The sequence below is a fragment of the Bradyrhizobium sp. CW1 genome, from assembly GCF_023100665.1.
GTDB lineage: Bacteria > Pseudomonadota > Alphaproteobacteria > Rhizobiales > Xanthobacteraceae > Bradyrhizobium > Bradyrhizobium canariense_D.
On record NZ_CP064684.1, the window covers coordinates 7742070 to 7797389 of the forward strand.

The window sequence follows — 55320 nt, forward strand, 5'->3', positions numbered from 1 at the left end:
CGGCGACCTCCTCGGTCAGCACGTCGGGCGTATTGGTGACGATGATGTTATGCTCGGCGGCGTATTTGGCATCGACGTGGTCGTAGCCGACGCCGAAGCTCGCCACCATCTCGATCTTGGGCAATTGCGACAGCGAATCCCGGTCGGCGCGCACGGTGTGATAGGTCACCGCCACGCCGCGGATCTTTTCGCGGATCGCCGGCGTCAGCCGCTCGAGATCGCCCCGCGTCTCCGCCTTGTGCACGACGAAATGATCGGAAAACCCGTTCTCGAGGATCGGCCGGACCGGCCCATAAATCAGAAGGTCGATCTTTTCGGACGAAATCGAACCGGTGGTCATCAGTTGTCCTTTCCAAGCGCGCTCTCGTGCCAGCGCCGTAAGACGAGGTGGGAAACTAGCGCCAGCACCCCATAGATGACAATCCCGGCCAGCGACAACAGCAGCAGCGCTGCGAACATGCGGGGTATGTTCAAGCGGTAGCCGGATTCTGCGATCCTGTAGGCGAGCCCGGAGCCGGCGCCGGCCGTTCCCGCCGCGATCTCGGCCACGACCGCGCCGATCAGCGACAGGCCGCCGGCAATGCGCAGGCCGCCGAGAATATAAGGCAGCGCCGCCGGCAGCTTGAGATAGCGCAGGGTCTGCTGTGGCGAGGCGCCATAGAGCTGGAACAGGCCCGCGAGGTTGCGATCGACCGAATTGAGCCCGAGCGTGGTATTGGACAGCACCGGGAAGAAGGCGACGATGAAGGCGCAGACCACGACCGCGGTCTGCTGCTCCAGATAGATCAGCAGCAGCGGCGCGATCGCGATGACCGGCGTGACCTGAAGCACCACGGCATAGGGGAATAGCGATGCTTCCACCCATTTGGACTGGTTGAACAGCAGCGCCAGCGCGATGCCGCCGACGCTGGCCGCGACAAAACCTTCAAGCGTGGTCAGCAGCGTCGCGGCAAGCGATTGCGACAGCACCGCCCAATCCTTGATCAGTGTCGCGAATATGACCGAGGGCGCCGGCAGCACGTAAGGCGGGATGTCCTTGATCCGGACCACGAGCTCCCAGGCGAGCAGTCCCGCCGCGAACACGATGACCGGTAGCGCGAAGCGCACCGCGCGTTGCGCGCCGGACGGCTTCGCAGTGACGGAAGCTTGCGCGTTCATAGCGTCGACTGCCCTGCATAGGACGGCGCCAGCGCCGCCGACACTTTCCGGCAATAATCGGAATAGGCGACTGAAGTGCGAAACTCCTCGCCACGCGGCTCGACCGTCTCGACGCGGAAGTCGGCCTGGATGCGGCCCGGCCGCGCGGTCATGACCACCACGCGCTGCGACAGATAGACGGATTCGAACACCGAATGCGTGACGAAGATGACGGTCTTGCCGAGCCTGCGCCACAGCGCGAGCAAATCGTCGTTGAGGCGGAAGCGCGTGATTTCGTCGAGCGCCGCGAACGGCTCATCCATCAGGAGGATATCAGGGTCTGTGACGAGCGCGCGCGCCAGCGACACCCGCATCTTCATGCCGCCGGAGAGCTCGCGCGGAAAGGCGTCGGCAAAATCGGCAAGCCCGACGCTTGCGAGCGCCTCATCGGCGCGCGCGCGCGATTCCGCCTTCGGAACGCCTGAGAGCTTCAGCGGCAACCGCACATTCTCGCGCACGCTGGTCCAGGGCATCAGGGTCGGTTCCTGAAACACGAAGCCGATGCCATGACCTGGGTGAACATGACCTGGCTGCGGTGTGCCCTCACGACGCGCCAGCCGGACGATTCCTGACGACGGCGCGCTGAGTTCGGCGATCAGCCGCAGCGCCGTCGACTTGCCGCAACCTGACGGCCCCAGCAGCGAGATGAACTCGCCCTTGCGCACCGCAAGATCGAGCGGGCCGAGCGCCATCAGGCCGTTGTCATAGGCCTTCGTCACGCCGCGCAGGCTGACAGCCAGAGCCGTCAGGCCGGTCTCGACCCCCGCCGACGTTTGGACTGATGACATCGGCCCTGCGCTACGGCTTGCTCGGGCGCAGCTCGGCGCCGACGCCCTTGTTGACGAAGCGCAGCGTATAGGATTTGCGGAAATCGAGGTCCGCCTTCACCACGCCCGCCTTCACCATCTTGTTGAAGAAGGAGGTGTAGCGCTCGTCGCTCATCGCGCCGATGCCGTTCTTCAGCGAATCGCCGGAATCGACGATGCCGTATTCCTTCATCTTGGCGACGGAATAGGCGAGCAGCTCGTCCGTCATCTCCGGATTGAGCTTCTTGATCATGGCGTTGCCCGCTGAATTGTCGCGGTAGATGTAATTGTACCAGCCGACCATGGAGGCATCGACGAAGCGCTGCACCAGGTCGGGCTTCTTCTCGACGACGTCGCGGCGGCTCTCGATCAGGGTCGAATAGGTGTTGAAGCCGTAATCGGCGAGCAGCAACACGTTGGGCTTGAAGCCCGCGGCCTTCTCGACCGCGAAGGGCTCCGAGGTGACGTAACCCTGCATCGCGCTCTTGGGATTGGCGATGAAGGGCTGCGGATTGAAATTGTAGGGGCGAACGTTCTTCTCGCTGAAGCCGTATTCGGACTTCAGCCACTGGAAATAGCTGGTCATGCCCTCCTTGGAGACGAACAGCGTCAGCGGCTTGAGGTCCTCGATCTTGGCGACCTTGGCATCGGGCTGCGTCAGCATCACCTGCGGATCCTTCTGGAACACCGCGGCGATGGTGACGACCGGGACGTTGTTGGCGACTGCGTCGAACGACATCAGCGTGTTCGCGGCCATGAAGAAATCGATCTTGCCGGCGATCAGCAGCATCCGGTTGTTCTCGTTGGGCCCGCCGGGCACGATGGTGACGTCCAGCCCGTATTTCTTGTAAGTGCCATCGGCGACGGCCTGGAAAAAGCCGCCATGCTCGGCCTCGGCGACCCAATTGGTGCCGAACATGACCTTGTCCAGGGTTTCGGCGCGGGCCGGGACGACCGAGACGAAAGCGGCCATCAGGCCCGCCGTTAAGGCTCGCCGCAGATGAGAGGGGCTCATGATGGGACTCCGTCGATCGCTTCTAGCCGATGTCCAAGCAACGCGATAAAACCGCAAGACATTCGGGGACGCGAGCCGGCCTGGCCCGCGTCCCCTGATACCCTAAATTACGCGACAAATTCGGGCAAAGAAACCTTGATGACGCCTTCCCGCGATTGGACCGAGATTCGCTGGGCCGATGCCAGCCTCGCGGAGGTTTCGCGCTGGATCGCGGTGCTGCCGCTGGCCGCGACCGAGCAGCACGGCCCGCATCTGCCGCTCGAGACCGACGTGCTGATCGCGGACGCCTATCTCGCGCGCGTGCGCGAGCTCCTGCCCGAGCGCGCTCCGGCCACTTTCCTGCCCGTTGAACCGATCGGGATTTCCACCGAGCATATCGACTATCCGGGCACGCAGACGCTGCCGACTGACATCGCGTTGAAAAAATGGACCGCGATTGGCGAGGACGTCGCGCGCCGCGGAGTGAAGAAGCTCGTCATCGTCACCAGCCATGGCGGCAACAGCGCGGCCATGATGCTGGTCGCGCAGGATCTTCGCGCGCATCGGAAACTGTTCGTGGTGACGACGTCGTGGTCGCGGCTGTCGGGCGCGGACAAGCTGTTCCCGGCCGACGAAGTGCGCCACGGCATCCACGGCGGCGCCATTGAAACCTCGATCATGCTGGCGCGCTATCCCGATCGGGTGCGCATGGATGCGATCGCGAATTTTCCCGCGAGCAGCATCGCGATGGAGCAGCAATATCGCTGGCTGTCGACGCAGCGACCCGCGCCGTTCGCCTGGCAGGCGCAGGATCTCCACGCGAGCGGCGCCGCCGGCAACGCGACGCTAGCCGTGGCCGCGAAGGGCGAGCAGCTGATCGACCAGGGCGCCCGCGCTTTTTGCGAGCTGCTTGCCGAGGTTGATAACTTCGACGTGAACAGGCTCGCAAAAGGCCCGCTCGGCTAGCGCTCATCCTTCTGGAATCATTCAGGAAAGAGCCAGACTCGAGCTCCGCCTTTGCCGAGTTCGAACCGGACGCGCGGAGCCTCCGTCCAACTCGGTACGCGGGCCACAAGGGACCGCCTCAACCCGGATGGAGTTTCACATGTCGATTAAGACCAAGATTTTCGCAGTTGCCCTCACCGCGCTCACCCTGACCGGCAGCGTCGTGGCCACCACCTCGCAGGCGCAAGCCAAGCCGCTCGGCTGGGGCGTCGGTGTCGGCCTGGGCATCGCCACCGCCGCCGTCGTCGGCTCCGCGATCGCCGCCAGCAACGATCCCTATTACAACGGCTATCACCGCTGCGGCTGGGCCGCCCAGTACAACGCCTTTGGCCAGTACGTCGGCCGCGTGCGTACCTGCTTCTGATTTGAGTCCCTGAGGCCGATCTCACGTGGATCCCGCGTCCGACACGGGCGCCTCATCCACCCCGTGTCGTGCCCCCGACCCCGCCCGGATGTCCCCCCGGGCGGGGTCAACCGTTTTGGACCTTGGAATTTGTTGCAGTCCCGTCACATCGCGGTGCGAACCATCTCCTGCGACAATCCGCACTAGTTGCTACTGCGAATTAATCGCAATAAGGTTTCCAGAGACTCAGGGGCTTGGGAAGAAATCGCGCCGGATCGAGATCATCTCGACCGATCGCGGAGCACCTAATCCTGATGACAGGGTCGCCGCGAATCGGCAGGGATAGTGCGGCGAGTGGACACACTCGCTTTGGGGGCGTGCGTTTTGACGTTGAGGGGTCACCGTTACAGGTATTTGCGAACGGCCGCGGCGATTGCCACGGGCGTCTTGACTTTGCCCGCCAGCAGCCGCGCGGCTGATCTGCCGCTGAAGGCACCGGCGCTGAAGGCCGTCTATGACTGGACCGGCCTCTACATCGGTGCGCATGCCGGCTACAGCCTCGGCTCGTCGCGCTTCGCGCTGAACGACGGCACAGGCATTAGCGACAGCGGCGTCTTCAGCGGCATGATCGGCGGCGTGCAGGCCGGCTACAATTACCGGCTCAATTCCGGCTGGCTCCTCGGCGTCGAAGGCGATTTTTCGTTTCCGAACTACATCACTTCCAACTCGATCGTGTCCTTCCTGGCGACACCCGCCAACACCGTCACGCAGCAATGGGACTACACTGCGAGCCTGCGCGGCCGCGTCGGCTACACCAGCGGTCCCTGGCTGGTCTACGCCACCGGCGGCTTTGCATGGATGGGCGAGCGCTATTTCGACACGCCGGCCGCAGGCGAAGCAGTCCCGAAAATCCTGAACACGCGGCCCGGCTGGATCGCGGGTGCCGGCATCGAATACGGCTTTGCGCCGCATTGGAGCGCACGGCTCGAATATCTCTATAGCCGCTTCGACGGCGCCAATGTCGCCTTCTCCACAGGTGCCCAATACAATTCGTCGTCGCTCGACTTCCAAACGATCCGGCTCGGCCTCAACCGCAAGGTCGATTGGCCGGGCATGCCGGGCTACAATCCCAAGAGCTTGGGGATCGGCTCGCTAATCGACACCGAATCGGATCGCTGGGAGATCCACGGCCAGAGCACTTATCTGCCGCAAGGCTACCCGTCGTTCCCCGCCCTCTACACCGGGCCGAATTCGCTCTCGCCATCAAGGCAGGCCAAGGCGACCTGGAGCAACAGCCTGTTCCTGAACGCAAAGCTGTGGGACGGCGGCGAGGTCTACTACAATCCCGAACTGCTGCAGGGATTTGGATTGAACGACACGGTCGGCGCGGCCGGTTTCCCCAACGGCGAGGCGCAGAAGTCGAACTTCCCCTATCCGCACTACAACACATCGCGCCTGTTCGTGCGCCAGACATTCGGCTTTGGCGGCGAGCAGGAAGAGCTCGCGAGCGGCCAGTTGCAGCTCGGACAGAAGGTCGACGTATCCAGGCTCACGGTGCAGGCCGGCAAATTCCCCGTGATCGACGTGTTCGACGGCAACGCCTACGCCAAGGACACCCGCAAGGACTTCATGAACTGGTCGCTGTGGGCGCCAGGCGCCTTCGACTATTCAGCCGACAAGGTCGGCCTCACCTACGGCGTCACCGCCGAGCTGAACCAGAAGCAGTGGGCGCTGCGCGGCGGCTACTTCCTGATGGTCGCCGAGTCCAATTCGAATCATTTCGACACCAGGGTCGGCGAGCGCGGCCAGTACGTGCTCGAGCTCGAAACGCGCTTCTCGCTCCTTGGCCAACCCGGCAAGCTCAGGACCATCGGCTGGCTCGACAGCGCCAATATGGGCAGCTTCCGCGAGACGCTGGACAATCCCGCGCTCAACCTTGACATCGCGCAGACCCGACGCGGCCGTCTGAAGTATGGCTACGTGCTCAACCTCGAGCAGGCGATCACCGACGATGTCGGTCTGTTCAGCCGCTGGAGCTGGAACGACGGCAAGACCGAGACGCTGGCCTTCACCGACATTCACCGCAGCCTGTCGGCGGGATTGTCGATCAAGGGCACGAAATGGGGCCGGCCGGATGACGTGATCGGCGTCGGCGGCGCCATCAATGCCATCTCGCAGGATTATCGCGACTTCCTGGCCGCCGGCGGCCTCGGTGTTCTCATCGGCGACGGCGCGCTCAACTACCGCCGCGAGCGCATCCTCGAAACCTATTACGCCTACGCGCTGAACAAGAGTCTCACCCTCACCGCCGACTACCAGCTGATCGTCAACCCCGCCTACAACGCCGATCGCGGCCCGGTGTCGGTATTTTCCGGGCGGCTACACGGCGAGTTCTGAGCGCTTCCGGCTACGTGACTTACGCAGCCCGGATCGCGTCCAGGAACTTCCCGACCTCGACCTTGAGGCGGCCGCTCTCGCCGGACAGCGACTTCGCTGACGCGAGCACGGTGGAGGAGGCCGATCCGGTCTGGCTCGCGCCGCGCTGCACGTCGACGATGCTGGCGGAGACCTGTTGGGTGCCGCATGCCGCCTGCTGCACGTTGCGGGAAATCTCCCGCGTCGCCGCGCCTTGCTGCTCGACCGCGGAGGCGATCGCCGATGCGATCTCGGACATGCGGGTGATGGTGTCGCCGATCGACTTGATGGCGCCGACGGAATCCTGCGTCGCGCTCTGGATTCCCGTGATCTGCTGGCTGATCTCGCCGGTGGCCTTGGCGGTCTGCTCGGCGAGCGCCTTGACCTCGGAGGCGACCACGGCGAAGCCGCGCCCGGCCTCGCCGGCGCGCGCCGCCTCGATCGTTGCATTGAGCGCCAGAAGATTGGTCTGGCCCGCGATCTGGCTGATGAGCTCGACCACGTCGCCGATCCGGCCGGCCGCCTTGGCGAGTTCGCCGACATAGTCGTTGGTACGCGCAGCCTGCTGCACCGCTTCGCCGGCCACCCGCGCGGAGTCCTGGACCTGCCGGCTGATCTCGTCGACCGAGGACGCCATTTCCTCCGCGGCCGCGGCGACGGTCTGCACGTTGCTGGAGGCCTGCTCGGAGGCGGCCGCAACGGTCGCGGTGACCTTTTCCGATTGATCGGCGGTGCTCGTCAGCGTTCCCGCCGACACTTCCAGCTCCGACGATGCCGACGACACGGTGTTGATGACGTCGCCGATCAACGCTTCGAAATCGCGTGCGATCTGGTCCATGCGCTGGCTGCGCCGGAGCTTCGCCTCGGCTTCCACCGCGGCGGCCTCATCGGCGGCCTTCTTGGCGGAGAGCGAATCTTTGAAGTGCTGGAGCGAGCCCGCCACCTGGCTGATCTCGTCATTGCGGCCGGTCACGGGAATCTCGACCTCGTGCTGCCCGGCGGCAAGAGTTGCGATCACGTCCGCGAGCCGGCTGAGCGGCGTCACCACGCGCCTGCGCAACATCATCGTCACGCCACCGAGTGTCCCCAGCAGCGCCAGCACCGCCACGCCCGCGAGCGCGAGCATCGCCAGCGCGCCGTCGCGCGCGGCCGAGGCGCGCTCGGCAGCTTCCGCCAGCGCGGCATCGCGGACGCCGTAGAACATCTGGATGGCGGGGACGATGATGTTGGCCAGCTCTTCGGCATTGATGCCGTACTTGCCGTCGCCACGCGCCGCGAGCATCTCCTTGTCCACGGCAGCGGCTGCTTTCCCGAAATAGGAATCCGTCGCCGCCTTCAGCGCGGTGGCGATCCGGGGCGGGCTTCCGAGCTGGTCGATGCCGGCCTCGATGCGCTCGCGGTCGGCCTCGACACGTCCCTGCATCCGATCCATCAGCGACAATTCGGCCGCCGTGAGCGGTCGGCGAGCGCTCAGCGCCGGCGACAGCGTGGCGGCGCGGCTGCCGGCCGAGACGCGCAGATCCTGCGCCGTTCGCGCCAGGCTCAACAGCGCCGCAAGCGAGGAATCGGCATTGATGACCTTGGCTTCAAGCCGGTTCATGATCGGCTCGATATTGCCGATGACCTCGGCAACGCCTGGAAGGAAGCCCTTGATTACAGCGCCGTCGCGCGTCGCCAGGGGCACGCTCATCGCGCGATCTGCCGCCGTGATGATATCCTTGAGCCGCCGCGCAGTACGGTCCAGGTTTTCGATCATCGCTCCGGAATCATCCAGCACCATGATGGCGCGCCTTGCCCCCTCGAACGCGCCATCGACCGCTTTCGCCGCCTTTGCGGCGGCTTCGATCTGGACCTGCGTCGCAGAATTCTCCTGGAAGATCGGGGAAATGTAGGGAGCACGAAGGCCGGCAACGTGCTGACTGACCATCAGGGTCGCACCGAAGGCCTCGACCGTCTTGATCGCATCGGAGCGGTTCGTGAAGATGCGCGCCTGGGGTATCAGCACCTCGGCGCCAAGGATGACTGCAAACACCGTCACCGTCAGCATCGACAGCGCAAAGAGCTTCCCGATCCGCATTCTGATCCCCGAATACATTCCTGCAAATGCCGAGAACCTAGCTGGTGGCCGCTAAGAGCCCGTTAAGCAACGGCATGCCCGTAGTTCCGCGGGGTATTGGGGAGTGCCTTCGGGGACGGGGTCGCCGAAGTTCCTTCGCGATGCCCGATGGGACAGAATCATCGGCATTTCTTCCTCGAATACCTATATCAAGACCTGTGCGGCCATCCGCGCCACACTCCCTTACCTCGGAACATCAATGCTCTCCGCCGAACTCGCCATCGTCGTCGTCCTGATCGTCATCAACGGCTTGCTGTCCATGTCCGAGTTGGCCGTGGTCTCGTCGCGCCCGGCCCGGCTGTCGATGCTCGCCGCCAAGGGCGTCCGCGGCGCCGAGCGGGCGCTGACGCTCGCGGCCGATCCCGGCAAATTCCTCTCGACGGTGCAGATCGGGATCACGCTGGTCGGCGTGCTCTCCGGCGCGTTCTCGGGCGCGACGCTCGGACAGCGGCTGACGCAATGGCTGCTCGAGCTCGGCCTGTCCGCAGGAATTGCCGACATCGTCGGAGTGGGGCTGGTCGTCACGCTCATCACCTACGCCACCCTGATCGTCGGCGAGCTGGTGCCGAAGCAGGTGGCGCTGCGCGACCCCGAGAGCATCGCGGTCAGGGTTGCACCCGCGATGCACGTGCTTGCGAAGGTCTCGCTGCCGCTGGTCTTCCTGCTCGATCTCTCCGGCAAGCTGATCCTCACGCTGCTCGGCCATGGCGGCAAGTCTGAAGAAAAAGTGTCAGAAGATGAGATCCATCATCTCGTCAGCGAAGCCGAAAACGCAGGCGTGCTCGAGTCAGGTGAAAAGGAGATGATCGCGGGCGTGATGCGGCTCGGCGACCGGCCGGTCGGCGCGATTATGACGCCGCGCACGGAGGTCAACGAGATCGACCTGAACGATACGCCGGAAAGCATTCAAGCGACCATCGCCAAGAGTCCGCATTCGCGCTTTCCGGTGTCCGACGGCGACCGCGACAAGCCGATTGGCGTGCTTCAAGCCAAGGACCTGCTGGTGGCCTTCATGAACGAGCGCACGCCGGATTTGCGCGTGCTGGTCCGCGAGGCGCCCGGCATTCCCGCCTCGGCCGATGCCCGCGACGTGCTGGCGATCCTGAAGGCTGCACCGGTGCATGTCGGCCTCGTCTACGACGAATACGGCGCCTTCGAAGGCATCGTGACGACGGCTGACATTCTGGAATCCATTGTCGGTGCCTTCCATTCCGAGGAAGGCCCGCCGGAACCGGCCTACGTCAAGCGCGCGGACGATTCGCTGCTGGTCTCAGGCTGGATGCCGGTCGACGAATTCGGCGAGCTGCTCGGCATCGAACTGCCGCCGCACCGCTACAACACCGTCGCCGGCCTCGTGCTGCAACAGTTCAACGTGCTGCCTGATGTCGGCGACGCCTTCGACTTTGGCGATTGGCACATCGAGGTGGTCGATCTCGACGGGCGGAGGATCGACAAGATTCTGGCGAGCCGGCGGAGCGAAGTAGAGACGGGGTGAGCCACTCTCGTCGTCCCGGAAGCGCAGCGAAGCGGAGCGCAGATCCGGGACCCATAGCCACAGGATTGAGCTTGGCGAAGACTGGTAGTTGCGCGGTGCTGCTGTCTGCGCATGATCGACAGATCACGCGGTATGGGTCCCGGATCTGCGCTGGCGCTTGTCCGGGACGACGGCGGAGTTTGTGGTTAGAGCTTGCGCCAAACTCTAGACCCTCACCCGAACCTCACCCCGATCCGCTTTTCCTTGCGCCAGATCACGGTGCAGGCGAGATGTTTTCCGTCGGCCCGCACAAGCAGGCTGAAATGGTCGGGGATGCCGACGGGACTGCTGACGTCGAGCGCGGCGCCGGTATCTGACAGGTTGCGGATAGTGCAGTCGATCGCGCCGCCGCCGCCGAACTCGATCGTTCCGGCCTTCAGCACGCGATGCCTTGCCTTGTCGCGCCGCTCGTCCATGGGAACAATCTACACCCAAAGTTGAATCAAACGTTAAACGCACCCCCCTCGCGATGCTTTTGCGCGCGCGGCCGCGGCCCTGCAAGTGGACCGGCGTCCTACAGCGCCGGCTGGAACGTCTCCGTCCGTGCCATCCGCCAGGCGTCCCGGAAGCGTGGGTCTTCGGTGCCTTCGAGCAGTTCGCCCGGACGCAGCGACGGATAAAGCTGCGCGAAGGATTTCACGTCCGTCGTCGAGGTGCGCTGGGAGAAGTGGATCGGGCGCAGCTGCTGCGGATGTTCGAGACCGGCCGCGGCGATCAGCTCGGTCAGCGAGTGCAGCGTCGCCAGGTGATAATTGTGCACGCGGTCGATCTTGAGCGGCACATAGAGTGCGCGCGCCCGCGTCGGGTCCTGCGTCGCGACGCCGGTCGGGCAGCGGTCGGTGTGGCAGCTCAGCGACTGGATGCAGCCGAGCGAGAACATGAAGCCGCGCGCCGAATTGCAGTAGTCCGCGCCGATCGCCATGGCGCGCGCCATGTCGAACGCGGTGGCTATCTTGCCGGAGGCGCCGATCTTGATGCGGTCGCGCGCGTTGATGCCGATCAGCGCGTTGTGGACGAAACTGACGCCCTCGCGCATCGGCATGCCCAGATGGTCCATGAACTCCAGCGGCGCGGCGCCGGTGCCACCCTCGTTGCCGTCGACAACGATGAAGTCGGGATAGATGCCGGTCTCGATCATCGCCTTGCAGATCGCCAGGAATTCCCACGGATGACCGATGCACAGCTTGAAGCCCGTCGGCTTGCCGCCGGAGAGCTTTCGCATCTCGCCGATGAACTTCATCATGCCGACAGGCGTCGAGAAGGCGCGATGCGAGGCCGGCGAGATGCAATCCTCGCCCATGGCGACCCCGCGGATCTTGGAAATCTCCTCCGAGACTTTCGCCGCCGGCAGCACGCCGCCATGACCGGGCTTGGCGCCCTGGCTGATCTTGAGCTCGACCATCTTGATCTGGTCCTGGGTCGCGACGCGCGCGAAGGCTTCGGGATCGAAGGCGCCGTCGAGATGACGACAGCCGAAATAGCCCGAACCGATCTCCCAGATGATGTCGCCGCCCATCTCCGCGTGATAGGGGCTGAAGCCGCCCTCGCCGGTGTCGTGCGCGAAGCCGCCCTTCTTGGCGCCGGCATTCAGCGCGCGCACGGCGTTCGGGCTGAGCGCGCCAAAACTCATGGCGGAAATGTTGAATACCGAAGCCGAATACGGCTTGGCGCAATCCGGGCCGCCGATAGTGACGCGGAATTTCTCCTCGGCATGCGTCTTCGGCGAGACCGAGTGATGCATCCACTCATAACCCTGGCGGTAGACGTCCTCCTGGGTACCGAACGGACGCTTGTCGAGCTGCATCTTGGCGCGCTGATAGACCACCGCACGGATGTCGCGCGAGAACGGCATGCCGTCCTTCTCGCTCTCGAAGAAATACTGCCGCATCTCCGGGCGTATCTCTTCGAGCAAAAAACGGATATGGGCCGAGATCGGGTAGTTGCGCAGAACGGCGTGGCCCTTCTGCATGAGGTCGCGGACGCCAAGCGCCGTCAGCGCGCCGAAGATCAGGATCGGGATCAGCAGAATGTCGAAGATCTTGCCATCGGCAAATCCGATGCCGGTCAGCAGCGCAGTGACCACCGCGCAGATCGTCAGGACGATGAAGCGCGGAGAGAATGGCAGCAGCAGGGTTTCCATGATCCCCTCTTCCGCCAGCGGCAGCCGTTTGACCGACGGGTTGGGCGATTCCTGCGTTTTGTTCTCGTCGGCCACGATTCCCATCCTCTCGCCAGCATGAGGCGGTACGATACGCCCGCGCCTGTCATACGGATATGACGCGGCGGTTGTTTCACGCTAGCGAATTCGGCGGGGACAAATCAATCAGCCCGATGGGCGGGCTGCTGCGGTGCAGCAGGGCTCGGGAGGGACGGGCATTAACCGGTCAAGGCGCTTTACTCAGGCAAGCGTCCTGGCTTTTGCCAGGACGAGACCGAGAGGGCCTACCGCTCGACGAACGCCTTTTCGATCACGAAATGGCCGGGCTTGTTGCCCGAGCCCTCGACGAAGTCGCGGCCTTCGAACATCAGTTTCAGCTCTTCGAGCATCGCCGGGCTGCCGCACATCATGATGCGGTCGGTCGCGATGTCGAGCGGACCCTGGCCGATGTCGTTGAAGATCTGCTCGGAGCTGATGAGGTCGGTGATGCGGCCGCGATTCTTGAACGGCTCGCGGGTCACGGTCGGGTAGTAGATGAGCTTGTCCGCGAGCAACTCCCCGAACAGTTCGTCCTCGCGAAGACCGGCGACGAGCTTCTCGCCATAGGCGAGCTCGGAGACCTGGCGGCAGCCGTGCACCAGCACGATGCTGTCGAACTGGTCGTAAACCTCGGGATCCTTGATCAGGCTGGCGAAGGGCGCGAGGCCGGTGCCGGTCGAGAGCAGCAGCAGCCGCTTGCCGGGAATGAGATTGTCCGTGATCAGCGTGCCGGTCGCCTTGCGGCCGACCAGGATGGTGTCGCCTTCCTTGATCTTCTGGAGACGCGACGTCAGCGGGCCGTCCTGAACCTTGATCGAGAAGAACTCGAGCTCTTCCTCGTGATTAGCGCTCGCCATGCTGTAGGCGCGGAGCAGCGGGCGGCCCTCAACCTCGAGGCCGATCATCGCGAACTGGCCGTTCTGGAAGCGGAAGCCGGAATCGCGGGTTGCGCGAAAGCTGAACAGGGTGTCGGTCCAGTGCTGGACGGAAAGAACCTTCTCTCGGTAAAACGCGCTCATGATTTTCGATATTCCGAATAATTGCGGTTTTAGGGCAAAAGCGTTGCCCGGCCCCTGAAAGCGGAGCGGACACCATTGCCATGGCGGAGGATTTCGCGAGTGTGATCTACGCCATTGAGACCAATAATCAACCTCGTTCCGGATGCAATTGATGCCGGTCAAACCGGCATTTGCGGCGGAAATGGTCACATCATTAATGGATCTGCTGTCCGGCGCATTCGGAAGGCAATTTCTTTTCCCTCCCAGGCTCGAATACAGCACTTAATTTCCGTAGCGCTCGCGAGAATTTCATTAAGAATAGCTCTGATTTCACCCCCGTTTAGCGTCGTTTCCCCGATTTTTGCGGCTTTTGGCGCCAAGATCGACCGGAACTGGCGACTAGGACCGGCGACAGAGACAGATGGCGAGCGGCGAGCGGATCTTCGTGCAGGCGATCAAGCGCTATTGCGTAACCCATGGCATCGCGCTCGATGTCCGCGCCGATGGCTGGCTGCTCGCGATGCGCCGGGGCGAGCAGCGCCACTTCGCGTTCGGCTACGACATCGGCCTCAACAGCGCCATCGCGCACCGCCTGGCCAATGACAAATCGGCCACCGCCGAGGTGCTGGCGCTCGAGGGCGTGCCCTGCATTCCCCATCGCCTGTTCCTCAATCCGAAGTTGGGCGAGAAGGTTGTCGGCGTTGGCTGGCGAGAGGCAATGCTGGCGCTGCTTGGCGACAATCCGCAAGGCGTGGTGGTGAAGCCGAACGAGGGGACGTCGGGACGATCCGTCTTCAGGGTCACGACGGAAACAGAGCTCGATCATGCGGTTGGCGAAGCCTTTTCGATGAGCGCCGGACTCGTGATCTCACCCTATGCCGTGATCGAGGACGAAGTACGCGTGGTCCTGCTCGATGATGTGCCACTCGTCGTCTACAGCAAGCAGCGTGGCTCGGGTTGGCGGCACAATCTCGATGCGGGCGCGAAGCCCGTGCTGATGCAGGACGGCGATCTTCGCACAGCCTGCGCAAAGCTCGCCATCAACGCCGCCAAGGCCATCGGCATCACCTTCGCCTCGATCGACCTCGTGCACGTCGACGGCGTCTGGCGCGTGCTCGAGATCAATTCCGGCGTGATGATGGAGGCGCTGGCGAAGCTGCATCCGGAGCTGGTGCAGACGACGTACGATGCGGCGCTGGATCGGGTGTTTGGGGACAAACACTGAGCGACACGCGCGCTGGCGGCTTCAACCAATCGCCAACCGATACGCAGCCTTCGCATTCACGCCGAACGCCTTCTCCCGCACCTGCGGCCCGAGCTTCATCAGGCAGGCCCCCAGCGCGCCCGTGATCTCACCATAGCTCCCCGCGAGCAAACATACCGGCCAGTCCGAGCCGAACATCAGGCGATCCTCGCCGAAGCATGTCGCGGCGTGCGCGACGAACGGAAACAGCCGTTCCGCATTCCAGTCGCTCCACACCGCTTCCGTCGCCAGCCCCGAGACCTTGCACCAGACATTGCCGCAGGCCGCGAGTGCCGCGATGCCGTTGGACCATCCAGTGCTTCCGCCATCGGCGATCGGCGGCTTGGCTGCGTGGTCGAGCACGAAGCGCGCCTGCGGGAACGCTTGCGCGGTTGCGATCGCGGCCGGCAGCTCGCGGGTGCGGACCAGGAAATCGTAGGCGAGATCGTGCGCGAACACGGCCGTGAGGCCGCGCTGAACGTCCTCGCGCAACAACCAATCCGAGTCGGCCTCGTCATGGACCTGGTGGCGGATGCCGACCAGCTTGTCGCCGCCGGGCGAAGCACGCAACTGCTCCAGCGTATCGCCAAGTGCAGCGTCGGTCAGATCGGCCCAGCCGACGACGCCGATCACCGAGGGCGTCGCATGCGCGATCCGCAGGAATTCCTCGGTCTCAGCCAGCGCGGAGCGGCACTGCACCAGGATGCTCGCGTCGATGCCGTTCGCGCTCAAAAGCGGCGCGAGATCGGCCGGACCGAAGGCACGCCGGATCGGCGTGAGCTCGGGCGCGTCCATCCAGGGATAGTCGGCGCGCGCCGGATCCCAGAAATGCTGGTGAGCGTCGACGATCATGCCTTACGCTCCGGCCGGCAATGGCGCGCGGGCGTCGACGAGTTTTCGCCCACGCAGCTCCTGCCAGAACGCCGCCGGCACCGCCATCTCCGACATCGCGATGTTGTCGGCAATTTCCGCGGCGTTGCGCGCGCCCGTCACGGCGACCGTGACTGCCGGATGGGCCATGCAGAACTGCAGCGCGGCGGCTTTCAGCTCGGTGCCGTGCTTGCGGCAGAGCTCGTCGAGCGTGAGCGCGCGGGCGACGAGTGCCGCATCGGCATCCTGATAATTGAACTTCGCGCCCGTGTGCGGATTGGCCAGGATGCCGCTGTTGTAGATGCCGCCGAGCAGGATGCCGATATTCTTCGCCGCGCAGACCGGGAACAGCGCATCCAGCGCGCCCTGGTCGAGCAGCGTGTAGCGGCCGGCGAGCAGGAAGCAGTCGACCGGAACGGCCTCTGCAAACCGGACCAGCATGTCCGACTGGTTCATGCCGGCACCGATCGCCTTGACGGTACCGTCCCCGCGCAGGCGCTGGAGCGCGCGGAAGGCGCCGGCGACGGCGTCGTCATAGTGATCGTCGGGATCATGCACGAGCAGGACATCGACGCGGTCGAGCCCAAGCCGCGCCAGGCTTTCCTCCACCGACCGCATCACGCCGTCATAACTGAAATCGAACACCGGCCGCTCGCGCGACGTGCCCTTGTAATGCTCGTCCTCGGCGGCAGCGCCATCGGGCGCACGCAGTAGACGGCCGACCTTGGTCGAGATCGCGTAGGAGTCACGGGGTTGTTGCCGCAGGAATGCGCCAAGGCGTCGCTCCGCGAGGCCAAAGCCGTAGAGCGGCGCGGTGTCGAAGAAGCGGATTCCGAGCGACCAGGCGCTTGCGATGGTCGCTTCCGCATCGGCATCGCTGACGGGGGTGAACAATCCGCCGAGCGGGGCAGAACCGAGGCCGAATGAGGTGACATCGAGCGAGCCGAGCCGCGACCTTTTCATTCCCATTGCCTCAACAGTCCTCCCCAACAGCCAAAATCATCTCTCCCGCTTGCGAAAATCGCAAGCGGGAGAGGCACGCAGGAGCGTGGGGCTGGCGACGCTCCTACTTCAACATCTGCGCAACGTTGTCCTTGGTCACGAGATCGAGGCCGGTATAAACGATCTCCGGCACCTTCTCGCCCCTCTTGATGGCGAGCAGCGTGTCCATCGCCTTCTCGCCCATCTCGAACGGACGCTGGCCGACCAGCGCATTGGCGTAGCCATCGCGCAACAGCTCGAGCTGCATCTTCAGCGTATCGGCCACGACAAGCGTGAACTTGCCGGAATCGATATCCTTCTTGTACCTGGACGCGAAGGCCTTGAAGCCTTCGGGGGCGAACATCGGCCAGCCGCCGATGGGAACGATTGCGGCGAGGTCGGGCGTCGCGGTACGCATGTCAGTCATCTGCTGAACCGCCAGCGCGGGATCGTCGTTGCAGAACGTTGGAGAGCCCGCGACCTCGGTCCATTTCGAGCCCTTCAGCGCCTCGCGCACGCCGTCAACGCGTTCGGCGAGGTTCTTGGCGCCGGGACCACCCGAAACCATGGCGTATTTGCCGCCGTCGGGCCGCAGCTTCAGGAGCTCCTTGCCGAGGGCGACGCCGAACTCCTTGTTGTTGGTGCCGATATAGGCGATGCGCTTGGCGCGGGGCGCATCGGCGTCGAAGGTGATGACAGGGATGCCGGCCGCGGTCGCCGCGTCGATCGACTTGGTCATCGCCGCGACGTCGGCAACCGAGATGGCGAGGCCGTCGACCTTCTGGGTGACGAAGTCCTGGATGATCTGGGCCTGCGTCGCCGGCTCGTGCTCGACCGGCCCCTTGTAGATGCACTCGATATTGCCGAGCTCCTTGGCACGCTTCAGGCAGCCGTCGCGCGCGAAGTCGAAGAACGGATTGTTCATCGCCTTGGGCACGATCACGAACCGGTAGTTTGCGGCAAACGCCGGCGTAGCCATCATCGCCACCGCGATGCCGGCAAGTAGAAATTTCCTCATCGTCTCCTCCACCCTTCTTTGGCGCCTGTCCTCTCAAGATCGTCCGGGAAGTGGACAGGCGGCATTTTCGTTGCCGTCCCGGAACGACGTCGTTTCAGATCATCCGCGAGCGGATGCGGTCGACCAATACGGCCAGGATGATGATCACGCCCACCAGCGTCTGCTGCCAGTAGGAGCTGACCTGGGCGAGCACGAGGCCGTTGCGGATCACCTCGAGCAGCACGCAGCCGACGATGGCGCCGAGTGGACCACCGATGCCGCCGGCGAGATTGGCACCGCCGATGACGGCCGCAGCGATCACGTTGAGCTCGTAGGACGTCGCCATGTTGGCCGGCGCCGATCCGAGCCAGCCCGAGATGATGATGCCCTGGAGGCCTGCGGCGAGCGCGCAGATCACATAAACCTCGATCTTCACCCGCACGACCGGGATGCCGGTGAGTTCGGCCGCCTTCTCGTTACCGCCGAGCGCGAACACGTGACGGCCGAACGAGCTGTGGTGCAGCACCACGGCCATCGCCAGCGCGAGGACGATCAGATAAATGAATGGCACGGGCACGCCGAGCACGTCGCCGGAGGTGAGCGCGTAGAAATAACCGGCATCCGGCCCACCGGGAAAGCTGCCCCGTCCGTTGGAGACGACATAGCCGAGCCCGCGCACGATCGAGAGCATGCCGAGGGTGGTGACGAACGGCGACAGGCCGAGCACCGCGATACAGAAGCCGTTGACGAGGCCGGCGAGCAGCGCGACGCCGAGGCCGGCGAGGAGCGAGACCACCAGGATCAGGCCAGGGACATTGGCGAGCACGGTCTTGCCGTCGGCCGCCATGTGCACGAACAGGGATCCCGCCGGCGAGCCGGGCGCCGACAGCTCGGTCATCACCATCGAGGTGATCATGGCGGAGAAGCACATCATCGAGCCGACCGACAGATCGATGCCGCCGGTGATGATCACGAAGGTGACGCCGAGGGTAGCGATAGCGATGAAGGAGAAATTCTTCGCCACGTTCTGCATGTTGCCCTCGGTGAAGAAGTACGGGCTGGCGAAATGCATGACCACCAGCAGCACCGCCAGCGCGAGCAGGACATAGCCGGTCTGGGACGCGAAAATGCCGCGCTGCCACCATCTAATCTTGCCGATGTTCGAGAAGGTGATCGGAGATTCCATGGGCATGGCCATCACGCCGCCTCCTTCGCGCCGGTGATCAGGGCGGTGACTTCCTCGGGGGAGGTCTGGTGGATGGGCTTGTCGGCCCGCTTTTCGCCGCGGCGCATGACGATGACGCGATCGCACACCGCGAACACGTCGGGCATGCGGTGCGAGATCAGCATCACGGCAACGCCCTGCTCCTTCAGCCGGTGAATCAGGCCGAGCACCTGCTCGACCTGGCGGACCGAGATCGCGGCCGTCGGCTCGTCCATCATCACCAGCTTCGCGTTGGAGAGCCGCGTCCGCGCGATCGCAACCGCCTGGCGCTGGCCGCCCGACATCTGCTTGACGAGATCGTCGGGGCGCGTCTCCGAGCGCAGCTCGCCGAACAGCTCCAGCGCACGCGCCGCCATTGCCTTGTGGTCGAGCAACGCGAACGGCCCGATCCTGCGCTTCAGCTCGCGCCCGAGAAACACGTTGGCCGCTGCGGTGAGATTGTCGGCGAGCGCAAGGTCCTGATAGACCACCTCGATGCCGACGCCGCGGGCATCGACGGGCCGGTTGAAATGGACGGCGCTGCCGGCGAAGCGGATTTCGCCGTGGCTGGGGCGGAAATTGCCGGCGATGATCTTGACCAGCGTCGACTTGCCCGCGCCGTTGTCGCCCATCAGGCCGACGACTTCGCCGGGGAGGACCTGCATGTCGACATCATGCAGCGCGCGGATCGCGCCGAACTCCTTGCCGATGCCGGTCAGCTCGAGGACCGGTGTCGCTTGTGCATTTGTCATCAGCGGCCTTCCTCAGACGTAGCGGTTGACGAGGGATTCCAGATATTCCTGCCGGCCCGAGCGCGGCTGCGGGTCAAAGCCCGGGCCGTGCGCGCGGTCGGCAAGTTCGGCAAGCGAGCGCTGGCCGCCGAGAATGGCGCGGCCTTCAGGCCCGGCCCATCCCTCGTAGCGTTTCGCGAGCGGCCCAGTGAGCACGCCGGCGTCGAGCATGTCCGCAGCGGCGAGCAACGCCCGCGCGCAGGCATCCATCGAGCCGACATGGGCATGGATCAGATCGTCGGGATCGATCGACTGGCGGCGGATCTTGGCGTCGAAATTGAGCCCGCCGGAGCTGAAGCCACCGCGGCTCAGGAGCTCGTGGAACACCAGGGCAAGCTCGGGCACGTTCATCGCGAACTGGTCAGTGTCCCAGCCGAGCAGATCGTCGCCGCGGTTGATGTCGAGCGAGCCGAACACACCCAGCGCCTCCGCCAGCGCGACCTCGTGATGGAAGGAGTGGCCGGCGAGGATGGCGTGGTTCTGCTCGATGTTGAGCTTGACGTCCTTCAGCAGGTCGTAACGCGCGAGGAAGCCGTAGCAGGTGGCGACGTCGAAATCATATTGGTGCTTGGTCGGCTCCTTCGGCTTCGGCTCGATCAGGATCGGTCCCTTGAAGCCGATCTTGTGCTTGTGCTCGACCACCAGCGAGACGAAGCGGCCGAGCTGGTCGAGCTCGCGCTTGAGATCGGTGTTGAGCAGCGTCTCGTAGCCCTCGCGCCCGCCCCACAGCACGTAGTTCTGGCCGCCGAGCCTGTGCGTCACCTCCAGCGCGGCGCGGACCTGGCCGGCGGCATAGGTGAATATCTCCGGGTCTGGATTGGTGGCCGCGCCCGCCATGTAGCGGCGATGCGTGAACAAATTGGCGGTGCCCCAGAGCAGGCGCACCTTGCTTGCGGCCATCTTCGCTTCGAACAGATCGGCGATGGCATTGAGGTTGGCAACAGATTCGCCAAGCGAGTTGCCTTCCGGCGCCGCATCGACGTCGTGGAAGGTGAAGAAGGGCACGTCGAGCAGGCGAAACAGCTCGAAGGCGACGTCGGCCTTCGCGCGCGCCTGCGCCATCGCATCGGCGCCGTGATGCCAGGGCCGCAGGAACGTCTCGCCGCCAAAGGGATCGCCGCCGGGCCAGCACAACGAGTGCCAATAGCAGACCGCAAAGCGCAGATGGTCTTCCATCCTGCGGCCATGGACGAGGCGGTCCTTGTCGTACCAGCGGAAGGCAGGCGTGTTGCCGGCATCTCCGCCGGCGAAGGCGACAGGTACGCTTGTATCGAAGAATTTCACTGACGCAGTCACTCAGGCACACTCCTTCAACGCGGGATAAAGTTCGCGCCAGCGGCGATAGGCCTCGTCATAGGCCGCGCTGACCGATGCGCGAGGCGTAAAGCTCGCGAGCCGCCGCGGACGGGTGCAAACCGCAGCCGCGTCTTCGCCGGTGGCGGCGAGCCGTCCGAGCCTGGCGGCGCCGAGCGCCGCTCCGACCTCGCCCTCCTCGACGCGGTGGACGGGGATGCCGAGCACATCGGCGCAGATCTGCGCCCACAGCGGCGAGCGCGAGCCGCCGCCGACGAGATCAACCTCGGGAAGCGGCCCGCCCGCCGCGCTCAGTGCCGCCAGATTGTCGCGCGCAGCGAAGGCGACGCCTTCGAGGACGGCCTGAACGATCTGGGAGCGCCCGGTCGCACCGCGCAGGCCGACGAAGGCACCGCTGGCGGCGGCATCGTTGTGCGGCGTGCGCTCGCCGTCGAGATAAGGCAGGAATTTGACCGGACTCGGTCCATCGACGCGCTCGCCGAGCGGCGCCAGCAGCGCTGGCGCCGGCGTCTCCATCACGCCCGCGAGCCAGGCCAGCGAAGCCGCCGCCGACAGCATCACGCCCATCTGATGCCAGCGGCCGGGCAGCGCGTGACAGAACGCATGGACCGCCGCGGCCGGCGCCGGTGCAAACCGATCGGTGACGCGGAACACCACGCCGGATGTGCCAAGCGACAGAAACGCATCGCCCGGCGCGATGGCGCCGAGCCCGATCGCGCTCGCGGCATTATCGCCGGCGCCGCCGGCGACCACGACATCCCTAGTCATGCCCCAGCGTTGAGCGTAGTCCGGCGCGAGCGTCGCGCTGACGTCGCTGCCCTCGACCAGGCGTGGCATGTGATGGAGATCGAGCCCGGTGGCATGCAGCAGCAGGGGCGACCAGCGGCGCAGACCGACGTCGAGCCATAGCGTGCCGGCCGCGTCCGACATGTCCTCGACCATCTCGCCGGTCAGGCGATAGCGGACATAGGCCTTCGGCAGCAGCACCTTTGCGACGCGCGCGAAGATTTTCGGCTCGTGCCTGGCGACCCAGAGCAGCTTCGGCGCGGTGAAGCCGGGCATGGCCAGATTGCCGGCGATCGTATGCAACGACGGGCAGCGCCGCTCCAGCGCGACGCATTCGGCATGCGAGCGACCGTCGTTCCAGAGGATCGCGGGACGCAGCGGCGCTCCGTCCTCGTCCAGCAGCGTCGCGCCATGCATCTGGCCGGATAGTCCGATGCCGCGCACCCGCGCGACCTCGCGGGGATGGCGGGCGGCAAGATCGTCGACCGCGCCGACCGCCGCATCGACCCAGGCATCGGGATCCTGCTCGGACCACAGCAGCGCCGGATGCGACAGCGCAAGCTCGCGCGCCGCCGTCGCGACAACAGCGCCGGCTTCGCTGACGAGCACCGCTTTCACACCCGATGTGCCGATGTCGATTCCGAGATACACGCCGTCCTCCCTTTCGCCTGTTACGGTGCGCGAACTCAAAGTCGCCTTACCCGCAACGGGTCGTTTTGAATTCCACCTGCCGCTAAGGCAGATTGTCCCGCATCACGATGTCGATCCTGATCTTCTCCTGTTCGCGCAAGATCGGCTCGCCACGGGCGAGCGCGAGCAGCACACGTACGGCGGCGCGCGCTTCATGTCCGGGGTTCTGCGAAATCGCGGCATGCATCACGCCCTGCAGCAGCAGCCGACGCGTCAACGCGGTGAGGTCGTGTCCGACGAACACCGCCTGCTTGTCGCGACTGGCATCGCTCAACGCCTTTTCATTCAACGCGTTGGCGACGCCTTGCGTACCGGCGCCGACATTATAAAGACCCACGATGTCGGCATGCCGGCTCAACAGCCGCGTCAACACCTGCTCCGAACGCGCGTCCTCGTCGCGCCCTTCGAGCACCGGCAGCACGGTGAGGCCGGGGAATTCCGACGCCATCACCTGGTTGAAGCCAAAAATGCGCTCGGCATGATCGCGCAGGCCCTGCGAGCCCGCGACGATCGCGACCTTGCCGGACTTTTGTCCGACCAGCCGCCCGACCAGCGCGCCGGCAGTCCGCCCCGCAGCAATGTTGTCGATGCCGACATAATGGTGCCGGCGCGACGACGGCACGTCCGAGACCAGCGTCACGACCTTGGCGCCGGCATCGACGAGATCGTCGATCGCGGCGCGGACCCTGGGATGATCCAGCGCCACCACAGCGACACCGTCGTAATCATCCGAGAGCCCTTCCAGGGATGCCGCGAGCATGGACGGATCGAACACGTCGGTCGCGACGGTCTCGACGCCAAGGCGGCGGGACGACAACCAGCCCGACATCTCGCCGAGATAATCCTGGATCTGCTGCATGAACGGGTTCGGCCCCGACGGCATCACGAAGGCGAAACGGCGGGCGCGGCCGCGGGCGAGCTCGGCGGCGGCCACGTGCGGCTGGAACGAATTGCGCTCGATCGCCTCCTTGACGCGCCGGACCGTATCCGGCCGCACGCCCGGCCGATTGTGCAGGACGCGGTCCACCGTCGCGAGGCTGACGCCGGCCTGGCGGGCGATGTCCTTCAGCGTCAGCGCGGTCGTGGTGAGCGTCTCGGCCATGGCTGAAGGCTAGCAGAGGTGTTTTGAGGTACGCAACTCATTTTGAGAGGCGGCAGCATTTTCCCGCAGCTCAGCCCAGGAACAGCCTTTCCCGTCCGCCGTTGCCGCCCTGTGCATAACGATATCACCCATGATCCGGGCGAGGGATTGAGCCCGACGCTCGAGCGCAACATCCAGGCTCTGGTCGAGCGCCGCCGCCGGGAGCAGCGCGCTGCCAAGGGTCAGGAAAAGCTTGCCGATGCGATCACGGCGTTCACCGGCAGCATGGCGTTCGTCTATCTCCATGTCGCTGTGTTCGGCTTCTGGATCATCGCCAATCTGCATTGGCTGCCGGGAATCCCGGCCTGGGACGAGAGCTTCGTCGTGCTGGCGATGATTGCTTCGGTCGAGGCGATCTTCCTGTCGACATTCGTGCTGATCTCGCAGAACCGCATGAGTGCAGCAGCGGACAAGCGCGCCGATCTCGATCTCCAGATCAGCCTTCTCGCCGAGCACGAATTGACCAAGGTTGCCCGCCTCCTTACGCAGATCGCCGAGCGGCTCGATGTCCAGCCCGACTCGAAACGGGATCTGGAGGAGGCAAGCCGCGACATCGCTCCCGAGCGCGTGCTCGACAGGATCGAGGAGACGCGCTCCTGAGCTATCGGCTGGCCGACAGGTCGAGGGTCAGGAACAGGCTGTTGGGATCCTCGACATAGCCCTCGAACGGGCCGCAGAGGACAAAGCCATGCGCCCGGTAGAGCGCGAGCGCCGGCTTGAAATAGTCCCACGAGCCGGTCTCGAGGCTGAGCCGCGCCATGCCGCGCGCGCGGGCTTCTGTGACGATGTGGCGGAGCATCTCACCGCCAAAGCCGCGCCGCCGCGTGGTCTGGAGCGTGTGCATCGACTTCACCTCGCCGTGCTCGGCTGACAGCGTCTTCAGCGCACCGACGGCGACCAGCGTCTCGCCGTCCCAGCCGGTCCAGAACGCGATGTCGGGCGCGCGCAGTCCGGAGAGATCGAGCGCATGGGCGCTGCCCGGCGCGGTCTGCGCCCGCGCCGCCGTGACGTGATGATCGAGCAGCGCGATGACGCGCGGATCAAAGGTGTCGCCGGTGCGGATCTGCATCGTCACGGTCTCACATCTTGCCGTAGGACGCGCCGCGGCGCGTGATGATGACGTAGCGCGCGTCCTGTCTGGTCTCGTTCTCGAAGATCACCGCGCGCATCACATCGAAGTCGAGACAGTCGCCTTCGCGCAGGCGAACCGCCTTGGCGTCGATGTGCACGGCGATCGCGCCCTCCAGCATCAGGAGCTGCTGGGTGAAGGCATTGCGGCCCCAAGGGCTGTATGGCACCCGCGCACCGGCCGGCAAATCGACGACGATGATCTCGATGCCGCTCGCCGCGTCCGTGGGCGACGCGTGACGGCGGCGATAGCCGCTGTCGGGATCGCGCCAGTGCGGCTGGTCGGCGAGCCGCACCAGCCGCTCCGGCGGCTTTTCGGCCAGCGCGACGACGTCGCTGAGCGACACGTCGAGCGCGGCGCAGAGTTTTCCCAGCAGCGCAGCCGTCGCGCTGCTCTGCGCCCGCTCCACCCGCCCGATCATCGCCCGGCTGACGCCGGAGCGGCCTGCGAGCTCATTCAGCGTCATGCCGGCCTGCGTCCGCAGCGTCTTCAAGCGACGACCGATCGCGCGATCGAGTTTCTGCTGGTCCATTTTCTTTACAGGTCCTGGTCTCTGATCCGAACATTGCCGACACGAGGACCGCACCCATCAGGGCCGCGAGAAGCTTAAGCTGGGCGATGCGTGCGTGCCGGAAGCGAGGGGCCAATATATTAGAAACTTTGCGGAGCCTATAGGGCCGACTAGGATAGACCCAACGACGATGACCGGGAGGCGGCGACATGGGCGAACCGACGCAGCGGACGATCAAGGCCAACGGCATCAGCCTCAACGTCGCCGAGCAGGGCAAGGGGCCGATGGTGCTGCTCTGCCACGGCTTTCCGGAAGGTTGGTACTCCTGGCGTCACCAACTCGAGGCGCTGGGGGCAGCCGGTTTCCACGCGGTCGCCCCTGACATGCGCGGCTACGGCAAGAGCGACCGGCCCGAAGCGATCGACCAGTACACGATCCTCCACATGGTCGGCGACCTCGTCGGCGTGCTCGACGCTTTCGAGGCGAAGGACGCCGTCATCGTCGGGCACGACTGGGGCGCGACGATCGCCTGGCACACGGCGCGCCTGCGGCCCGACCGCTTCCGCGCCGCCGCCATTCTTAGCGTGCCCTATCGACCACGCAGTCCGGTGCGGCCGACGAGCGTAATGCCACAGACGGCGGATGCGCAGTTCTATCAACTGTATTTCCAGGAGCCGGGTGTCGCCGAAGCAGAATTCGAAAGGGATACGCGCGCAACGCTCGGCGCGATGCTCTATGGCGGTTCCGGCGAAGGCGCGGCGGTGATCCGCGCCAATGCCGAGCGTCAAGGGCGGACCGCCGGTGTCGGCATGGTCTCTCGCAAGGACGGCATGCTGCCGAAGGTGCAGGTGCCGCTGCCGTCGTGGCTGAGCAGCGCGGACCTCGACTATTACGGCGCCGAATTTGCCCATAGTGGGTTTCGCGGACCGCTCAACTACTATCGCAACATCGATCGCAACTGGGAGCTGATGGGCGCCTTCGAGGGCGTCAAGGTGGTCGTGCCCTCGCTCTTCATCGCCGGCGACTACGACATGGTCATGGCCTTCCCTGGCGCCGCCGAGCACGTTGCCAACATGAAGCAATGGGTGCCGCAATTACGCGAGATCAAGATGCTACCGGGGTGCGGACACTGGACGCAGCAGGAACGGCCGGCGGAGGTGAACGCGGCGATCGTGGAATTTCTGCGGAGCCTGCCGAACTAAAGGATGGAGCGGGCGAAGGGAATCGAACCCTCGTATGCAGCTTGGGAAGCCAAGGTAAGCTGTTGATCTAACTAAACCACGTTCCCCGCGCTATTCGAGCGGAGAACGACGTGACTAAGCCAGGCGGCTGGAAGCACAGCCAGGAAACCTGCTCCAAAATCGCCGCGACCAGGCGCGGACAGCTGCTCGACCCGGCCGAGCGAGCCAAGATCGCCGAGGCGACCAAGGCGCGCATGGCCGATCCAGCCGTTCGGCAGCGGATCCGCGAGGGGATGCTGCGGGCGAGTGGATCAGCCGACGAGCTGCGGACACTTCGCGCTGTGTGGCGCGCTACTCGCCCGACCGTCCGGGCACGCTTCCTGGCTGAGCTGCTCGAGCCGGTCTGCCGGGCCGATCGCGAGGGCGATCAGTCATGAGCTGGCAGGCTACTGCATGGGCCGCAAAGCAGATCACTGGCTCAGCCTCGAACAAGCTGACCCTGCTCGCCTTGGCGAACTATGCGGACGACAAGGGCATTTGCTGGCCCACGCAAGAGACGCTCGCTAACGACACTGAGCAGAGCATTGATACCGTCCAGAGGCGGATCAAGTCGCTCGTCAACCTCGGCCTGGTGCACGTCGAGACGCGGCCCGGCGGGCGCGGCCGTTGGGATGGCAGAAGGTATCACTTGGTCGGTGTTGCAGAAATGTCCAAGCCGCAATCTGCGGTACGGTCAAGGCCTGCAAGTGACCTCTCGGCCGAGCCTCACCATGCCGCACCAGGCCCGGCCACCATACCGCACCAGGCCCGGTCACCGTACCGCACAGCTGTGCGGCATATAACCTCCAAAGAACCTCCATTAGAACCTTCAGCGCGCAAAACTGCGAATTCCGCCGACGAACGTCTGCAAGCTTTCCAGGCGAACCGTGAGCCGACAGAGGTCATCCAGAACCGCATAGCTCAGCGCCTTGGATCGGAAGGCTGGCTGATCCTAGGCGAGCTGAGCGATGCGCAGCGCGCAAGGCTCACCACCCTGCAGCGTCGCGGCGAGCTCGACGATGCGGCCCTAACTGCCTTCGCCGCGTCAGTGCGCCTCGCGCGAGCGCCTCCGTGACCGGGGTGGGGGTGGGTCAAAAGTCCACGCAGGAAGTTGCGGCAGACCGGCCTCTCTCTCATTCGCAGGTTTTTTTCCCGCTCAGCAGCATTTTTCGGGACCAGTAGCAAGGTTGATCGATGAGCTCTCAAAGACCGATCGAGTCAAATCAAGCACTTAGCGACTCGGCGGGCGGCCGCGCGACGGAATTGCCGGCAGGAAAATCGAATTATTTCCCGCAGCTGAATTTGCCGTTGCGACAGCCGGTGACGTGCGTCGTTTGCGGCGGGCCGTTCGAAATCGTCCGCCGGCGCGGCCGGCCTCAAAAATTTTGTTCCGCTCGCTGCCGAGCGGAACAGCTTCGCTGCCAGCAGACTGCCTGGACCGTTCGACAGAAAAGGAAAATCGACAATGGATGAAAATCGAAAGCATATCCGCGATCTGATCGCGGCCAACGCCGGCGCGCTGGCCGGCAATTTGAGAAATCTGTGGGTGCGCTCAATCGAGGATCTGCAGGACGGCGGCGTTGATCTCGCAGCCCTCGCGGATGCGATGTTCGATGTCGGCCTAACCTACAAGATCGCGATCGAGGGCAAGCACCGAACGGTCGAAACCCTGCGCGCCGTTACTGACATGCTCGAGGAGAAGCTTCCGGACGCCGCGCCGCGCCGCGCCGCAAAGTCGGGGAGGCCGAATTGACAGAATCGCTCAAATCAGATTTTGCTGACCTGGTCGTCACGGCGGATCGCCGGGCGCGCCCTACTCACGGCAACGCGAAAGCGGGCTGCGAGCAAAGCCAGATCGAGCCGTCGCGCTCGCAACCTTTGCCGTGGAATTTGCCGATGAGCATCAAACACCAAAATCTCGACGCGTCGCACCAGCACAAGCAGGCCGCGCCCACACGCTTCAAGCTTGCTGCCTCGGCAGGGCGCATCGAAGGTTACGGATCGATCTTCGGGAACGTCGACAGCTACGGCGAGCGCGTCGTCAGTGGCGCGTTCGCCGGCTCGATCCAAAAATTCAAAGCCGAAAAGCGGATGCCGGCGCTGCTGTGGCAGCATCGCTCGGATGAGCCGATCGGCCGCTGGATCGACATGCAGGAGGATGAGGTTGGCCTCTGGATGCATGGCGAGTTCAATCTCGAGACCACCCGCGGCAAGGATGCCTATCACCACGTCCAGGCGGGCGACGTCGACGGCCTATCGATCGGCTATAAGACGATCAAAGCGCAGCCGAATGGCAAGGTCATGGATCTGCTCGAGCTGCGGCTGATGGAAACTAGCATCGTCACGTTTCCAGCGAATCCAAAAAGCCGAATTACCGGCGTGAAGGCCGAATCGTCGGCCGACGTCGAACGAATACTGCGCGAGGGCGGATTGCCCCGCGCATATGCAGCCAAGTTCGCACAGGCCGGATGGGCCGCGCTAGCTGGGCAAACTTCCGACCACGATCTCAAACTCAACGAGCTGCTCGAGCTGGTCAAATCCGCTCGAGTTGATCTCAGAAAGGTCTAATCCACCATGAAACGCTACCTGCCTGTGATGGCGCTTGCCGCCATCATCCTGATTGCCGCTGTCGCGGTAATGGGTTTCGACCATTCCGCCGTTGCACACGCCCATGGCTTCGCCGGCACGATCGCCGACGCGGCCGGCGGCGCCGCCGCGACCGAAGAGCTTATGCGTCAGTTCAAAGCCCACAATTCCGACGTGCTCACCAAGTTGGAAGCCGCCGGCGTCGAGACCAAAGGCCTCGCGGCGCGCATGACTGAAATCGAGCAGCGAATGACGCAGCTCAAGCACGGCGGTTCGGCCGACCTGGTCGCTGACAGCTGGGGCGCGCAGGTTATCCGCCACGACGCCGCGAAGGCACTCAATTCGACCTTCAAGGGGCGGATGCGCTTCGACGTGAAGACGACTGCGACGCTGACCAGCGCAAGCGGCGGCGCCGCTGGTGACGCCGGCGCGCTGGTGCGGCCCGATCGTCAGCCTGGCTTCATCGAGTTGGCTCGCCGCAAGCTGCGTATGCGGGACGTGTTGGCGCCTGGCTCGACCACCTCCAACTCGATCGAGTGGCCGCGCCAGACGGCCCGGAGTAACAACGCTGCGACCGTTGCGGAAGCCGCCCTCAAGCCGCAGTCGGACATGACGTTCGACATGCCGACGTGGACTGTCCGAACGATTGCGACGTGGATCCTGGCGTCGCGGCAGATCCTTGACGACGCCGCGGCGCTGCAAAGCGCGATCGACGCCGAACTGCGCTTCATGCTGGCTGATACGGAAGATGGTCAGCTGCTCAACGGCGCCGGCACCGGGACCGATCTGCTCGGCGTCTACACCGCAGCGACGGCGTTTTCCGCGCCGTTCGTGCCGACCGCCGCCGGCAGCGTCAACCAGATCGATATCCTGCTGATGGCGATCGCGCAGCTGCAGAATGCCGATTACGATCCGGATTTCATCGCGCTGAATCCACTGGATTGGGCCGACATTCTGCTGGTCAAGGATGACCAAGGTAAATATGTCGGCGACGGCCCGTTCTCGCAGCAGGCGGCGCTGCTCTGGACGTTGCCCGTGGTCACCACCAAGAGCATGACCCGGCGCAAGTTCATGGTCGGATCCGGCAAGCGGGGCGCGCAGATCTTCGACCGCCAAGAGGCGACGGTCGAAGTCAGCACGGAGGATTCGGACAATTTCCGCAAGAACCTGGTCACGCTCCTGGCCGAGGAGCGCCTCGCGCTCGTCATCAAGCGCGCCGACAGCTTCGTAAAGGGCGACTTCGACGCCGCGCTGGCGAGCTAGGCGGCCGCCGTGACACCCTACAGCGGCTACCTTGCGCTCGGAAACCTCGACGATTCCGGGCTATTCACGGAGCTGACGGTTGCCGGCGGCGCCGCCGGCTACGCTCGACAAGCGATTACTCTGGCGCCTGCGGGCGCCGGATCTCTGGTGAACTCGGCCGCGATCGACTTTCCGATCGCGACCAAACCCTACATCTGGCCGAGCTTTCGCGCCTATGCCGTCTTCGACTCGGCGTCGGCCGGAAATCGCCAGATGGCCTGGCGGCTCGGCAATCCGATCGTCGTCGCTGCCGGCGATCGGCACCGGCTCAAGGCTGGCGACGTCGAGCTGAACTTTCCGATTCCGACCTCGTCGCTCGGGACAGAAGTGCTGCTTTCGCAGACCTTCACGATATCGCCGGACAAGGTGTTGACCACCTTGCCCGTCGTGACGATGACGCAGGCGGCTTATGACGCCCTCGTGACCAAGGATCCGACGACGCTTTACGTCATCGTCGGTTGATCGCGCTTACGCGGCCTCCGTGAGCGCGATCCTGCGGGCGGCGGTTTGTGATGGAGCCGCCGCCCGCTCTTTTCGACGCGGGCGCAAGAGCGCTCAAACAGGACAAGCTCAATGACAATCGAACTTCATAACCTCCCCGCTGACCTGGCCGAGCCTCCTCGAGAAGCGATCGGCCTCGTCTCCTTCCAACCTTCCACCGGCAAGATTTGGCAGAAGGTCAACGGCGAATGGCTTCCGAGCGCGGAAGCGAACGCAATCCTCGAAGCAAGGGAAAAATCTCAATGACTGCACTTGTCAGCTATTCGACCGGGACTGTCTCGGTCAGCGCCGGCGGAACGACCGCCACGGGCGTCGGCACTATCTGGAATGACGGCAGCGCCAAGCCTGGCGACGTTCTGCAGATCGGCAATTTCCAATCCGTCATCAGCGACGTCGTCGACGGCGGCGAGCTCGAGATCCCACCCTGGGGTGGCGGCGCGCAGGCCGGCGCAGCCTACAAGATCTGGCAGGTGTCGCCGCAGCGCTTCGCCGGCGCCGAGGCGATGTCGACGGTCAGCAAGTTGGTCACCGCGCTAAGCGCGCGCGAGATCCCGGTCGTCGTCGGCGATGACGAGACGGTGCCGGATCCGTCGCTCGGCGAGGAGGATCAGACCGCGATCCAGCCGACCACCGGCAAGGTCTGGGTCATGACATCAGGCGTCTGGACCTATCTCGGCGTTTACCGCGGGTTTCGGTTCACCGGGCCTTACAGCGGCGCGACGACCTATTATGTCGGCGACGTCGCCTCGAATGCGGGCGCCTCCTATGTCTGGATTAACCCGACGCCGGGATCTGGCCATGTCCCGCCGAACGCGACCTATTGGGACGTGTCGGGATCACCAGGTGCGACCGGCGCCGGCTATGGCGGAACGTCGACGACGTCGCTTGTGATCGGCACAGGATCCAAGGCGTTCACCACACAGTCGGGCCTTGCCTACACTAACGGCGCGCGCGTGCGAGCCAGCTCGGCGGCGAACACGTCGAATTGGATGGAAGGGCTCGCGACCTATAGCGGCACGACGCTGACCATCGCGGTCGACAAGATCAACGGTAGCGGTACATTTGCCGACTGGAATCTCAATGTTGTCGGCCAGCCTGGTGCCGGCGATCTGTCGAGCTCCAACAATCTGTCCGATGTGGCGAACCCTGCGACGGCTCTCAATAATCTGAGCGGAGTGAGTTACGGCAGCGCTCAATCATTGACGACGGCTCAAAAGGCACAAGCCAAGAGTAACACGTTCAAGGGCCCGACGGCGCAAGTCTTCACCTCCGGCTCCGGCACGTACACAACGCCTGCGAATGTATCGTGGATTGAAGTCGAGATGATCGGCGGCGGCGGTGGCGGCGGCGGGTCCGGAACAAGTGCAGGTAACGGTGGGACCGGCGGCAACTCGACCTTTAGCACCTTCACGGCAAACGGTGCGGCGGGTAGCTCCGGGGCGTCGGCGGGCGCCGGCGGCCATATCAACGTTCCCGGCCATGCGGGCCAATCATTGACCGGATTTACCTCGATGTACGGCGGGAACGGCGCAAATAGCCCGTTCGGTGGCGCCGGGATGGGCGGCGCTCCAAATTCCGGCGCATCGGCGCCTGGTGCGGGCCAAGCCGCGACCGCAAACACCGGGTCTGGCGGCGGCGGTGCTGGTGACAACGCCACCGTTAACACGGGATCAGGTGGTGGCTCTGGCAACTGGCTAAAGGGCATCATCAACGCGCCGAGCGCAGCTTACTCCTACTCAGTCGGCGGCGGCGGCACGGCGGGAGCGGTTGGCACTAATGGCGCGGCTGGGGGCGCGGGTGCTTCGGGCGTCATCGTTGTGGTTGAGCATTACGACTAACGTGCATTTAAGATATAGTTGCGTTTTCCCCTTCATTGCTTCCTCGTTGCTCGCTTCGATGGCAACGTCATCCTCATGCCGTGCTGTAGTCGAACGGAAGCCCTCCCGGCCCGGATTGTTTCGGATGGCGAGCTGCGCGGCTCATCAGAGATCAGATGCATGAATCGCGCGACGTCGGCGATCGTGAAAACCCGGTGGCGTTTAATGCGGCCGAGCCCTTTGAGTCGGCCGGTTAGGTTGCCGGCGGCGATGTGCCCGGCGATTGTCTCGCGATGCATCGGAATTAAGGCGGCGAGCTCTGGCACGCCGATGGTGACCCGACCGGCGAAGGCCGCCTCGAGAGCGCCGGTGAGCTCGTCTGGTGAAGTCGGCAGCGGTGCGCGGGTTGAGGGTGCCATAGTAGCTGAAGGTTGTTCGTCAACGGGATCTAAAAGGATGATCTTTGCCGGAATACATTTCCGAAAGTTTCTCTGGTCCGGGGTATTCCCCTTTCCAAAGCTGCGGGAAGGGCTGCCGCTGAAGTAGGACTGGCTCCAGCGCAGCAATTTCGCTTGAGACCACGTCAGTCTCCATCTTGATTCTAGCGTGCAGAGCTACGCCGCCTTGAAAAGCATCTTTTTTGGCCGCGGCCCATTCATCGTTCGAAAAAGGTTTTGCCGAACCGGCTAGCGCGCACCTTGCCACATTCACCGCCCACATTGACTTGTCGACGAAATAGGTCGTCAAGCTTTGCGCGTTCTCATCGCCCCAGACCGACCGCCTTGTCATGTTGAGCACTCCAACACTTTCGCTGAGCCGGTCGAAGGCGGCAGCCCTGCCGTCGTACTTACCGAGTCCTGATAACGATAGCGATCGATCCATGACCTCGAGATTGGCAGTGACGTTCTCAATCAGGATCTTAGTGTCGACGAGGTCCGCAGCTCGCTGCCGAAGCTTGTCGTAATGCGCAAAATGGTTCTGCCGAACTAGCTCTGAGAGCTGCCGCTGCATGGGTACGATGGTTCGGTAGGCCGCAATTCCTGCAACGATCGCCGCGAGCAGCGCAACGCCCGCGCCAAGGGCGTTTCCGGCAAATCCAATCCATGCATCCGGGCTAGCAGTGCTGCTTGCACGCCAAATAGGCCCTGCGATCCCCAACCAAGTTACAGTCGAGATAATCCATAAGACGGCGACCGCCGTCGCAATTCCAGGCCAATGTTTATCACGCATGGAACCAACCTACCGCAACCACAACGCGCACGAAAGCCACCCCAGAGGGGCTTGGCAATCGGCTGCAAATCAGTGAACGTGTCCGTGGGCTTCAGAACCCGGACCAGAGCTATAGCCGCACATCCTTGGTCAGGATGCTCCCGATTGGCGTCGGGGGCGACGGCTGAAAGAATTCTGCCCTCAAAGGTAGAATTCTCACGGACGCACTTGGCGGTGCGGCTCCGAACCCTGCCTTTATGGCCGGGGTCGGGCGTGCTGTCCAGCCGGGCAACCGGTAAAAGCGCTCGGCTCGTCGCTCTGGCGAGTTCTGAACCCCCGGCTGCAGCGGCTGTCCCGCTGCGTGGGCCTTCAGAAGCCCTAAAGCAGAGCAACCATCATGACGCTTGAACGACCAATGTTTCCGCCCTTCGCGGGTCGATGCGCTTCGAGTGCCACCACGGCGCCCTTACAGACCGCCACGGAGCGGCCTGCCGAGCCGAGCGCCCCTGCGCTGTCTCCAAAGCCCACGCTATGCGAACCTCGCTGTACGGGCTTCCAAGCAGCCCCTGCGGCCAGATTATGCCAGCCCGGCCAGCCGGCCGCGTCAGAACAGCCAATAGTATCTCGGAGAAGCGTTATGCGTGCGTTGAGTTCGACCGTCGCCCTGCCCCTGATTTCCACGCCCTCGATCGCGAGCGGTGTGTCGACAGTCCACAGCAGGCCCGACCTGGCCGGAAGGTTTGATGAGTTCTATGCGCTTTGGAAACATCAGCGCGAGGCGGACGCTCTTGAGTCGGCGGCACGTGATGCGGCGGAAAGGACTGGCCAGCCTTTCGCATGGTCGGATCCCGACAATGAAGCCTGGTCCAAGATCAATGAGGGCGGGAGCCAACTAATCGACGAGATCATGTCGCAGCGAGCGACCTCGCTGGGTGACATCGCCTTACAGGCGAGGGCCAGCGCTATGGACAATGTCGAGTACTGGTTCGACCGTTCCGCGATTGAATACATGAACGCCGGGCCAGTCGCATTTCGTCAGCTCGTCGAAAGGATCTGCGAGCTCGCTGGCGTGGAGGTTTTCCCGGGCCTGCAAACCGCTCCCTTGATGCAAATGGAGCGGGAGGCCGAGCCTGAGCGGGTTTATACCGAGCCGTATGACCCGGCTGCGCACGGCCTGCCGCCGACTCATCCCGATTTTCGGGTGCGAAAATCATACGGTGCATAAACTTCGCAAATTGCGAACTTTAAGCGCAGCGGATTTAGGGTATCGCTTGACACCATCTAGGTGTCGTGCGATACCCGCTCGCATGGCATATTTAGATGATCTCAATCTTCCGCAATTCCCATCTGACGCAGCTTGCGAGGCCGCTCAGATCAACCTTCCTACGTTAAAGAACTGGATTAGTCGCAAACCGCCGGCCGTCTTTGTTGCCGACGACGAGCGCGTCCAGGTCGGCGAGCGCACAAGTTTTCGTTTCACGCTGCGCCGAGTTTTGCAGATCGCTGTTGTGGCTGAGCTTGTTCGATTCCGGATCGGGCCGAGCGATGCGGCGTGGATGGCTGCCGAGTTTACCGACAGCCAAAAAGATTTCGAGGATCGTCGTCCTGGAGAGCTTTTCAAAAAGGATTTTACTGTCTTGGTGGTTTCCAGCTCTCAACTTTCGAGCCTCGTCAATGCCTCTGCGCAAACGAGCTGGCGTTTGCTTCCGAAGCTCTCGCTCAATCCCTCAAGCAGCAGCAACATCATCGTTAACCTCAACCACATTGACATGCGGGTTCGCGTCTCCCTGGGCCTTCCGATTTGGGCCCGTGAGGGCGTGATCTGATTGGCGCTCATGGCCCGCTCTCCTGCTGCACATCCCCATCAGCGCGCTGGCCTTTTTCCGGCGAAGCTGAAGTCGCGCGGCGGCTTAGTCAGGACGCCAAGGCTTGGCCAGCAAAAGCGCTGATCCTCGAGCGCGATGGCATGCCTCGAATTGATCCTGTGATGGGCGGTCGATACTGGCCGGCGGTTTTTGCTTGGTGGAATAGGCGTTACGGGTTGTCTATCGTCGAGGTTTCGCAACCTGATGGAGGAGAAAACCTCGATGCCCTCAAGTAAATTCCACCTCAACGCGCCTGGCCTGAAGCCGCGAGGCAAGAATGCGGAGCGGCTCTACTGGGCAGCCCGCGCTGACATTGCAAAAGCAGGCTACACGCCGCGTCTGGTCCGGCTGCACTATGACATTCACGATCCTGCTGACCATCGACTGATCGAGGCTGCTTGTCAGCGCCTGGACGCTGAAATGAAGGCGTGGGCGAGCGGACACAAGCGTAGCGTTCCTTTTTTCGACGGGACGGTTCTCGCGCTCAGCCGTCGCTATCAGACGGATCCGGCGAGTCCCTTCCTCGAGCACAAATGGAATTGGCGCGATCGAGAAACCCGCATCCTGAAGACGATCGAAGGTGCGTTTGGAGCGCGCTCGCTTGCATCGCTCGGTAATACCGATTTCAAGCGGTGGTACGAGGCCGCGAAGCAACCCAAAAAGCCTGGCGCAAAAGAGCGTATCGATCGCGCCGTAAAGATCATCAAGCTGCTGCGGCAGATGGTGACGTTCGGCGCCGCGGCGGAGCTGCCGCATTGTGAGCGGCTGCATGGGATCTTGTCTAAGATGCGGTTCAAGGGCGGCGCTCGATCGCGGCTAAAGCTCGAGCGGCACCACGTGGAGGCGTTCATCCCTGCGGCGATCGATGCTGGGAGGCTTTCGCTCGCGTTCGGCACAGCGCTGCAGTTCGAAACGATGATGCGCCAGAAGGATGTTATCGGCGAGTGGGAGCCGTTCACAAGCGGCGCGCACGACGTTGAACTCGTGCTCAACGGAAATCGCTGGGTAAACGGTCTGATGTGGACGGATATTTCTCCGTCGATGGTGATCAAGAAGGACACCACCAAGACCGGCGCGACGGTTGTTGCCGATCTGAAGCTGTGCCCGCTCGTTTTGCAGGTGTTGCGACTGGTGCCGCCCGATAGGCGGGTTGGCCCCCTGATCATCGATGAGAACAGCGGCCGGCCTTACGCGGAAGACGCCTACGCGCGGGAATGGCGCCTGATCGCGCGATCGGCGGGAATTCCCGACGAGGTGAAGAACATGCATGCCCGGGCGGGCGCAATTTCAGAAGCGGATGACGCGTTGGCGCCGATTGAGGAGATCCAGTCCTCGGCCGGACACACCCAAGCGTCGACAACCCGCCGCTACATCCGCGGCACGATTGGGAAATCACGACACGTTGCAGAGCTTCGTCAGCTGCACCGTGACCGCAAACAGGACGAGAACGAAAAGTAGGGAACGCGTTGGGGAACGTGGGAACGGAAAGATCATTAGTAGAGCGGCAATTCGATGAAATCGCTTGCGAAATTTGGAGCGGGCGAAGGGAATCGAACCCTCGTATGCAGCTTGGGAAGCTGCCGTTCTACCATTGAACTACGCCCGCGGATGCGCAGCTTGCGCCCGCTCTGATTAGCCGAGACGGCGCATCTCGCCAAGCGCTTTGGCGCAGCCCGCCCGCCCCTTCTTAAGTTTCCGGTACGATTTTGGGTGCGGCGGATTGTGGCGGTGTTATGGTCGCGGTCTGGGGAGAGCGTACGTTGCGTGGGGGCGTGTGTATGGTGGGGCATGGCTACGCGATATTCGACACGACCATAGGGCGCTGCGGCATCATCTGGAGCAGCACCGGGGTCGTCGCCGTGCAGTTGCCGGAGGCGCGGGAGATCGACACCCGCCGCCGGATTTTCCAGATCCATCCCGAGGCACGCGAGCAGCGGCCTTCCGCGAACGCCGAGTTCGCGATCGAGGGCATCGTGAGCTTGCTGCAGGGCAGCGATGCTGATTTTTCCGAGGTCAGCCTGGACGCGAGCGGGGTGCCCGGCTTCAACCGGCGGGTCTACGAGGCGGCCTGCGCCATCCCGCGCGGGGAGACGCGCACCTATCACGAGATCGCCAAGGCGCTGGGCGCCTCCGGCGCCGCGCATTCGGTGGCACAGGCGATCGCGAAAAATCCCTACATGCTGATCGTGCCCTGCCACCGGGTGCTGGAGGCCGGCAATTACACCGACCGGCTCTCGCCCTATGGCGGCGTAATCTCCAAGCGGCGGCTGCTGTCGCTGGAGGGCACCCATCCGATCGCCAGCAAGACGCTGTTCGACGTCCTGCTGCCCGTTGCCCCACCGAGACCCTCCACCTAGATAGGGAGGATGGATGCAACAACGCTGCTGACCACCCCCTCGATGACCGTCTCCGAGTTTCGCTGCGACGCGGGACCGGACGACAGCCCGTTTGCGGAGTGCCGCACCGGCCATTCCATCGCCTATGTCCGCGCCGGCAGCTTTGGCTGTCATTGCCGCGCCGGCTTCTTCGAGCTGGTGGCGGGCTCGATGCTGGTCGGCGCGCCAGGCGAGGAATACACCTGCACACATGAGCACGTCGCCGGCGACGTCTGCCTGTCCTTTTTGCTCAGCGAGGATCTGGTCGACGCGCTCGGCGGCCGGAGCGACGTCTGGCAGGTCGGCGCGACGCCACCGTTGCCCGAGCTGATGGTGCTGGGCGAGCTCGCCCAGACGGCGGCAGATGGCAACAGCGACCTCGGTCTCGACGAGGTCGGGCAGATCCTCACCGGTCGTTTCGTCGATGTCGTGTCGGGCAAGGCGCGCAAGCCGACGACACCGACGGCGCGTGATCGCCGCCGCGCCGTGGAAGCCGCGCTCTGGATCGACGCCAACTCGCATGCCGAGGTCGACCTCGAACAGGCGGCACGGCAGGCAGGCCTCAGCCCCTTCCACTTCCTGCGGCTGTTCTCCGCCGTGCTCGGCGTCACTCCGCATCAATATCTGGTGCGCTCGCGGCTGCGGCATGCGGCGCGGCTGCTGACTGACGACGACATCGCAGTCACCGACATCGCCTACGACGTCGGCTTCGGCGATCTCTCCAACTTCGTCCGCACCTTCCACCGCGCCGCTGGTGTATCGCCGACCAAGTTCCGCCAGGCTTCGAAGGGAGAGCGCAAGATTCTCCAAGAGCAGCTTGCCCTCAACTGACTAGGTTCGTCTCCGGCGCGCGCCGATTGTGGCGCGCTTTGGCAATGGAGACGACCATGTACGACCATATCGGATTGCGCGTTGCCGACCTCGACGCCGCCACGCGCTTCTACACCGCGGTGCTGGCGCCGCTCGGTTATGTCGTGTGCTCGAGTGGCGATGGTTATGCCGGCTTCGGGCCGAAGGGCGAGCCGGCGCTGTGGCTGCACCTGAACAAGGGGCGCAAAGCCGATGGCGTGCACATCGCGTTTCGCGCGGGGGATCATGACGCGGTCAAGGCATTCCACAGCGAGGGCTTGAAGAGCGGTGGCCGCGACAATGGCGGCGCCGGCCCGCGCAAGGATTACAGCCCGACTTACTACGCGTCGTTTTTGATCGATCCCGATGGCAACAATGTTGAGGCGGTCTGTGTGTGAACGCGGCAGCCCTCACCACACACACACACTGTCATCCCCCGGCTTGACCGGGGTATCCAGTACGCCGCAGCTCCTCGATTCAATCACAGCGGCCTCTGGAATACTGGATCGCCCGATGGAGTCGGGCGATGACAGCTGGGATGACGGCGCTATCGCTCGCTTCTCTACATCAAGGAACTCAACCAGGATTGCATCATGGCCTCCATCCACAACGACATTCCCCTCAACGCCCCAGCGCGCGACGTCTGGGATGCCGTGCGCGATTTCGGCGCGCTGCATCGGCGGTTGGCGCCGGGCTTCGTCACGGCCTGCACGCTCGACGGCGACACGCGCATCGTCACCTTCGCCAACGGATCGGTGGCGCGCGAGGTGCTGGTCGATTGCGACGATGCGCGGCAGCGGCTGGTCTACGCGATCAACAACGAGCGGCTGAAGCATTACAGCGCCTCGGTGCAGGTGATCGCCGAGGGCGAGGCGAGATGCCGCCTGGTCTGGATCATCGACATGCTGCCGAACGAGCTCGCGCCCTATGTGCAGGGACAGACCAAGGACGCCGTCGCCGCCATACACCGCGCGTTTCCGGCCGCAGCTGCGTGATCTTTCTCACAGAGCCCAGCCCTCGTCCGCAATAACGATGGCGCCGTGCGTCCGGTTGGCTCCGCTCTCCCGGCGGCGCCACGCACGCGAGGAGCAGGCCATGAGAGGTGCGGACAAGGTGATCTGCCAGGCGGCCGCCGTGCTGCTGATGTTTTCGATTTCGAGCGCGCCGGCAAAGGCGCAGTTCTTCGGCGGCGGCGGTGCCGGCGGCGAGGACATAATGACCCAGATGGCGCCGATGCTCGAGATGATGAAGGCCAAGATGGGCAAGCGCCGCTTCGGCATGATGATGCAGACCATGGGCCCGATGATGAGCCGCATGATGGAGAATGGCGGTGGTGGTCTTGGCATGATGGGCGGCGGTGGCATTGGCGGCCTCGGCGCCGGCAACCTCGGCGGCGGTTTCGGCGCGCCCAATTACGGCGGCTACGCGCCGATGGGTGGAGGCGGCACCATGCCGGCCGGAATGGGCGGCATCGGCGGCGGCGATATCATGGGCATGCTCGGCGGCGCCGGTGGCGGCGACATGATGGCGATGATTCCGCAACTGATGCGGCTCGCCAATGTCGGCGGTGGTGGCGGCCATCGCCGCCACAGGCACCGCTAGTCCGCGGCGGCCGACAGAGCCGGCCTGATCGCAGGTTTGGTTTGGCGCGGTCCCCAGCGTGTCAGCACCACGCTGGAGCACGAGAGCAGGCCGAGCACGACCATCGAGCTCGCCGCCAGCCAGAAGAAGCTTTGCGCGGTGGCATCATGCGTCGACAGCCACCAGCCGACAGCCGAGATGTAGATCAGCCGCGCGGTCTGCGCCAGCACCGGGCCGATCACCTTCGCAGCGCCCTGCGACGAGAAATACATCGTCGAGGCGAGGCCGATGAAGGCGTAGAACGGCGCCACTGTCGACAAATATTGGTGGCTGGTGGCGCGCACGGTCGCGCTGTCCGTGAAGATGTTCACCCAGAGATCGGGGAAGGCCGCGACCAGGCACGCCGGTGCACCGACGGCGACGAAGGCGCTCGCCGCTGCGATCCAGGCGATGCGCCGGGCGCGGGCGATGCGGCCGGCGCCGACCGCCATGCCGATCATCGGCACCGAGGCGATGCCGAACGAGAACGCGATCGAGGTCAGCAGGAATTCCAGCCGCGCACCGATGCCGTAGCCGGCCAGGATCGCGGTGCCGAATTTCGCAAGCATGTGAGTGAAGATCGAGATCGTCAGCACCGATTGCAGCGGCGAGAAGCAGGCGATGGTGCCCACTTTGAGGATGTCGAAAAACATCGCCCATTGGATGCGAAGTCCGCGCAGCTTCGGCGTCACGCGGGCGCGGCCGGAGAACAGGTACCAGCCCATCACGCCGATATTCATGCAATAGGCAATCAGCGCGCCGGCGGCGACCCCGCGCATGCCGAATTGCGGCACCGGACCGAGGCCGAGGCCAAGCGTGCCACCGAGCACGATCTGCCAGGCCGCGGAATTGAGGATCAACAGCGACGGCAGCTTCATGTTGCCGGTGCCGCGCAGGACGCCGGCCATGGTGTTGAGCAGCCAAGGCAGCACGGCGCCGCCGAAAAACACCTGGGTGTAGGCGATCGCATGCGTCAGCACGTCGCCGCGGCCGCCGAGCATCTCAAGCACCTTGGGCCCGAAGATCAGCATGCCCAGCATGAAGACGAGGCCGAAGCTGATGCCGATCAGCAGCGCGTGCGCGGCGAGCGTCCCGGCACGCTCGCGATCGCCCGCGCCGAGCGCGCGCGCGATGGCGGAGGCCACCGCGCCGCCCATCGCACCGCCTGACATGGTCATGGTCAGGATCACTGTCGGAAACACCAGCGCCATCGCGGCCAGCGCTTCCACGCCGAGCCGTCCGATATAGGAGGTCTCCGCAATCACGGTGCAGGTGCCGGCTGAGAGCGCGACCACGTTGGGCCAGGCCAGCCCGAGCAGCGTGCGCAGGATCGGCCCGTCCATCAGCGCGCTCCTCACGGGGCGCGGAGGCGGCGGCAGCGGACGCTCTTGTTCATCGACCGGGATTTCGGCGATGTCTGACATGTCCTCTCCGGGCAAAGCGCCATTTCCGGCGCAGCAATGCTTGGGTGTGCCAATGAATTGGTTCGCGCAGGGCGCAACAAGAGGCTTGTTAGCACGACGCGCAGCGATTCCTCCTGCGCTAGGTGCAGGCGTGCCCTGCGGCAGCGCGGTGACGCCGTCGTCTACCCAATCGTCCAGAGCAATGGCGGACGACCGCTCGGTGTCGGGGACAGGTGCACGCCGATGTGCCGGCCGCACCCGGCCGCAAGCCCCTCGAACAACCCCGCCAGCACCTTGGCGCAAGCGGAGTGGTTATCGGCGCCGTCTTCCATCAACCTCCAGCTCTGCTGACGGATTTCGAACGTGCCCTCGGATTGCGTCGTCTCAGCCGCATCGTCCTGCGCGACAAACAGCGCGTTGAGGAACGTCGCGAATTCGCTCGCACCGCCGCGGCCCATCGACAGCGCCGCAGCGACCTCATCGAAATATTGCATCCCGATCAGCTTGCCCGTGAGGTGCAGGAGATAGCCCGCATCCTCCGGACCGAACAGCTGCACCATCACGGGCGCGGCGGTGCGCACATATTCCATCGCATAGTTGCGATAGGCTTTTTCCAGTCTCGGCCTTGGCCAGCTTGCGACCGGCAACGCCGGAGCCGCGGCTGCATCGAACAGCGGGGCTTCGAGGTGCCGCGCGAACACGAGGCGCTGGTCGAGCTCGAGGGGCTGGTCATATTGATAATAGTAGCCTTCGAGCCCGTCCTGGCCGTCGACGCTCTGCTTGGTGCAGACGAACCCCAATCTGGTATCGCCGAGCGCCACGCCGTTGTTGGCGTGCCAGCCGCGCAGCATCGCGCGCGAGACTTCGCCCGGCACGCCGCAGATGGCAGTGCCTTTCCAGATCCAGCGCGGCGGCGGATAGCGGATCCAGGCTTTGCGGTCGCTCTCATACATGTATTCGACGTGCACGCCGCCGATCCAGTTCGAGAGATAGTGATATTGCGCGGCTGCCACGGCGGGCGGCAGATGGCTCAGCCCGAGCTTCTCCAGCCCCGGCAGGAAGCGCTCCTGCTGCTGGCGGCGGAACACGCGAAAGACGAACTCCGCAGCATCTGCCGTGCCGCGACGCGTGACCACGGTGAGGATCAGACCGGTGAAGTAGGCGTGATAGAGATCGGCAACCGCGCGCCAGCGTTTCCATTGAGCTTCCTGCGCGGGGTCTGGTGCGGTCATGTTCGCTCCCGATCGTTGTTCTGATCGAGTGTGTCACTGCATCCGGTGACGGACAAGCTGAGCCGCACGCAGGGAGCCCTGCACGCCGGCGCGCCAATTCCGCATCACGAATTTTGCGCAGGCTTAGTTTGCGAGGCTTTGGCGGCACGCTCGCGCTCGACGCGCTCGGTGACGTCGCGTGCCATCGCCACCGATCCCTGCACCACTCCAGCGGCGTCCCGCACCAGCGCAAAGGTCATCTCGATGTAGAGCTTGCGTCCGTCCTTGTGCAGCGCGCGGGTCAGTGTCGGCTTGCCCGCAAGCTTCATCGCGCCGCTGGCAAGCGCGGCCTCAAAACCTTTCCAGTGCGCGGCGCGCAGATGTTCGGGAATGATCAGGTCGAGATTCTGGCCCAGCGCTTCGTCCGCCGAGAAGCCGAACAGTGCGGACGATGCGCGGTTCCAGCGCATGATCGTGCCGGAGCGATCCGAATAGATCAGCGCGTCGGCGACGTCGTCGAGGATTCTTGCGTCGAGTTCGGATTGATCTGTCATTTCGCCACCTCGGACGTAGCCCGGATTCACTTCCCATCTTGACACAGATTCGGTGTCATCGCCCGACTTGATCGGGCGATCCAGTATTCCAGAGGCGGATGTGATCGAACCAATAGGCTACGGCGTACTGGATGCCCCGGTCAAGCCGAGGCATGACAGCGGAAGGTGAGGCTATCCCTACACCCGGAAATGCTTGCTCAGCTTCAGGCCCTGCGCCTGGTAGTTCGAGCCGATGCGCTGGCCGTACATCGCGTCGGGGCGGGCCAGCATCTTCTCGTAGACGAGGCGGCCGACGATCTGGCCGTGCTCGAGGATGAACGGCACCTCGCGCGAGCGCACTTCGAGCACGGCGCGCGAGCCTAGCCCGCCGGCGCCGGCATAGCCGAAGCCGGGATCGAAGAATCCGGCATAATGCACGCGGAACTCGCCGACCAGCGGATCGAACGGCACCATCTCCGCGGCGTAATCGGGCGGCACCTGCACCGCCTCTTTCGACGCGAGGATATAGAACTCGCCGGGATCGAGGATCAGGCTGCCGTCGGGACGGGCCGAGATCGGCTCCCAGAAGTCCTCGACGGAATAGCCGGCGCGGCGATCGACGTCGATGACGCCGGTGTGGCGCTTGGCGCGGTAGCCGACGAAGCCGCCGCTCTTCTCGCCGGAGAGATCAACAGAGACGGCGACGCCGCCGGTGAGGTCGGCATCGTCGATATCGACGAGACGCTCGGTCGCGTGCAGCGCCTCGAGGTCGTCGATGTTGAGGATGGCATCGCCGGTGCGGAAGCGCACCTGGCTCAGGCGCGAGCCCTCGCTGACCAGCACCGGAAACGTCTTCGGGCTGATCTCGGCATAGAGCGGGCCGTGATAGCCGGCACCGATCATGTCGAAGCGGCGGGTGCCGTCGGCGATCACGCGGGTGAAGACGTCGAGCCGGCCGGTCGAGCTCTTCGGGTTGGCGGCCGCGACGATTTCCGGCGGCAGCGCGAGGCTTTCAAGCAGCGGCACGATGTAGACGCAGTTGGTCTCCAGCACCGCGCCGTCGGCGAGGCTGAACTCGTGCAGCTTCAACTCGTCGATGCGCTCGGCGACCGTGGCGCCGGGACCGGGCAGGAAGCTGGCGCGAACGCGATAGGCGATATCGCCAAGACGCAAATCGAGGCTCGCCGGCTGGATCTGGCTTTCGACGAAGTCGTAAGCGGGCAGGATGAGACCGCCCTCCGCCATCGCCGCGATCATGCGGTCGGGCAGGATACCATTGGCGTCGGCGGCGACCGTGAACGTCAACCCGGGGTCCTCATCAGGGATCAAACACATCCCGACATGCGGGAAATATGAGCGTTTTACGGCTATCCGATGGACGTCTTGACGGAAAGGGCATTGCGGAATATGAGCATGACTTATCCCGTGGTGATTTGAGCCGGCCGGCTTGCAGCCACGTTAAATAAGTCGCTAAACAGGCCGGGGACCTCTGTGATCCCGGCCCGTGGAGATATTCCAGGCCGGTTTTTTTGTGACCATTCTCGATGGTCACTTCAGGAGGTCCTATGTCGAAGTCCCCGGCGCCAACCGCCCACTACCGTCCCGAAACTCGCCTGGTTCATTCCGGCACCTTACGCTCGCAATATGGCGAGACGTCGGAGTCGCTGTTCCTGACCCAGGGCTACGTCTACAACAGCGCTGAGGAGTGCGAGGCGCGGTTCAAGGGCGAGGACCCCGGCTTCATCTATTCACGCTACTCCAATCCGACCATCTCGATGTTCGAGCGCCGCATGATCGAGCTCGAAGGCGCCGAAGCGGCACGTTCGGCCGCGACCGGCATGGCCGCGGTGACGACCGCGATCCTGGCGCCGCTCAAGGCCGGCGATCACGTCGTGGCCTCGCGCGCGCTGTTCGGCTCGTGTCTCTACGTCGTGCAGGATTTACTGCCGCGCTACGGCATCGAGACCACGCTGGTCGACGGCCTCGATCTCGACCAGTGGCAGCGCGCCATGAAGCCGAACACCAAGACGTTCTTCCTGGAGAGCCCGACCAATCCGACGCTCGACGTGCTCGACATTCCCGGCATTGCCGAGATCGCGCATAGTGGCGGCGCGCGGCTCGTCGTCGACAACGTGTTCGCCACCCCGATCTGGCAGAGCCCGCTCGCGCTCGGCGCCGACGTCGTGGTCTATTCCGCGACCAAGCACATCGACGGCCAGGGCCGCTGTCTCGGCGGCATCATCCTGTCCTCGGAAGCGTTCATCGCCGAGCACATCCACAATTTCATGCGCCAGACCGGCCCGTCGATCTCGCCGTTCAACGCCTGGGTCCTGCTCAAGGGGCTGGAGACGCTCGCCGTGCGCGTGCGCGCGCAGACCGAGACGGCGGCGCGCATCGCGGACGTGCTGGCGAGCCATCCGAAGATTTCGCGGCTGGTGTTTCCCGGCCGCGCCGATCATCCGCAGGCTGCATTGGTGAAGAAGCAGATGCGCGGCGGCTCGACGCTGGTCGGCCTCGAGGTCAAGGGCGGCAAGCAGGCGGCGTTCCGCGTGCTCAACGAGCTCAAGCTCGCCAAGATCTCGAACAATCTCGGCGACGCCAAGAGCCTCGTCACCCATCCCGCGACCACGACGCATCAGCGTTTGAAGCCGGAGGACCGCGCCGCGCTCGGCATCAGCGAAGGATTCATCCGCTTCTCGGCAGGCCTCGAGCACGCGGACGATCTGATCGAGGATCTGACCGCGGCGCTGGAGAAGGCGTGAGTTATTGTCGTCCCGGCCTAGTGCGCAATTGCGCATGGGGGCCGGGACGACAAGTCACATTGGCCGGTACGTCCGCACGTCCGCGGGCACGTTCACGCCGAGCTTGATCTGGCCGACGGAGCGAATGATGTCGTCGCCGAGGAGCTGGGCGAAGCAGGCATAGCCCCAATCGTTCATGTGCAGTCCGTCGGCGATCACGAAACTCTCGACCGGAAGCGATTGCTTCTCGTGCCAGTCGCGCATCACCTCGAAGCGCGGGAAGATGCCGACGTGACGGAGCTCGGCGACCTTGCCGAGCAGCTTCACCATCTTGCCGGCGCTCTCGGCGCGCTGGTTGACGGCGGGCGAATATTGCGGATCGACCAGCACGATGTCGGTGCCGCCGGTGGCCTGGATGCGAGCGATGCCGTCCTCGACCAGTTTGGCGGTCTCGCCAGGATCGAGATTGCGCAGCACGGCATTGGTGCCGACCTGCCAGATCACCAGATCCGGATGCACGTCGATCACCTCTTTCTGGAGACGCTTCATCATCTCGGGCGCATCCTCGCCGCCGACGCCGGCATTGACGACGGTGATGTCGGCGGTCGGATAGTGCCGGTGCAGCTGCGCGGCAAGGCGATTGGGATAGTTGAACTCCGGCGAGCTCGCGCCGAATCCCGCGGTCGACGACGAGCCGAACGCGACGATGACGACGGGCTGGCCGGCGACGAGCTTGCCCGCGACATGCGGCAGCGAGCCCATCGCCTTCGAGCCGCCCTTCGGCGACAGGCAGGGCACGCGGCTAAAGATGTCGCCGGCGGATTTCGCGACCTGCTTCACCTTGTCGATGGCGCGCGCCGTGATGCCGCGCTGGTCGGGGGACGTCGCTGCGACGGTGGTCTGGGACGGTGAAGCGGGAGCCGGATCAGCCGACTGCTGCGGGGCCGGTGTTGCCTGCGCGGCCTGCGTCTGCGCGTGGGACTGCGAGGCCGGACTCAGCAACAGCAGCACCGCTGCTGCGGGCACAGCCAGCCATGCCGTCAGGCAAAAAGGGCGGAGAGAACTCATTAACGCTAGACCTCAATTTTGCTGCTGGGCCGGCTCCAGATGGGCAGCGTCGATCAGGAACTGTGCCAACGCCCGGCCAAGGCAATCATGGACCTGCTTCGCCAACTCGGGCCCGCGCGACGGGCTGAATAGGTCGAACTGGCCCTGATCATTCCACTGCCGCATGATCGCGAACCGATCGAACAGCGGAATATCGTGCTCCTGCGCCACCACCCGCATATTGTCGAGGTATGGCGGCACCGAGATCATGGTTTCGGTACGCGGACTGTACTGCAAATTCATCAAGACGACGTCAGCCCCTGCCTTTTGCAACGCAACAACCCCTTCGGTCACCGCGCCACGAAAATCATCGGGATCGATGGCTCGGATAGCATCGACAGTCCCGGTCTGCCAGATGACCAAAGTAGGCGTTTTTGCTTCCATCAGCTTAACGAAGCTGGCAGCCGCCTCCTCGGCCGTTTTCTTGCTCTGTATTTCTACGGAGACGTGCACAGTCTCGGACGGCGGCAGCTTGTCCTTCAGGATGGCCTGCATCCGCGCCGGATAAGAGGCGTCCTCGGAAGCCGGAATCGTGGTCGAGCGACTGCCGATGACCAGGATTTCGAGCGGCTTGCCGGCCTTCACGGCATCGGCGACCTTGGGAAGCTGGCTTTCGCTGGTGAGCAGATAGGACGGCACTTCACAGGCTGCGGGCGCGGCTGAAGCAGCCGGCGCAGCATCGTCCGCGCGCGCCGGAGGCGCGGCGAGACCACCGCACAGCAGGATCAGGCTCAGGAAAACCTTCGCCTTCATCAGCCCCCTCCCGCCATATCGGCGCTGCCGACGGCGCTTTTGGTTTTCGAACCGCTCTTGTCAGCCACCCGCTTGTACCACGAAATCAGCCAGGCCATGGCCCACATGATCAGGATTCCGGAGAGACTTATTAGCGCATGCATGACCGGGCCGCCCGAGACTTCGGCCAGGATGAAATGGCCGGCAAAGGCGAGGAAGACGCCGAGACAGAATATCTCCAGGGAATGCGAGCCGCACAGGATCAGCGGCCGCAGCCAGGGCGATTTCAGGCCCGGCCAGTCCCGGGGCAGGACGCGCACGGTGAGCGCGGCCAGCGCCAGGAAATGCGTGAAGCGCAGCACGTCAAGGTCGGCCTTGTCGATCGGATACATCCACTGCTCGAGCCGCTTCGGCATGAAGTGGGAGAGCTGCGGCACATACCAGGTCAGCGTCACGTAGAATGCCGCAACCAGATAGGCGATCGCGATCCACATCGTCACCCGCGAAGCCAGAATGTGCGACATGCGTCGCGCACCCCCGAGCGCGCACCATGCCCCGAACACGAACAGCAATTGCCAGGCGAAGGGATTGAAGGCCCAGAAGCCGTTCGGATAGGCCGACAGATAGAGGTCGTATTCCCAGGTCACCGCGTAGAGCGCGACCGAGAGGCCGAGCGTCACGTCGGGGCGCCACTTCATCAGCCACAGGATCAAGGGCAGCGCCAGCATCAGCACGATGTAGAGCGGCAGCACGTCCATGTTGACCGGACGGAAGCGCAGCAGCAGCGCCTGCACGATCGTGACGTCGGGCTGCTTGAGGAAATCCATGATGCCCATCTCTTCGGTGTAGAGCGGGTTCTCGAACCTGGTCGCGACGTAGGAGATTTCGGCAAGGAAGATCGTGAACAGGAAGACGTGGGCGACATAGATCTGCCAGACGCGCCGCAGGATGCGCGCGGTGGCGACGACGATGCCGGACTCCAGCATCGCCCGACCGTAGACGAAGGCGGCGGTATAGCCGGAGATGAAGATGAAGATCTCGGTGGCGTCGCTGAAGCCGTAATTGCGGATCGTGAACCAGGTCAGAAGGCTCGGCGGCAAATGGTCGATGAAGATCAGCCACAGCGCAAGGCCGCGGAATAGGTCCAGCCGGAGCTCGCGCTCGCCGATGGCTGGCAGCGAAATGGCCGGCGCGGCCGCGCGCCGCTTCGCTCCCGCGGACTTGACCTCCACAGGTTTAGCGGTTCCCGCGATCGTCGATCCCGTCACTTGGTCGGCAATGGTCATCGGGGGCCTAAAAACCCTTCCGCAAATCGCGACGTGGCAAGGAGTGTACCGGTCCGGCCGTCATCTCGCAAAGCGACCGGATCACAAGCAAGTACATTTGCAAGCCCATTTGGACGTGTACTTCCCTGCGAATTCTGGCGGGACGATGTCGCCAAGGCGTCTCCGGCGTTTGGTTCCCGGGCGGTTTTCGGTATGATGGCAATCATGTACCGCGCCGTGACCCGCCAGATCGAAGTGACCGTCGAGCCGAACTTTGTTCCGGAGCAGTCGTCGGCTGACCGCTCCCGTTATTTCTGGGCCTATACCGTCGTCATCACCAATTCCGGCGACGAGACCGTGCAGCTCAAGACGCGGCACTGGATCATCACCGACGCCACGGGCCGGCAGCAGGAGGTGAAGGGCGAGGGCGTCGTCGGCGAGCAGCCGACGCTCGCGCCCGGCGAACGCTTCGAATACACCTCCGGCGTCCCGCTCACGACCGCCTCGGGCTTCATGACCGGCCGCTACCAGATGGTCAGCGCGACTGGCGAGCGCTTCGAAATTGACGTGCCGACGTTCTCGCTGGACAGCCCGGACAACAAGCGGGTGTTGAACTAGGGCAGGAGATGGTGGGCGCGCTCCGCTTTGGCCGACCCTATCGCACCTGCAGGCTAACGCCTTACGCGTCTTCCACGCCTGCTTCATCCGGCGTGAACTCGTACACCGAGCTGCAGAACTCGCAGGTCACGACGACCTTGTCGTCCTTGACCATCGCGGCACGGTCGTCAGACGAAAAGCTCTTTAGCATCGATGCCACCGCATCGCGCGAGCAGGAGCATTGCGCCTTCAAGGGCAGCGGATTGAACACGCGCACGCCGCGCTCGTGGAACAGGCGGTAGAGCAGCCGCTCCCCGGACAGCTCCGGATCGATCAGCTCAACGTCTTCGACGGTCTCGATCAGCGAGCGTGCCTCGACCCAGGCATCGTCTTCAGCGACGGCGTGCACTTCGACGCCTTCGGGCGCATCGCCGGGATGCAGATCGGCCTGCCGCGCACGCTCGGGCGCCTTCGGCAGGAACTGCATCAGCATGCCGCCAGCACGCCAGCGATGCTTGCCGCCGTCGTTCGAACGCCATTCCTCGCCGACAGCGAGACGCACGCGTGTCGGGATCTGCTCGGAGCGCAGGAAATATTCGTGAGCGGCGTCTTCGAGGCTGCCGCCGTCGAGCGCGACCAGGCCCTGGTAGCGGCTCATGTCGGGGCCTTGGTCGATGGTCATGGCGAGATGGCCGTGGCCCAGCAGCGCGCCGGAATGCGTGCCAGTATCTTTGGCCTCGCCGAGTCGCGCGGCGTCGTAGCGCGCATAGGCGCGCAGGCGATCCGGCGCCTGATAGTCCACGACCAGGAACGACACCGGACCGTCGGTCTGGGCCTGGAGAATGAAGCGGCCCTCGAACTTCAGCGAGGAGCCAAGCAGCGTGGTCAGCACGATGGCCTCGCCGAGCAGCTTGCCGACCGGCGCGGGATAATCGTGCTTGGTCAGGATTTCGTCGAGCGCCGGACCAAGCCGCACCAGCCGGCCGCGCACATCGAGCGCGTCGACCTCGTAAGGCAGCACGGCGTCATCGATCGGAACCGCGGATGGCGCGCGAACCGGGCCTTCAGGCCCGGTTTTCATATCAGGGGATTGGGAAACCATGGCGCTTTATCTGGGGTCGGAAGGCGGAATTGGAAGGGGTGAGGGCTGCATCCAGAATGCAGCACGGATCTACGCAAGCACGGCAAATTCGGTGTCGTCCTGGCGAAGGCCAGGACGACGATGACGACCTACTTCGCCGGCACGGCGGATACCGGCCCGGATTACTTCACCGCGTCGAAGCACCAGGCCAGAATGCCCTTTTGCGCGTGCAGGCGGTTTTCGGCCTCGTCGAACACGACGGATTGTGGACCGTCGATCACCTCGTCGGTGACCTCCTCGCCGCGATGGGCGGGCAGGCAGTGCATGAATAGCGCATCCGGCTTGGCAAGCGACATCAGCTGCGCATTGACCTGATAGGGCTTGAGCACGTTGTGGCGGTGCTTGCCTTCCTTGTCGCCCATCGACACCCAGGTGTCGGTCACGACACAATCGGCGCCGCGCACGGCGGCTTCGGCATCCGTGCCGAGCATGATCGGCGCGCCGGTCGCCTTGATGAAGTCGCGCATCGCCTTTTTCGGCGCGAGTTCCGGAGGCGTCGCGACATTGAGCTGGAACTTGAAGCGCTCGGCGGCGTGCGCCCAGGAGGCGAGCACGTTGTTGTCGTCGCCGGTCCAGGCCACGGTCTTGCCCTCGATCGGGCCGCGATGTTCCTCGTAGGTCATGAGGTCCGCCATCACCTGGCAGGGATGCGAGCGGCGCGTCAGGCCGTTGATGACGGGCACGGTGGCGTTCGCTGCAAGCTCCAGCAGGGCATCGTGATTGAGGATGCGGATCATGATGGCGTCGACATAGCGCGACAGCACGCGCGCGGTGTCGGCGATGGTCTCGCCGCGGCCGAGCTGCATTTCGGCGCCGGTGAGCATGATGGGCTCGCCGCCGAGCTGGCGCATGGCGACGTCGAAAGACACCCGCGTCCGCGTCGAGGGGCGCTCGAAGATCATCGCCAGGGTCTTGCCTTCGAGCGGCCTGACCGGCTGATGCGCCTTCTGCTTCGCCTTCATCGCGGAGGACGCAGCGAGCATGCGCTTGAGCTCCGACAGCGGCAGCTCGTTGATATCGAGGAAGTGCTTCGGTGTTTTATCGGGCGACTTGCTCATCAGCTTGCCGCCCGCTTGTTGCCGGACAACGCGGTGCAGGCGCGCTCGAGCCGCCCGACGCTGTCCTCGATCTCGGCTTCGGTGACGATCAAAGGCGGCAGGAAACGCACGACATTGTCGCCGGCACCGACGGTGAGCAGCTTTTGGTCGCGCAAGGCTGCAACGAGATCGCCGGAGGGCACCACGGCCTTGATGCCGATCAGGAGGCCCTCGCCGCGCACTTCGCTGACGACATCGCCGTGACGGTCGATCACGGAGGCGAGCTTCTGCTTGAGCAGCAGCGACATCCTCTGCACGTGGTCGAAGAAGCCGGGCTTGAGCATGACGTCGAGCACGGCGTTCGCAGCCGCGATCGCGAGCGGATTGCCCCCGAAGGTCGAGCCGTGCGAGCCCGGCGTCATGCCGGACGCCGCTTCGGCGGTCGCAAGGCAGGCGCCGATCGGGAAGCCGCCGCCGAGCGCCTTGGCCAGCGACATCACGTCGGGTTCGACGCCAAGGCGGCGGTACGCGAACAGATCGCCGGTGCGGCCCATGCCGGTCTGCACCTCGTCGAAGGCGAGCAACAGACCCTTCTCGTCGCAGAGCTGGCGCAACGCCCTCAGGAAGGCGGGCGTTGCCGAACGCACACCGCCCTCGCCCTGGATCGGCTCGATCAGGATGCCGGCGGTCTGCGGACCGATTGCCTTTTTCACGGCATCGAGATCGCCATGCGCAACCTGGTCGAAGCCCTCCATCGGAGGGCCGAAACCTTCGAGATATTTTGCCGATCCCGTTGCGGCCAGCGTCGCCAGCGTGCGGCCATGGAAGGCGCCTTCGAAGGTGATCATGCGATAGCGGTCGGGATGACCCTTTGCGGCGTGATAACGGCGCACGACCTTGATCACGCATTCCAGCGCTTCGGCGCCGGAATTGCAGAAGAACACGAAATCCGCGAAACTTTCATTGCACAGGCGCGCGGCGAGCTTTTCGCCGTCCGGGCTCTGGAACAGATTCGACATGTGCCAGAGCTTGGTGGCCTGCTCCTGCAACGCCGCGACCAGCGCCGGATGGGCATGGCCGAGCGCATTCACCGCCACCCCGGAGGTGAAATCGAGATAGCGCTCGCCATTGGTCGCGATCAGCCAGCAGCCTTCGCCACGCTCGAAACCAAGGTCGGACCTGGCGAAAACGGGGAGCAAATGCGGCGCTGCGCTGTTAGTCATGATGGTCACTTGAATGTTGCGGACGGAGTGAGCGTGCATTGCGCAACGCACCATCGACCGGCCCGGAAAACGAAACGTGCCGCCTCTTGAGGGCGGCACGTGCGACTATCTTAGGCCTGGTGAAACGGGTGTCAATGCCGCCCGGAAAGCCTCGCGAAACGCTGAATCCGTAGTCTTGCGGTGCCGATTTAGAGGGATTTGGCCACGGAACATGTGGAAGCGAGTCGGCGGACTCTTGCGCGGGAGTCACGCCATATTGTAGCGTTTGGATTGTCAGATACGACATCTCGTGCAGTGGTTCTGATCTTTAAGTCCTTATGTACCGGCGTAAACGTTCGGGCGTTCAAGACGCGCCCGGCGAGCCTTAAGGGATTCTGGCGGCACGGGTTTTTGAAGGCTTAGGCATTCGCTGCGAGGCCCCAGGATGGCTGGCGCGCAGCGAGGGAAAGGGTGCAATGACGGTTTTGACCTGGTCCGATGATCGCGTCGAGCAGCTGAAAAAGCTCTGGGAGGCCGGACTTTCGGCCAGCCAGATCGCGGCGGAGCTCGGCAATGTGACCCGCAATGCCGTGATCGGCAAAGTGCACAGGCTCGGCCTTTCGGGCCGCGCCAAGAGCCCATCATCGGCAGCGCCGCGGCCGCGCAAGGCGCGCCCCGCGCAGCACATGATGCGGGTGAGCCGCCCGATCTCGCGCGGCAACACCGCGCTGGCGCAGGCCTTCGAGGTCGAGGCTGAGCCGGATCCGGTCACCTACGACAACGTGGTGCCGATGAGCCAGCGGCTGTCGCTGCTGGAATTGAACGAGGCGACCTGCCACTGGCCGGTCGGCGATCCCTCGAGCCCGGACTTCTTCTTCTGCGGTGGAAGGGCGCTGTCCGGACTGCCCTATTGCGCCCAGCACTCGCGCGTTGCGTACCAGCCCGCGTCGGATCGGCGCCGCGCACCGGTAAAGCCGGGTCCCCGTTAGTCGTCACGCGAAGACAGTTCAACAATTTCAGTGTCGTCCCGGCCTAGTGCGCAATTGCGCACGGGGGGCCGGGACCCATACTCCGAGCACGCAATAATCGTGCGGAAGGGGTCACTCCGAGTCTTCGCCAAACCACGTTCGGTGGTTATGGGTCCCGGATCAGCGCTCGCTTCGCTCGCTTGTCCGGGACGACGGCTGAGAATGCAGGGACAGCTCGCCAACAAACAAGCCTGCAACCCTACACCTGCTCCGCCTTCGCGAAGCGATCATCCAGCGCGTAGCCGGCGCCGCGGACGGTGCGGATCGGGTCCTGCTCGCGGCCGAGATTGAGCAGCTTGCGCAGGCGGCCGATATGCACGTCGACGGTGCGCTCGTCGATATAGATGTCGCGGCCCCAGACGCTGTCGAGCAGCTGCTCGCGCGAGAACACCCGTCCCGGATGCTCCAGGAAGAACTCCAGCAGGCGATATTCGGTCGGACCGAGATCGATCGGCCGGCCCGAGCGCGCCACGCGGCGCTTGTCACGGTCGAGCTCGATGTCGCCAAAAGCAAGGACGGTGGCGAGGCGCTCCGGGCTCGCGCGCCGCAGCAGGCCTTTCACGCGCGCCAGCAGCTCCGGCACCGAGAACGGCTTGACGATGTAATCGTCGGCGCCGGTCGCAAGACCCCGCACCCGCTCGCTCTCCTCGCCGCGCGCGGTGAGCATGATGATCGGGAGCTGCTTGGTCTCGGGACGGGTGCGAAGCCGCCGGCACA

Annotated in this window: 57 protein-coding genes, 1 tRNA gene and 1 riboswitch (2 of these 59 running past the window's edge); of the genes, 26 read left to right on the plus strand and 32 right to left on the minus strand. The window is 64.3% G+C overall.

What is annotated here, in order from left to right:
* The 4 genes in view from IVB54_RS37025 to IVB54_RS37040 are tightly spaced (at most 10 nt apart) and all read right to left on the minus strand, a layout consistent with a single transcriptional unit that may run on beyond the window.
* On the minus strand, positions 1-340 hold the 5' portion of the coding sequence (locus IVB54_RS37025; protein ID WP_018460085.1) for a 2-hydroxyacid dehydrogenase. 650 nt of this gene lie to the left of the window's left edge; 340 of the gene's 990 nt are visible here — the first part of the coding sequence; its start codon is at positions 338-340; its stop codon lies beyond the left edge, outside the window.
* Positions 340-1158: an ABC transporter permease gene (locus tag IVB54_RS37030; protein ID WP_018460086.1), complete on the minus strand. Its 819-nt coding sequence runs from the start codon at positions 1156-1158 to the stop codon at positions 340-342. The genes IVB54_RS37025 and IVB54_RS37030 overlap by 1 nt, the downstream gene beginning before the upstream one ends.
* On the minus strand, positions 1155-1985 hold the full coding sequence (locus tag IVB54_RS37035; protein WP_085358545.1) for an ABC transporter ATP-binding protein: 831 nt from the start codon (positions 1983-1985) through the stop codon (positions 1155-1157). Before IVB54_RS37035 ends, IVB54_RS37030 begins: the two co-directional genes overlap by 4 nt.
* 10 nt (positions 1986-1995) lie before the next feature.
* Positions 1996-3018: an ABC transporter substrate-binding protein gene (locus IVB54_RS37040; protein WP_026233942.1), complete on the minus strand. Its 1023-nt coding sequence runs from the start codon at positions 3016-3018 to the stop codon at positions 1996-1998.
* A 138-nt stretch (positions 3019-3156) separates the two neighbouring features.
* On the opposite strand from IVB54_RS37040, the gene IVB54_RS37045 reads away from it, so the two are divergent.
* From IVB54_RS37045 to IVB54_RS37055, 3 genes are all read left to right on the plus strand, one after another.
* On the plus strand, positions 3157-3963 hold the full coding sequence (locus IVB54_RS37045) for a creatininase family protein (RefSeq protein ID WP_085358543.1): 807 nt from the start codon (positions 3157-3159) through the stop codon (positions 3961-3963).
* 139 nt (positions 3964-4102) lie between these two features.
* Positions 4103-4366, plus strand: a complete 264-nt coding sequence (locus IVB54_RS37050; RefSeq protein WP_007597808.1) for a hypothetical protein — start codon at positions 4103-4105, stop codon at positions 4364-4366.
* A 393-nt stretch (positions 4367-4759) separates the two neighbouring features.
* On the plus strand, positions 4760-6742 hold the full coding sequence (locus IVB54_RS37055; protein WP_026233943.1) for a carbohydrate porin: 1983 nt from the start codon (positions 4760-4762) through the stop codon (positions 6740-6742).
* A gap of 19 nt (positions 6743-6761) precedes the next feature.
* Here the strand turns inward: IVB54_RS37055 and IVB54_RS37060 are convergent, their stop codons facing one another.
* A complete protein-coding gene (locus IVB54_RS37060; protein WP_018460091.1) occupies positions 6762-8837 on the minus strand; it encodes a HAMP domain-containing methyl-accepting chemotaxis protein in 2076 nt (691 codons plus the stop codon).
* A 238-nt stretch (positions 8838-9075) separates the two neighbouring features.
* Between IVB54_RS37060 and IVB54_RS37065 the strand changes: the two genes are divergently transcribed.
* Positions 9076-10371, plus strand: a complete 1296-nt coding sequence (locus IVB54_RS37065; protein ID WP_085349708.1) for a hemolysin family protein — start codon at positions 9076-9078, stop codon at positions 10369-10371.
* A gap of 212 nt (positions 10372-10583) precedes the next feature.
* Here IVB54_RS37065 and IVB54_RS37070 read toward each other — a convergent pair whose 3' ends face one another.
* The 3 genes from IVB54_RS37070 to IVB54_RS37080 form a co-directional block, all read right to left on the minus strand.
* Positions 10584-10826, minus strand: a complete 243-nt coding sequence (locus IVB54_RS37070) for a PilZ domain-containing protein (protein ID WP_018460093.1) — start codon at positions 10824-10826, stop codon at positions 10584-10586.
* A gap of 98 nt (positions 10827-10924) precedes the next feature.
* Positions 10925-12634 (minus strand): FMN-binding glutamate synthase family protein, encoded by a 1710-nt coding sequence (locus IVB54_RS37075; RefSeq protein WP_198957634.1) that lies wholly within the window; start codon positions 12632-12634, stop codon positions 10925-10927.
* 218 nt (positions 12635-12852) lie between these two features.
* Complete coding sequence (locus IVB54_RS37080) at positions 12853-13626, minus strand: ferredoxin--NADP reductase (protein ID WP_018460095.1); 774 nt, start codon at positions 13624-13626, stop codon at positions 12853-12855.
* 400 nt (positions 13627-14026) lie between these two features.
* Between IVB54_RS37080 and IVB54_RS37085 the strand changes: the two genes are divergently transcribed.
* Positions 14027-14830: a RimK-like protein gene (locus IVB54_RS37085; RefSeq protein ID WP_018460096.1), complete on the plus strand. Its 804-nt coding sequence runs from the start codon at positions 14027-14029 to the stop codon at positions 14828-14830.
* A 21-nt stretch (positions 14831-14851) separates the two neighbouring features.
* On the opposite strand, the gene IVB54_RS37090 is transcribed toward IVB54_RS37085, so the two are convergent.
* The 8 genes from IVB54_RS37090 to IVB54_RS37125 form a co-directional block, all read right to left on the minus strand.
* Entirely contained in the window at positions 14852-15700 is an 849-nt protein-coding gene (locus IVB54_RS37090; RefSeq protein ID WP_018460097.1) for an amidohydrolase family protein, read from the minus strand.
* A gap of 3 nt (positions 15701-15703) precedes the next feature.
* On the minus strand, positions 15704-16681 hold the full coding sequence (locus IVB54_RS37095) for an aldo/keto reductase (RefSeq protein WP_018460098.1): 978 nt from the start codon (positions 16679-16681) through the stop codon (positions 15704-15706).
* Between the two features lie 103 nt (positions 16682-16784).
* The gene (locus IVB54_RS37100) at positions 16785-17717 is read right to left on the minus strand and encodes a sugar-binding protein (protein ID WP_026233945.1); all 933 of its coding nucleotides are present in this window, start codon (positions 17715-17717) and stop codon (positions 16785-16787) included.
* Between the two features lie 94 nt (positions 17718-17811).
* Positions 17812-18894 carry an ABC transporter permease gene (locus IVB54_RS37105; protein WP_018460100.1) on the minus strand — a complete coding sequence of 361 codons (1083 nt, stop codon included), beginning with the start codon at positions 18892-18894 and terminating at the stop codon, positions 17812-17814.
* Positions 18894-19652: an ATP-binding cassette domain-containing protein gene (locus tag IVB54_RS37110; protein WP_007597833.1), complete on the minus strand. Its 759-nt coding sequence runs from the start codon at positions 19650-19652 to the stop codon at positions 18894-18896. The genes IVB54_RS37105 and IVB54_RS37110 overlap by 1 nt, the downstream gene beginning before the upstream one ends.
* Before the next feature lie 12 nt (positions 19653-19664).
* Complete coding sequence (gene xylA, locus IVB54_RS37115) at positions 19665-20987, minus strand: xylose isomerase (RefSeq protein ID WP_026233946.1); 1323 nt, start codon at positions 20985-20987, stop codon at positions 19665-19667.
* Positions 20988-22442 (minus strand): xylulokinase, encoded by a 1455-nt coding sequence (xylB, locus tag IVB54_RS37120; RefSeq protein ID WP_018460102.1) that lies wholly within the window; start codon positions 22440-22442, stop codon positions 20988-20990. It abuts the gene before it with no gap.
* Positions 22443-22524: 82 nt separating this feature from the next.
* Positions 22525-23583 carry a LacI family DNA-binding transcriptional regulator gene (locus IVB54_RS37125; protein WP_018460103.1) on the minus strand — a complete coding sequence of 353 codons (1059 nt, stop codon included), beginning with the start codon at positions 23581-23583 and terminating at the stop codon, positions 22525-22527.
* 111 nt (positions 23584-23694) lie between these two features.
* On the opposite strand from IVB54_RS37125, the gene IVB54_RS37130 reads away from it, so the two are divergent.
* Complete coding sequence (locus tag IVB54_RS37130; protein ID WP_018460104.1) at positions 23695-24222, plus strand: DUF1003 domain-containing protein; 528 nt, start codon at positions 23695-23697, stop codon at positions 24220-24222.
* Position 24223: 1 nt separating this feature from the next.
* Here the strand turns inward: IVB54_RS37130 and IVB54_RS37135 are convergent, their stop codons facing one another.
* A complete protein-coding gene (locus tag IVB54_RS37135; protein ID WP_085384941.1) occupies positions 24224-24691 on the minus strand; it encodes a GNAT family N-acetyltransferase in 468 nt (155 codons plus the stop codon).
* Between the two features lie 10 nt (positions 24692-24701).
* Positions 24702-25283 (minus strand): XRE family transcriptional regulator, encoded by a 582-nt coding sequence (locus tag IVB54_RS37140; RefSeq protein ID WP_018460106.1) that lies wholly within the window; start codon positions 25281-25283, stop codon positions 24702-24704.
* A gap of 188 nt (positions 25284-25471) precedes the next feature.
* On the opposite strand from IVB54_RS37140, the gene IVB54_RS37145 reads away from it, so the two are divergent.
* The 9 genes from IVB54_RS37145 to IVB54_RS37185 all read left to right on the plus strand — a co-directional run bounded on the left by IVB54_RS37145 (position 25472) and on the right by IVB54_RS37185 (position 32709).
* Complete coding sequence (locus IVB54_RS37145; RefSeq protein WP_018460107.1) at positions 25472-26464, plus strand: alpha/beta hydrolase; 993 nt, start codon at positions 25472-25474, stop codon at positions 26462-26464.
* Between the two features lie 110 nt (positions 26465-26574).
* On the plus strand, positions 26575-26880 hold the full coding sequence (locus tag IVB54_RS37150; protein ID WP_247776977.1) for a hypothetical protein: 306 nt from the start codon (positions 26575-26577) through the stop codon (positions 26878-26880).
* On the plus strand, positions 26877-27557 hold the full coding sequence (locus tag IVB54_RS37155; RefSeq protein ID WP_247776978.1) for a helix-turn-helix domain-containing protein: 681 nt from the start codon (positions 26877-26879) through the stop codon (positions 27555-27557). Before IVB54_RS37150 ends, IVB54_RS37155 begins: the two co-directional genes overlap by 4 nt.
* A 390-nt stretch (positions 27558-27947) precedes the next feature.
* Positions 27948-28235 (plus strand): hypothetical protein, encoded by a 288-nt coding sequence (locus tag IVB54_RS37160; RefSeq protein WP_247776979.1) that lies wholly within the window; start codon positions 27948-27950, stop codon positions 28233-28235.
* Positions 28232-29050 carry an HK97 family phage prohead protease gene (locus tag IVB54_RS37165; protein WP_247776980.1) on the plus strand — a complete coding sequence of 273 codons (819 nt, stop codon included), beginning with the start codon at positions 28232-28234 and terminating at the stop codon, positions 29048-29050. The genes IVB54_RS37160 and IVB54_RS37165 overlap by 4 nt, the downstream gene beginning before the upstream one ends.
* 6 nt (positions 29051-29056) lie before the next feature.
* Positions 29057-30331 carry a phage major capsid protein gene (locus IVB54_RS37170; protein WP_247776981.1) on the plus strand — a complete coding sequence of 425 codons (1275 nt, stop codon included), beginning with the start codon at positions 29057-29059 and terminating at the stop codon, positions 30329-30331.
* Between the two features lie 9 nt (positions 30332-30340).
* Positions 30341-30832 (plus strand): hypothetical protein, encoded by a 492-nt coding sequence (locus IVB54_RS37175; RefSeq protein WP_247776982.1) that lies wholly within the window; start codon positions 30341-30343, stop codon positions 30830-30832.
* A 111-nt stretch (positions 30833-30943) separates the two neighbouring features.
* Positions 30944-31117 (plus strand): hypothetical protein, encoded by a 174-nt coding sequence (locus IVB54_RS37180; RefSeq protein WP_247776983.1) that lies wholly within the window; start codon positions 30944-30946, stop codon positions 31115-31117.
* Complete coding sequence (locus IVB54_RS37185) at positions 31114-32709, plus strand: hypothetical protein (RefSeq protein WP_247776984.1); 1596 nt, start codon at positions 31114-31116, stop codon at positions 32707-32709. Before IVB54_RS37180 ends, IVB54_RS37185 begins: the two co-directional genes overlap by 4 nt.
* A 32-nt stretch (positions 32710-32741) precedes the next feature.
* Here IVB54_RS37185 and IVB54_RS37190 read toward each other — a convergent pair whose 3' ends face one another.
* Both IVB54_RS37190 and IVB54_RS37195 read right to left on the minus strand, forming a co-directional pair.
* Positions 32742-33107 carry a hypothetical protein gene (locus IVB54_RS37190; protein ID WP_247776985.1) on the minus strand — a complete coding sequence of 122 codons (366 nt, stop codon included), beginning with the start codon at positions 33105-33107 and terminating at the stop codon, positions 32742-32744.
* A 19-nt stretch (positions 33108-33126) separates the two neighbouring features.
* Positions 33127-33918 (minus strand): hypothetical protein, encoded by a 792-nt coding sequence (locus tag IVB54_RS37195; protein ID WP_247776986.1) that lies wholly within the window; start codon positions 33916-33918, stop codon positions 33127-33129.
* Between the two features lie 616 nt (positions 33919-34534).
* On the opposite strand from IVB54_RS37195, the gene IVB54_RS37200 reads away from it, so the two are divergent.
* From IVB54_RS37200 to IVB54_RS37215, 3 genes are all read left to right on the plus strand, one after another.
* Positions 34535-35122, plus strand: coding sequence for a hypothetical protein (locus IVB54_RS37200; RefSeq protein ID WP_247776987.1), 588 nt, complete (start codon positions 34535-34537; stop codon positions 35120-35122).
* A gap of 82 nt (positions 35123-35204) precedes the next feature.
* Complete coding sequence (locus tag IVB54_RS37205; RefSeq protein WP_247776988.1) at positions 35205-35723, plus strand: hypothetical protein; 519 nt, start codon at positions 35205-35207, stop codon at positions 35721-35723.
* A gap of 243 nt (positions 35724-35966) precedes the next feature.
* The gene (locus IVB54_RS37215) at positions 35967-37220 is read left to right on the plus strand and encodes an integrase (protein ID WP_247776989.1); all 1254 of its coding nucleotides are present in this window, start codon (positions 35967-35969) and stop codon (positions 37218-37220) included.
* A gap of 74 nt (positions 37221-37294) precedes the next feature.
* Here IVB54_RS37215 and IVB54_RS37220 read toward each other — a convergent pair.
* A tRNA-Gly gene (locus tag IVB54_RS37220) sits at positions 37295-37368 on the minus strand.
* Between the two features lie 172 nt (positions 37369-37540).
* On the opposite strand from IVB54_RS37220, the gene IVB54_RS37225 reads away from it, so the two are divergent.
* The 5 genes from IVB54_RS37225 to IVB54_RS37245 all read left to right on the plus strand — a co-directional run bounded on the left by IVB54_RS37225 (position 37541) and on the right by IVB54_RS37245 (position 40588).
* Positions 37541-38119 (plus strand): methylated-DNA--[protein]-cysteine S-methyltransferase, encoded by a 579-nt coding sequence (locus tag IVB54_RS37225; protein WP_018456084.1) that lies wholly within the window; start codon positions 37541-37543, stop codon positions 38117-38119.
* 9 nt (positions 38120-38128) lie between these two features.
* Positions 38129-38968: an AraC family transcriptional regulator gene (locus IVB54_RS37230; protein ID WP_247776990.1), complete on the plus strand. Its 840-nt coding sequence runs from the start codon at positions 38129-38131 to the stop codon at positions 38966-38968.
* Positions 38969-39024: 56 nt separating this feature from the next.
* Positions 39025-39384, plus strand: a complete 360-nt coding sequence (locus IVB54_RS37235) for a VOC family protein (protein WP_026233083.1) — start codon at positions 39025-39027, stop codon at positions 39382-39384.
* 195 nt (positions 39385-39579) lie between these two features.
* Complete coding sequence (locus IVB54_RS37240) at positions 39580-39981, plus strand: SRPBCC family protein (RefSeq protein WP_018456081.1); 402 nt, start codon at positions 39580-39582, stop codon at positions 39979-39981.
* A 100-nt stretch (positions 39982-40081) separates the two neighbouring features.
* Positions 40082-40588, plus strand: a complete 507-nt coding sequence (locus IVB54_RS37245; RefSeq protein ID WP_026233082.1) for a hypothetical protein — start codon at positions 40082-40084, stop codon at positions 40586-40588.
* Here the strand turns inward: IVB54_RS37245 and IVB54_RS37250 are convergent.
* From IVB54_RS37250 to IVB54_RS37265, 4 genes are all read right to left on the minus strand, one after another.
* On the minus strand, positions 40585-42030 hold the full coding sequence (locus IVB54_RS37250) for an MATE family efflux transporter (RefSeq protein ID WP_018456079.1): 1446 nt from the start codon (positions 42028-42030) through the stop codon (positions 40585-40587). The two genes, IVB54_RS37245 and IVB54_RS37250, sit on opposite strands and share 4 nt — an antisense overlap.
* Positions 42031-42191: 161 nt before the next feature.
* Complete coding sequence (locus IVB54_RS37255) at positions 42192-43241, minus strand: hypothetical protein (protein ID WP_204513160.1); 1050 nt, start codon at positions 43239-43241, stop codon at positions 42192-42194.
* A gap of 104 nt (positions 43242-43345) precedes the next feature.
* The gene (locus IVB54_RS37260; RefSeq protein WP_018456077.1) at positions 43346-43774 is read right to left on the minus strand and encodes a PAS domain S-box protein; all 429 of its coding nucleotides are present in this window, start codon (positions 43772-43774) and stop codon (positions 43346-43348) included.
* A gap of 177 nt (positions 43775-43951) precedes the next feature.
* Entirely contained in the window at positions 43952-45058 is a 1107-nt protein-coding gene (locus IVB54_RS37265) for a 2'-deoxycytidine 5'-triphosphate deaminase (RefSeq protein ID WP_247295970.1), read from the minus strand.
* A 110-nt stretch (positions 45059-45168) separates the two neighbouring features.
* Positions 45169-45248: riboswitch (SAM riboswitch) on the plus strand.
* 70 nt (positions 45249-45318) lie between these two features.
* Here IVB54_RS37265 and IVB54_RS37270 point away from each other — a divergent pair.
* Entirely contained in the window at positions 45319-46515 is a 1197-nt protein-coding gene (locus tag IVB54_RS37270; protein WP_007615678.1) for an O-succinylhomoserine sulfhydrylase, read from the plus strand.
* A gap of 54 nt (positions 46516-46569) precedes the next feature.
* Here IVB54_RS37270 and IVB54_RS37275 read toward each other — a convergent pair whose 3' ends face one another.
* From IVB54_RS37275 to IVB54_RS37285, 3 genes are read right to left on the minus strand one after another with little or no spacing between them, the layout of a single operon-like run.
* Positions 46570-47562, minus strand: coding sequence for an SGNH/GDSL hydrolase family protein (locus IVB54_RS37275; RefSeq protein WP_026233081.1), 993 nt, complete (start codon positions 47560-47562; stop codon positions 46570-46572).
* Positions 47563-47574: 12 nt separating this feature from the next.
* Positions 47575-48354, minus strand: a complete 780-nt coding sequence (locus tag IVB54_RS37280; protein WP_018456073.1) for a lipolytic enzyme — start codon at positions 48352-48354, stop codon at positions 47575-47577.
* Positions 48354-49619, minus strand: coding sequence for an OpgC domain-containing protein (locus IVB54_RS37285; RefSeq protein WP_085349686.1), 1266 nt, complete (start codon positions 49617-49619; stop codon positions 48354-48356). Before IVB54_RS37285 ends, IVB54_RS37280 begins: the two co-directional genes overlap by 1 nt.
* A gap of 204 nt (positions 49620-49823) precedes the next feature.
* Between IVB54_RS37285 and apaG the strand changes: the two genes are divergently transcribed.
* Positions 49824-50216, plus strand: a complete 393-nt coding sequence (gene apaG / locus IVB54_RS37290; RefSeq protein ID WP_026233080.1) for a Co2+/Mg2+ efflux protein ApaG — start codon at positions 49824-49826, stop codon at positions 50214-50216.
* A 61-nt stretch (positions 50217-50277) separates the two neighbouring features.
* On the opposite strand, the gene IVB54_RS37295 is transcribed toward apaG, so the two are convergent.
* From IVB54_RS37295 to IVB54_RS37305, 3 genes are all read right to left on the minus strand, one after another.
* Positions 50278-51297: an Hsp33 family molecular chaperone gene (locus IVB54_RS37295; protein ID WP_026233079.1), complete on the minus strand. Its 1020-nt coding sequence runs from the start codon at positions 51295-51297 to the stop codon at positions 50278-50280.
* A gap of 161 nt (positions 51298-51458) precedes the next feature.
* Positions 51459-52394 carry an ornithine carbamoyltransferase gene (gene argF, locus IVB54_RS37300; RefSeq protein ID WP_018456070.1) on the minus strand — a complete coding sequence of 312 codons (936 nt, stop codon included), beginning with the start codon at positions 52392-52394 and terminating at the stop codon, positions 51459-51461.
* Entirely contained in the window at positions 52394-53596 is a 1203-nt protein-coding gene (locus IVB54_RS37305) for an aspartate aminotransferase family protein (RefSeq protein ID WP_026233078.1), read from the minus strand. The genes argF and IVB54_RS37305 overlap by 1 nt, the downstream gene beginning before the upstream one ends.
* A gap of 455 nt (positions 53597-54051) precedes the next feature.
* Between IVB54_RS37305 and IVB54_RS37310 the strand changes: the two genes are divergently transcribed.
* A complete protein-coding gene (locus tag IVB54_RS37310) occupies positions 54052-54564 on the plus strand; it encodes a GcrA family cell cycle regulator (RefSeq protein WP_007597869.1) in 513 nt (170 codons plus the stop codon).
* 238 nt (positions 54565-54802) lie between these two features.
* On the opposite strand, the gene phoB is transcribed toward IVB54_RS37310, so the two are convergent.
* Positions 54803-55320 carry the 3' portion of a phosphate regulon transcriptional regulator PhoB gene (gene phoB / locus IVB54_RS37315; protein ID WP_007597871.1) on the minus strand. Its footprint extends 190 nt past the window's final position, so only the last 518 of its 708 coding nucleotides appear in the window; its start codon lies off the right edge, out of view — the gene reads right to left on this strand; its stop codon occupies positions 54803-54805.

Excerpts from the sequence above, each read along its gene's own strand:
- IVB54_RS37255 (WP_204513160.1), bottom strand. The coding sequence starts at position 43,241 with ATGACCGCACCAGACCCCGCGCAGGAAGCTCAATGGAAACGCTGGCGC.
- IVB54_RS37135 (WP_085384941.1), bottom strand. The coding sequence starts at position 24,691 with ATGCAGATCCGCACCGGCGACACCTTTGATCCGCGCGTCATCGCGCTG.
- apaG (WP_026233080.1), top strand. The coding sequence starts at position 49,824 with ATGTACCGCGCCGTGACCCGCCAGATCGAAGTGACCGTCGAGCCGAAC.
- IVB54_RS37145 (WP_018460107.1), top strand. The coding sequence starts at position 25,472 with ATGGGCGAACCGACGCAGCGGACGATCAAGGCCAACGGCATCAGCCTC.
- IVB54_RS37225 (WP_018456084.1), top strand. The coding sequence starts at position 37,541 with ATGGTGGGGCATGGCTACGCGATATTCGACACGACCATAGGGCGCTGC.
- IVB54_RS37065 (WP_085349708.1), top strand. The coding sequence starts at position 9,076 with ATGCTCTCCGCCGAACTCGCCATCGTCGTCGTCCTGATCGTCATCAAC.
- IVB54_RS37140 (WP_018460106.1), bottom strand. The coding sequence starts at position 25,283 with ATGGACCAGCAGAAACTCGATCGCGCGATCGGTCGTCGCTTGAAGACG.
- IVB54_RS37095 (WP_018460098.1), bottom strand. The coding sequence starts at position 16,681 with ATGAAAAGGTCGCGGCTCGGCTCGCTCGATGTCACCTCATTCGGCCTC.
- IVB54_RS37205 (WP_247776988.1), top strand. The coding sequence starts at position 35,205 with ATGGCATATTTAGATGATCTCAATCTTCCGCAATTCCCATCTGACGCA.
- IVB54_RS37105 (WP_018460100.1), bottom strand. The coding sequence starts at position 18,894 with ATGGCCATGCCCATGGAATCTCCGATCACCTTCTCGAACATCGGCAAG.
- IVB54_RS37190 (WP_247776985.1), bottom strand. The coding sequence starts at position 33,107 with ATGGCACCCTCAACCCGCGCACCGCTGCCGACTTCACCAGACGAGCTC.
- IVB54_RS37040 (WP_026233942.1), bottom strand. The coding sequence starts at position 3,018 with ATGAGCCCCTCTCATCTGCGGCGAGCCTTAACGGCGGGCCTGATGGCC.
- IVB54_RS37060 (WP_018460091.1), bottom strand. The coding sequence starts at position 8,837 with ATGCGGATCGGGAAGCTCTTTGCGCTGTCGATGCTGACGGTGACGGTG.
- IVB54_RS37260 (WP_018456077.1), bottom strand. The coding sequence starts at position 43,774 with ATGACAGATCAATCCGAACTCGACGCAAGAATCCTCGACGACGTCGCC.
- IVB54_RS37295 (WP_026233079.1), bottom strand. The coding sequence starts at position 51,297 with ATGGTTTCCCAATCCCCTGATATGAAAACCGGGCCTGAAGGCCCGGTT.
- IVB54_RS37155 (WP_247776978.1), top strand. The coding sequence starts at position 26,877 with ATGAGCTGGCAGGCTACTGCATGGGCCGCAAAGCAGATCACTGGCTCA.
- IVB54_RS37100 (WP_026233945.1), bottom strand. The coding sequence starts at position 17,717 with ATGAGGAAATTTCTACTTGCCGGCATCGCGGTGGCGATGATGGCTACG.
- IVB54_RS37305 (WP_026233078.1), bottom strand. The coding sequence starts at position 53,596 with ATGACTAACAGCGCAGCGCCGCATTTGCTCCCCGTTTTCGCCAGGTCC.
- IVB54_RS37275 (WP_026233081.1), bottom strand. The coding sequence starts at position 47,562 with ATGAGTTCTCTCCGCCCTTTTTGCCTGACGGCATGGCTGGCTGTGCCC.
- IVB54_RS37075 (WP_198957634.1), bottom strand. The coding sequence starts at position 12,634 with ATGGGAATCGTGGCCGACGAGAACAAAACGCAGGAATCGCCCAACCCG.
- IVB54_RS37180 (WP_247776983.1), top strand. The coding sequence starts at position 30,944 with ATGACAATCGAACTTCATAACCTCCCCGCTGACCTGGCCGAGCCTCCT.
- IVB54_RS37090 (WP_018460097.1), bottom strand. The coding sequence starts at position 15,700 with ATGATCGTCGACGCTCACCAGCATTTCTGGGATCCGGCGCGCGCCGAC.
- IVB54_RS37125 (WP_018460103.1), bottom strand. The coding sequence starts at position 23,583 with ATGGCCGAGACGCTCACCACGACCGCGCTGACGCTGAAGGACATCGCC.
- IVB54_RS37050 (WP_007597808.1), top strand. The coding sequence starts at position 4,103 with ATGTCGATTAAGACCAAGATTTTCGCAGTTGCCCTCACCGCGCTCACC.
- IVB54_RS37080 (WP_018460095.1), bottom strand. The coding sequence starts at position 13,626 with ATGAGCGCGTTTTACCGAGAGAAGGTTCTTTCCGTCCAGCACTGGACC.
- IVB54_RS37035 (WP_085358545.1), bottom strand. The coding sequence starts at position 1,985 with ATGTCATCAGTCCAAACGTCGGCGGGGGTCGAGACCGGCCTGACGGCT.
- IVB54_RS37185 (WP_247776984.1), top strand. The coding sequence starts at position 31,114 with ATGACTGCACTTGTCAGCTATTCGACCGGGACTGTCTCGGTCAGCGCC.
- IVB54_RS37285 (WP_085349686.1), bottom strand. The coding sequence starts at position 49,619 with ATGACCATTGCCGACCAAGTGACGGGATCGACGATCGCGGGAACCGCT.
- IVB54_RS37110 (WP_007597833.1), bottom strand. The coding sequence starts at position 19,652 with ATGACAAATGCACAAGCGACACCGGTCCTCGAGCTGACCGGCATCGGC.
- IVB54_RS37250 (WP_018456079.1), bottom strand. The coding sequence starts at position 42,030 with ATGTCAGACATCGCCGAAATCCCGGTCGATGAACAAGAGCGTCCGCTG.
- IVB54_RS37230 (WP_247776990.1), top strand. The coding sequence starts at position 38,129 with ATGGATGCAACAACGCTGCTGACCACCCCCTCGATGACCGTCTCCGAG.
- argF (WP_018456070.1), bottom strand. The coding sequence starts at position 52,394 with ATGAGCAAGTCGCCCGATAAAACACCGAAGCACTTCCTCGATATCAAC.
- IVB54_RS37200 (WP_247776987.1), top strand. The coding sequence starts at position 34,535 with ATGCGTGCGTTGAGTTCGACCGTCGCCCTGCCCCTGATTTCCACGCCC.
- IVB54_RS37270 (WP_007615678.1), top strand. The coding sequence starts at position 45,319 with ATGTCGAAGTCCCCGGCGCCAACCGCCCACTACCGTCCCGAAACTCGC.
- IVB54_RS37030 (WP_018460086.1), bottom strand. The coding sequence starts at position 1,158 with ATGAACGCGCAAGCTTCCGTCACTGCGAAGCCGTCCGGCGCGCAACGC.
- IVB54_RS37245 (WP_026233082.1), top strand. The coding sequence starts at position 40,082 with ATGAGAGGTGCGGACAAGGTGATCTGCCAGGCGGCCGCCGTGCTGCTG.
- IVB54_RS37085 (WP_018460096.1), top strand. The coding sequence starts at position 14,027 with ATGGCGAGCGGCGAGCGGATCTTCGTGCAGGCGATCAAGCGCTATTGC.
- IVB54_RS37160 (WP_247776979.1), top strand. The coding sequence starts at position 27,948 with ATGGATGAAAATCGAAAGCATATCCGCGATCTGATCGCGGCCAACGCC.
- IVB54_RS37280 (WP_018456073.1), bottom strand. The coding sequence starts at position 48,354 with ATGAAGGCGAAGGTTTTCCTGAGCCTGATCCTGCTGTGCGGTGGTCTC.
- IVB54_RS37045 (WP_085358543.1), top strand. The coding sequence starts at position 3,157 with ATGACGCCTTCCCGCGATTGGACCGAGATTCGCTGGGCCGATGCCAGC.
- IVB54_RS37195 (WP_247776986.1), bottom strand. The coding sequence starts at position 33,918 with ATGCGTGATAAACATTGGCCTGGAATTGCGACGGCGGTCGCCGTCTTA.
- IVB54_RS37215 (WP_247776989.1), top strand. The coding sequence starts at position 35,967 with ATGGAGGAGAAAACCTCGATGCCCTCAAGTAAATTCCACCTCAACGCG.
- IVB54_RS37240 (WP_018456081.1), top strand. The coding sequence starts at position 39,580 with ATGGCCTCCATCCACAACGACATTCCCCTCAACGCCCCAGCGCGCGAC.
- IVB54_RS37235 (WP_026233083.1), top strand. The coding sequence starts at position 39,025 with ATGTACGACCATATCGGATTGCGCGTTGCCGACCTCGACGCCGCCACG.
- IVB54_RS37170 (WP_247776981.1), top strand. The coding sequence starts at position 29,057 with ATGAAACGCTACCTGCCTGTGATGGCGCTTGCCGCCATCATCCTGATT.
- IVB54_RS37310 (WP_007597869.1), top strand. The coding sequence starts at position 54,052 with ATGACGGTTTTGACCTGGTCCGATGATCGCGTCGAGCAGCTGAAAAAG.
- IVB54_RS37070 (WP_018460093.1), bottom strand. The coding sequence starts at position 10,826 with ATGGACGAGCGGCGCGACAAGGCAAGGCATCGCGTGCTGAAGGCCGGA.